General features: G+C 48.7%; 60 protein-coding genes and 2 tRNA genes (1 of these 62 running past the window's edge). 29 read left to right on the top strand and 33 right to left on the bottom strand.

Translation table 11 applies throughout. The features are described 5' to 3' along the window. Together V4534_07170 and V4534_07165 are read right to left on the bottom strand one after the other, a co-directional pair. Nucleotides 1–670, bottom strand: partial view of a hypothetical protein gene (locus tag V4534_07170; GenBank protein ID MES2504640.1) — the 5' portion only. It extends 236 nt beyond the left edge of the window; the window shows 670 of its 906 coding nt (coding positions 1–670); it begins with the start codon at nt 668–670; its stop codon lies off the left edge, out of view. Nucleotide 671: 1 nt separating this feature from the next. Beyond that, nucleotides 672–1,475: a hypothetical protein gene (locus V4534_07165; protein MES2504639.1), complete on the bottom strand. Its 804-nt coding sequence runs from the start codon at nt 1,473–1,475 to the stop codon at nt 672–674. 195 nt (nt 1,476–1,670) lie between these two features. Here V4534_07165 and V4534_07160 point away from each other — a divergent pair, with 195 nt between their 5' ends. Continuing rightward, the gene (locus V4534_07160; protein MES2504638.1) at nt 1,671–1,940 is read left to right on the top strand and encodes a hypothetical protein; all 270 of its coding nucleotides are present in this window, start codon (nt 1,671–1,673) and stop codon (nt 1,938–1,940) included. Here the strand turns inward: V4534_07160 and rimO are convergent. Continuing rightward, on the bottom strand, nt 1,933–3,279 hold the full coding sequence (gene rimO, locus V4534_07155) for a 30S ribosomal protein S12 methylthiotransferase RimO (protein ID MES2504637.1): 1,347 nt from the start codon (nt 3,277–3,279) through the stop codon (nt 1,933–1,935). The genes V4534_07160 and rimO overlap by 8 nt on opposite strands. A gap of 127 nt (nt 3,280–3,406) precedes the next feature. Between rimO and V4534_07150 the strand changes: the two genes are divergently transcribed. Then, a complete protein-coding gene (locus tag V4534_07150; protein ID MES2504636.1) occupies nt 3,407–4,729 on the top strand; it encodes an ATP-binding protein in 1,323 nt (440 codons plus the stop codon). Between the two features lie 44 nt (nt 4,730–4,773). Here V4534_07150 and V4534_07145 read toward each other — a convergent pair whose 3' ends face one another. Further along, nucleotides 4,774–6,384: a S1 RNA-binding domain-containing protein gene (locus V4534_07145; protein MES2504635.1), complete on the bottom strand. Its 1,611-nt coding sequence runs from the start codon at nt 6,382–6,384 to the stop codon at nt 4,774–4,776. 19 nt (nt 6,385–6,403) lie between these two features. On the opposite strand from V4534_07145, the gene mutY reads away from it, so the two are divergent. Both mutY and V4534_07135 read left to right on the top strand, forming a co-directional pair. Further along, complete coding sequence (gene mutY, locus V4534_07140) at nt 6,404–7,942, top strand: A/G-specific adenine glycosylase (protein MES2504634.1); 1,539 nt, start codon at nt 6,404–6,406, stop codon at nt 7,940–7,942. Beyond that, a complete protein-coding gene (locus tag V4534_07135) occupies nt 7,939–8,274 on the top strand; it encodes a hypothetical protein (GenBank protein ID MES2504633.1) in 336 nt (111 codons plus the stop codon). The genes mutY and V4534_07135 overlap by 4 nt, the downstream gene beginning before the upstream one ends. Here the strand turns inward: V4534_07135 and V4534_07130 are convergent. The 4 genes from V4534_07130 to infA are packed head-to-tail and all read right to left on the bottom strand — an operon-like array spanning nt 8,221 to nt 10,307. Continuing rightward, nucleotides 8,221–8,583, bottom strand: a complete 363-nt coding sequence (locus tag V4534_07130; protein ID MES2504632.1) for a RidA family protein — start codon at nt 8,581–8,583, stop codon at nt 8,221–8,223. The genes V4534_07135 and V4534_07130 overlap by 54 nt on opposite strands. Further along, nucleotides 8,580–9,569 carry an NAD(P)-dependent alcohol dehydrogenase gene (locus V4534_07125; protein ID MES2504631.1) on the bottom strand — a complete coding sequence of 330 codons (990 nt, stop codon included), beginning with the start codon at nt 9,567–9,569 and terminating at the stop codon, nt 8,580–8,582. The genes V4534_07130 and V4534_07125 overlap by 4 nt, the downstream gene beginning before the upstream one ends. A 59-nt stretch (nt 9,570–9,628) precedes the next feature. Continuing rightward, nucleotides 9,629–10,063: a hypothetical protein gene (locus V4534_07120; GenBank protein MES2504630.1), complete on the bottom strand. Its 435-nt coding sequence runs from the start codon at nt 10,061–10,063 to the stop codon at nt 9,629–9,631. A gap of 25 nt (nt 10,064–10,088) precedes the next feature. Then, nucleotides 10,089–10,307: a translation initiation factor IF-1 gene (gene infA, locus V4534_07115; GenBank protein ID MES2504629.1), complete on the bottom strand. Its 219-nt coding sequence runs from the start codon at nt 10,305–10,307 to the stop codon at nt 10,089–10,091. A 94-nt stretch (nt 10,308–10,401) separates the two neighbouring features. Here infA and V4534_07110 point away from each other — a divergent pair, with 94 nt between their 5' ends. Continuing rightward, nucleotides 10,402–11,598, top strand: a complete 1,197-nt coding sequence (locus tag V4534_07110) for a hypothetical protein (protein ID MES2504628.1) — start codon at nt 10,402–10,404, stop codon at nt 11,596–11,598. Here the strand turns inward: V4534_07110 and V4534_07105 are convergent. Next, complete coding sequence (locus V4534_07105; protein ID MES2504627.1) at nt 11,585–11,746, bottom strand: hypothetical protein; 162 nt, start codon at nt 11,744–11,746, stop codon at nt 11,585–11,587. The two genes, V4534_07110 and V4534_07105, sit on opposite strands and share 14 nt — an antisense overlap. 26 nt (nt 11,747–11,772) lie before the next feature. On the opposite strand from V4534_07105, the gene V4534_07100 reads away from it, so the two are divergent. After that, nucleotides 11,773–12,366: a histidine phosphatase family protein gene (locus tag V4534_07100; GenBank protein ID MES2504626.1), complete on the top strand. Its 594-nt coding sequence runs from the start codon at nt 11,773–11,775 to the stop codon at nt 12,364–12,366. Here V4534_07100 and hemQ read toward each other — a convergent pair. From hemQ to raiA, 4 genes are read right to left on the bottom strand one after another with little or no spacing between them, the layout of a single operon-like run. Next, complete coding sequence (gene hemQ / locus V4534_07095) at nt 12,312–13,061, bottom strand: hydrogen peroxide-dependent heme synthase (protein ID MES2504625.1); 750 nt, start codon at nt 13,059–13,061, stop codon at nt 12,312–12,314. The two genes, V4534_07100 and hemQ, sit on opposite strands and share 55 nt — an antisense overlap. Then, entirely contained in the window at nt 13,058–13,756 is a 699-nt protein-coding gene (locus V4534_07090) for a tetratricopeptide repeat protein (protein MES2504624.1), read from the bottom strand. The genes hemQ and V4534_07090 overlap by 4 nt, the downstream gene beginning before the upstream one ends. Beyond that, a complete protein-coding gene (gene rapZ, locus V4534_07085) occupies nt 13,753–14,586 on the bottom strand; it encodes an RNase adapter RapZ (protein MES2504623.1) in 834 nt (277 codons plus the stop codon). The genes V4534_07090 and rapZ overlap by 4 nt, the downstream gene beginning before the upstream one ends. Then, on the bottom strand, nt 14,583–15,131 hold the full coding sequence (raiA, locus tag V4534_07080) for a ribosome-associated translation inhibitor RaiA (protein MES2504622.1): 549 nt from the start codon (nt 15,129–15,131) through the stop codon (nt 14,583–14,585). Before raiA ends, rapZ begins: the two co-directional genes overlap by 4 nt. Nucleotides 15,132–15,204: 73 nt before the next feature. Here raiA and V4534_07075 point away from each other — a divergent pair. Continuing rightward, nucleotides 15,205–15,281: transfer RNA gene (locus V4534_07075), tRNA-Asp, on the top strand. Nucleotides 15,282–15,400: 119 nt separating this feature from the next. Then, complete coding sequence (locus V4534_07070) at nt 15,401–17,035, top strand: S8 family peptidase (protein MES2504621.1); 1,635 nt, start codon at nt 15,401–15,403, stop codon at nt 17,033–17,035. Between the two features lie 48 nt (nt 17,036–17,083). Here the strand turns inward: V4534_07070 and V4534_07065 are convergent, their stop codons facing one another. The 6 genes from V4534_07065 to V4534_07040 all read right to left on the bottom strand — a co-directional run bounded on the left by V4534_07065 (nt 17,084) and on the right by V4534_07040 (nt 22,526). Further along, the gene (locus tag V4534_07065) at nt 17,084–18,124 is read right to left on the bottom strand and encodes a hypothetical protein (GenBank protein ID MES2504620.1); all 1,041 of its coding nucleotides are present in this window, start codon (nt 18,122–18,124) and stop codon (nt 17,084–17,086) included. After that, the gene (locus V4534_07060) at nt 18,072–19,178 is read right to left on the bottom strand and encodes a hypothetical protein (protein ID MES2504619.1); all 1,107 of its coding nucleotides are present in this window, start codon (nt 19,176–19,178) and stop codon (nt 18,072–18,074) included. Before V4534_07060 ends, V4534_07065 begins: the two co-directional genes overlap by 53 nt. Further along, complete coding sequence (locus tag V4534_07055; GenBank protein ID MES2504618.1) at nt 19,165–20,010, bottom strand: polysaccharide pyruvyl transferase family protein; 846 nt, start codon at nt 20,008–20,010, stop codon at nt 19,165–19,167. The genes V4534_07060 and V4534_07055 overlap by 14 nt, the downstream gene beginning before the upstream one ends. A 97-nt stretch (nt 20,011–20,107) precedes the next feature. Further along, entirely contained in the window at nt 20,108–21,217 is a 1,110-nt protein-coding gene (locus V4534_07050) for a hypothetical protein (GenBank protein ID MES2504617.1), read from the bottom strand. An 86-nt stretch (nt 21,218–21,303) separates the two neighbouring features. Beyond that, nucleotides 21,304–21,564 carry a hypothetical protein gene (locus V4534_07045; GenBank protein ID MES2504616.1) on the bottom strand — a complete coding sequence of 87 codons (261 nt, stop codon included), beginning with the start codon at nt 21,562–21,564 and terminating at the stop codon, nt 21,304–21,306. 137 nt (nt 21,565–21,701) lie between these two features. Further along, on the bottom strand, nt 21,702–22,526 hold the full coding sequence (locus V4534_07040) for a lysophospholipase (protein ID MES2504615.1): 825 nt from the start codon (nt 22,524–22,526) through the stop codon (nt 21,702–21,704). Nucleotides 22,527–22,605: 79 nt separating this feature from the next. Here V4534_07040 and V4534_07035 point away from each other — a divergent pair, with 79 nt between their 5' ends. The 5 genes from V4534_07035 to V4534_07015 are packed head-to-tail and all read left to right on the top strand — an operon-like array spanning nt 22,606 to nt 28,321. Further along, on the top strand, nt 22,606–24,663 hold the full coding sequence (locus V4534_07035) for a serine protein kinase (GenBank protein ID MES2504614.1): 2,058 nt from the start codon (nt 22,606–22,608) through the stop codon (nt 24,661–24,663). Between the two features lie 2 nt (nt 24,664–24,665). Further along, a complete protein-coding gene (locus V4534_07030) occupies nt 24,666–25,778 on the top strand; it encodes a DUF444 family protein (protein ID MES2504613.1) in 1,113 nt (370 codons plus the stop codon). Then, nucleotides 25,779–27,287, top strand: coding sequence for a SpoVR family protein (locus V4534_07025; GenBank protein MES2504612.1), 1,509 nt, complete (start codon nt 25,779–25,781; stop codon nt 27,285–27,287). Further along, nucleotides 27,274–27,675, top strand: coding sequence for a 4Fe-4S dicluster domain-containing protein (locus V4534_07020; protein ID MES2504611.1), 402 nt, complete (start codon nt 27,274–27,276; stop codon nt 27,673–27,675). Before V4534_07025 ends, V4534_07020 begins: the two co-directional genes overlap by 14 nt. Before the next feature lie 4 nt (nt 27,676–27,679). Next, nucleotides 27,680–28,321 (top strand): glycerophosphodiester phosphodiesterase family protein, encoded by a 642-nt coding sequence (locus V4534_07015; protein ID MES2504610.1) that lies wholly within the window; start codon nt 27,680–27,682, stop codon nt 28,319–28,321. Here V4534_07015 and dapA read toward each other — a convergent pair. From dapA to dacB, 4 genes are read right to left on the bottom strand one after another with little or no spacing between them, the layout of a single operon-like run. Next, nucleotides 28,305–29,147, bottom strand: coding sequence for a 4-hydroxy-tetrahydrodipicolinate synthase (gene dapA, locus V4534_07010; GenBank protein MES2504609.1), 843 nt, complete (start codon nt 29,145–29,147; stop codon nt 28,305–28,307). The genes V4534_07015 and dapA overlap by 17 nt on opposite strands. Before the next feature lie 28 nt (nt 29,148–29,175). Then, the gene (gene fni / locus V4534_07005) at nt 29,176–30,165 is read right to left on the bottom strand and encodes a type 2 isopentenyl-diphosphate Delta-isomerase (GenBank protein ID MES2504608.1); all 990 of its coding nucleotides are present in this window, start codon (nt 30,163–30,165) and stop codon (nt 29,176–29,178) included. Nucleotide 30,166: 1 nt separating this feature from the next. Next, nucleotides 30,167–31,444 carry a lytic transglycosylase domain-containing protein gene (locus tag V4534_07000; protein ID MES2504607.1) on the bottom strand — a complete coding sequence of 426 codons (1,278 nt, stop codon included), beginning with the start codon at nt 31,442–31,444 and terminating at the stop codon, nt 30,167–30,169. Nucleotide 31,445: 1 nt separating this feature from the next. Next, nucleotides 31,446–32,924, bottom strand: coding sequence for a D-alanyl-D-alanine carboxypeptidase/D-alanyl-D-alanine-endopeptidase (gene dacB / locus V4534_06995; protein MES2504606.1), 1,479 nt, complete (start codon nt 32,922–32,924; stop codon nt 31,446–31,448). A 76-nt stretch (nt 32,925–33,000) separates the two neighbouring features. Here dacB and V4534_06990 point away from each other — a divergent pair, with 76 nt between their 5' ends. Then, entirely contained in the window at nt 33,001–33,405 is a 405-nt protein-coding gene (locus V4534_06990) for a hypothetical protein (protein ID MES2504605.1), read from the top strand. Here V4534_06990 and V4534_06985 read toward each other — a convergent pair. Continuing rightward, nucleotides 33,388–33,660, bottom strand: a complete 273-nt coding sequence (locus V4534_06985; protein ID MES2504604.1) for a hypothetical protein — start codon at nt 33,658–33,660, stop codon at nt 33,388–33,390. The two genes, V4534_06990 and V4534_06985, sit on opposite strands and share 18 nt — an antisense overlap. Nucleotides 33,661–33,720: 60 nt before the next feature. Between V4534_06985 and V4534_06980 the strand changes: the two genes are divergently transcribed. The 5 genes from V4534_06980 to lnt are packed head-to-tail and all read left to right on the top strand — an operon-like array spanning nt 33,721 to nt 39,612. After that, nucleotides 33,721–34,926: an MFS transporter gene (locus V4534_06980; protein ID MES2504603.1), complete on the top strand. Its 1,206-nt coding sequence runs from the start codon at nt 33,721–33,723 to the stop codon at nt 34,924–34,926. Continuing rightward, nucleotides 34,916–35,488, top strand: a complete 573-nt coding sequence (gene recO, locus V4534_06975; protein ID MES2504602.1) for a DNA repair protein RecO — start codon at nt 34,916–34,918, stop codon at nt 35,486–35,488. Before V4534_06980 ends, recO begins: the two co-directional genes overlap by 11 nt. Further along, on the top strand, nt 35,485–36,177 hold the full coding sequence (locus V4534_06970) for a hypothetical protein (GenBank protein MES2504601.1): 693 nt from the start codon (nt 35,485–35,487) through the stop codon (nt 36,175–36,177). The genes recO and V4534_06970 overlap by 4 nt, the downstream gene beginning before the upstream one ends. Next, nucleotides 36,164–37,987 (top strand): serine/threonine-protein kinase, encoded by a 1,824-nt coding sequence (locus V4534_06965; GenBank protein ID MES2504600.1) that lies wholly within the window; start codon nt 36,164–36,166, stop codon nt 37,985–37,987. The genes V4534_06970 and V4534_06965 overlap by 14 nt, the downstream gene beginning before the upstream one ends. Beyond that, a complete protein-coding gene (lnt, locus tag V4534_06960; GenBank protein ID MES2504599.1) occupies nt 37,987–39,612 on the top strand; it encodes an apolipoprotein N-acyltransferase in 1,626 nt (541 codons plus the stop codon). The genes V4534_06965 and lnt overlap by 1 nt, the downstream gene beginning before the upstream one ends. Here the strand turns inward: lnt and V4534_06955 are convergent. After that, complete coding sequence (locus V4534_06955; GenBank protein ID MES2504598.1) at nt 39,590–41,824, bottom strand: ankyrin repeat domain-containing protein; 2,235 nt, start codon at nt 41,822–41,824, stop codon at nt 39,590–39,592. The two genes, lnt and V4534_06955, sit on opposite strands and share 23 nt — an antisense overlap. Nucleotides 41,825–41,854: 30 nt before the next feature. Here V4534_06955 and prfB point away from each other — a divergent pair, with 30 nt between their 5' ends. Next, entirely contained in the window at nt 41,855–42,943 is a 1,089-nt protein-coding gene (gene prfB / locus V4534_06950; GenBank protein ID MES2504597.1) for a peptide chain release factor 2, read from the top strand. Here prfB and V4534_06945 read toward each other — a convergent pair. After that, nucleotides 42,893–43,774 carry an enolase C-terminal domain-like protein gene (locus V4534_06945; GenBank protein MES2504596.1) on the bottom strand — a complete coding sequence of 294 codons (882 nt, stop codon included), beginning with the start codon at nt 43,772–43,774 and terminating at the stop codon, nt 42,893–42,895. The genes prfB and V4534_06945 overlap by 51 nt on opposite strands. Nucleotides 43,775–43,831: 57 nt before the next feature. Here V4534_06945 and V4534_06940 point away from each other — a divergent pair, with 57 nt between their 5' ends. Next, on the top strand, nt 43,832–44,395 hold the full coding sequence (locus tag V4534_06940; protein ID MES2504595.1) for a PAN domain-containing protein: 564 nt from the start codon (nt 43,832–43,834) through the stop codon (nt 44,393–44,395). Here V4534_06940 and V4534_06935 read toward each other — a convergent pair. From V4534_06935 to V4534_06905, 7 genes are all read right to left on the bottom strand, one after another. Further along, on the bottom strand, nt 44,292–45,443 hold the full coding sequence (locus V4534_06935) for a transporter substrate-binding domain-containing protein (protein MES2504594.1): 1,152 nt from the start codon (nt 45,441–45,443) through the stop codon (nt 44,292–44,294). The two genes, V4534_06940 and V4534_06935, sit on opposite strands and share 104 nt — an antisense overlap. Nucleotides 45,444–45,483: 40 nt before the next feature. Continuing rightward, nucleotides 45,484–45,747, bottom strand: a complete 264-nt coding sequence (locus V4534_06930; protein MES2504593.1) for a type II toxin-antitoxin system RelE/ParE family toxin — start codon at nt 45,745–45,747, stop codon at nt 45,484–45,486. Continuing rightward, nucleotides 45,744–45,965 (bottom strand): hypothetical protein, encoded by a 222-nt coding sequence (locus V4534_06925; GenBank protein ID MES2504592.1) that lies wholly within the window; start codon nt 45,963–45,965, stop codon nt 45,744–45,746. Before V4534_06925 ends, V4534_06930 begins: the two co-directional genes overlap by 4 nt. A gap of 47 nt (nt 45,966–46,012) precedes the next feature. Continuing rightward, complete coding sequence (locus V4534_06920) at nt 46,013–47,641, bottom strand: S8 family serine peptidase (GenBank protein ID MES2504591.1); 1,629 nt, start codon at nt 47,639–47,641, stop codon at nt 46,013–46,015. A 77-nt stretch (nt 47,642–47,718) separates the two neighbouring features. Continuing rightward, a tRNA-Lys gene (locus V4534_06915) sits at nt 47,719–47,794 on the bottom strand. A 308-nt stretch (nt 47,795–48,102) separates the two neighbouring features. After that, nucleotides 48,103–48,516: a MaoC/PaaZ C-terminal domain-containing protein gene (locus tag V4534_06910; protein ID MES2504590.1), complete on the bottom strand. Its 414-nt coding sequence runs from the start codon at nt 48,514–48,516 to the stop codon at nt 48,103–48,105. Continuing rightward, nucleotides 48,513–48,923 carry a hypothetical protein gene (locus V4534_06905; protein MES2504589.1) on the bottom strand — a complete coding sequence of 137 codons (411 nt, stop codon included), beginning with the start codon at nt 48,921–48,923 and terminating at the stop codon, nt 48,513–48,515. The genes V4534_06910 and V4534_06905 overlap by 4 nt, the downstream gene beginning before the upstream one ends. Before the next feature lie 14 nt (nt 48,924–48,937). Between V4534_06905 and V4534_06900 the strand changes: the two genes are divergently transcribed. From V4534_06900 to gyrA, 8 genes are all read left to right on the top strand, one after another. After that, a complete protein-coding gene (locus V4534_06900) occupies nt 48,938–49,633 on the top strand; it encodes a prolipoprotein diacylglyceryl transferase family protein (protein MES2504588.1) in 696 nt (231 codons plus the stop codon). Continuing rightward, a complete protein-coding gene (gene rplU / locus V4534_06895) occupies nt 49,630–49,950 on the top strand; it encodes a 50S ribosomal protein L21 (protein MES2504587.1) in 321 nt (106 codons plus the stop codon). Before V4534_06900 ends, rplU begins: the two co-directional genes overlap by 4 nt. Then, entirely contained in the window at nt 49,940–50,197 is a 258-nt protein-coding gene (rpmA, locus tag V4534_06890) for a 50S ribosomal protein L27 (GenBank protein ID MES2504586.1), read from the top strand. Before rplU ends, rpmA begins: the two co-directional genes overlap by 11 nt. After that, on the top strand, nt 50,194–51,198 hold the full coding sequence (gap, locus tag V4534_06885) for a type I glyceraldehyde-3-phosphate dehydrogenase (protein MES2504585.1): 1,005 nt from the start codon (nt 50,194–50,196) through the stop codon (nt 51,196–51,198). The genes rpmA and gap overlap by 4 nt, the downstream gene beginning before the upstream one ends. Further along, on the top strand, nt 51,195–52,376 hold the full coding sequence (locus V4534_06880; GenBank protein MES2504584.1) for a phosphoglycerate kinase: 1,182 nt from the start codon (nt 51,195–51,197) through the stop codon (nt 52,374–52,376). The genes gap and V4534_06880 overlap by 4 nt, the downstream gene beginning before the upstream one ends. A gap of 45 nt (nt 52,377–52,421) precedes the next feature. Beyond that, nucleotides 52,422–53,564 carry a branched-chain amino acid transport system II carrier protein gene (brnQ, locus tag V4534_06875; protein MES2504583.1) on the top strand — a complete coding sequence of 381 codons (1,143 nt, stop codon included), beginning with the start codon at nt 52,422–52,424 and terminating at the stop codon, nt 53,562–53,564. A gap of 26 nt (nt 53,565–53,590) precedes the next feature. Then, on the top strand, nt 53,591–54,145 hold the full coding sequence (locus V4534_06870) for a hypothetical protein (GenBank protein MES2504582.1): 555 nt from the start codon (nt 53,591–53,593) through the stop codon (nt 54,143–54,145). A 41-nt stretch (nt 54,146–54,186) separates the two neighbouring features. Continuing rightward, a partial coding sequence (gene gyrA / locus V4534_06865; GenBank protein MES2504581.1) for a DNA gyrase subunit A occupies nt 54,187–56,753 on the top strand: 2,567 nt, incomplete at its 3' end.

Below are 56,753 nucleotides of genomic sequence, written 5' to 3'. Positions count from 1 at the left end.
CGGCCTGACTGGCTTGTTTCATCAGCGCCACGTCAATCAACCCAACAGGATAAGCGATACCCCCAAACCCTTCCACAATGTTAACCAAAGGTTTTGGCATCGTTGATTCCGGCCAATGCTCACCCGGTATTTGGAAAAAATCACTTGTTTGTCCCGACAATGCAGCGACTCCATTAATTTGCGTACTTAATTTCAGTAGTTGAGCAATCATGCCCTTCGCATAAACGGTGTCGTCATCGATGGTAATAACCCTTGCCTGAGGATCCCCAAGCTTTAAAACTTCTTCGACAGCTGGGATCAGCTTCATAATCGGACCGGCATCCCGCTCACGCCAAATAATTTTCAACTTGGGGAAACTTCGTACATCTTCTGGTATAGTATAGCTTTCTTGATTTTTGTATTTCGCCGGCAGCGCCAAAAACACAGTATCAACATGGGTCAAATCAAGACTTTTAAGAACCCAATGCAGCTTACTAATTCGTTGCGGTGAAGTTGTTAGAGAGACATAAACTTTGTGGTCTCGTAAATACCCTGACAGCTGGGTATTTGGTGAAATGTCCTCGACTGGATAACTGGCCATGCATTTAAGAATTTCCGAATTATCCGCTTTGTCCCAACAAGGGTCACACGCGATAATCCCCAGCAGCAACAACAGCGACATGCGCAACATATCATTCCCTCACTGAGCCTGGTATCCACTTCACAAGCGTTTTGGCACAATCTTGATAGCGACTGTCATTCGAGGCAATGGCGTGTAGAGCGTCACTCTTGAGGCCGAACTGAAAGGGGCGCCCACCGGGGATATAGACATTTTTTATCATCGACCGAGGCACCCTGGACTCAGCCAACACCCAACTAATTACCAGATCATCAGAAGTCTTACAGTTTTTGCTAACCTGACTTAGCTGAATCATTCGAGCGGTGTCTACCTGGCCAACGGGATAAGCCACTCCGGCATATCCCTCGATTAAATTAACGGAAGGTGCCAAAGCAAAAGATTCAACCCATTCTTGCTTGCTCAACCCAAAATGGCCCGCAGAATAGCCATTAGAAGCCACCACCCCACCGCGCAAGACGCTACCCTTGATGAGCTGGCCGAAAGTTCCCTTGGCATGTGCCACGTCATCGTCAATCGTGAGAACCAAAGCCTTAGGATCTCCTAACGACAAAACATATTCGACAGCAGGTACGAGCTTCATAATCGGGCCCAGATCGTGCGCCCGCCGCTCAAGAATCTTAAGTTTTGGCAAAGAAGAGACAGCTTCAGGGATAACGTATTCTTCCTGATTTTTGTATTTCGCAGGCAACGCTAATAAGACGGCTTCGATGTGCGTTAGATCTAATCCTTGAAGCACCAACGGCAACTTAGCTAGGCGCTGAGGGGATGTTGTTAACGAGAGGTAAACTTTATGATTATCGAGATAGGTTCTGACCTGAAGGTTTTGGCGAATATCCTCAACTGGATACTTTGCCATGCACTGTAAAACTTCTGCATCATCTCGCTTATCCCAACAAGGGAAACAGCTCATCAAAAAAAGCAGGCAGAGACTAAAGTACTTCCCCAGATAAATCATAATCGTGTGCGCTCTCTATCCGAACGCGCACAGTTTCACCAGGTGTTAACCGCCAAAATACTGCTCCTAGAAATATTGCACGTCAGGAGCCACGCAATGAGAAACTGTTTCCTTCTTTTCTTTCTATGCTTTTTAACTTTTGCAGGACCTTCGCCAGCAACCACCACGACTGAAGATGTTCGCGGTGCTGCTAGCGTTGCGACCCTACTCACCATCAGTGGAGGGGTAGGCTATGCAGTCGCAAGTCTAGCCGGTCTCTCCAAAGGCGCAACGGTAGCAATGGTTGTTGGCGCTGCCTCGATTCCAGTCGCGGGGATGCTCGCTACTGCCAGCATGGCTCTACTCATGTTTTCACGCTTTAAATAACTTCTGCTGACAAGTCATAATCGTGCGCGCTTTCTATGCGAACGCGGACGATTTCGCCGGGTGTTAATGATCTTTCAGAAGACAGATAAGTCACACCATCGATATCCGGCGCTTGCGACCAAAGCCGGCCTTTGACCAACAACGGGTGTTCATCAGAGGGACCTTCAACAATCGCCTCATACTCCTGACCGATCATCGACTTAAGCTTGGCCTTATGAATCTTGCGTTGCAAACGCATTAACTTGTCATAGCGGGCTTGCTTTATCTTTGCAGGGACGCGGCTATCCAGATCGTAGGCGGCTGTGCCTTCTTCATCGGAGTATTTAAACACACCCAAGCGCTCGAACTTGATCGCTTCGGCGAAATCCATCAATTTCTGGAAATCTTCTTCGTCTTCGCCAGGAAAGCCGACCATGACGGTCGAGCGTAATACCAAGTTCGGCACCGCTTCGCGAAGCTTCAGCAAAAGTTCCGTCAGCTTGCCTTGGTCTTTGCCGCGGCGCATGCGTCTTAAGATTTTATCCGAGCCGTGCTGCACCGGAATGTCCAAATAAGGCAGAATGTTGCCACCGGACGCGAGAGCTTCCATCAAATCCGTGCTCAAGCTGCGCGGGTAAGCATACATGCAACGCACCCACTTGATGCCATCTACCGCGCGCAAAGCCGTGAGCAGCTCTGCAAGTTTCGGCCTGCCAGGCAAATCATGACCGTAAGCGGTTAGATCCTGAGCGATTAAGCTGATTTCCACCACCCCTTGTTCAGCCAGCCTGTGGGCTTCTTTAACCAAATCCTCAACCGTCCGGCTACGTTGCTTGCCACGCAATTTAGGGATAATGCAAAACGCGCACGCGTTGTCGCAACCTTCAGAAATCTTTAGATAAGCCGTATATTTCGGCATCGAATTGACGCGAGGCAGATCGTAATTAGCTAGGTATTGAAGCTCATGGCTGACTAAGTTGCGCTTAATTTGCACCAAAGAAGTATTGCCAGCAGCCGGCTTTTGCAGTGCGCTGCTAATTTGCGTAAAGTCAGCCGTGCCCAAAAAGTGGTCCACTTCAGGCATCTCTTTTTCAAGCTCGCCCGCATAGCGCTGAGCTAAACAGCCGGTAACGACCAATTTTTGACCATACTTTTTCTTAATCTCAGCCATTTCTAAGATGGCATCGATGGACTCTTTCTTAGCTTCGCCAATAAAAGAGCACGTATTCACAATAATGGTGTCGGATTTCTCAGGGCTATCAACCAACTGATGGCCTTCGCTTAAAGCCAGACCCAACATATGCTCAGCATCTACCCGATTCTTGGGACAACCCAATGATATAAAATGTAATTGACTCACAAAACTTTTTTAACTGGGTGCAAACTACCTGTCTATTGGGTCTGCAACCCAAGTTCACCATGGATTTCAGCCAATCAACGGTTGAAATAACCTTGTATTTTGGCCAATGATTGGCTAAAATACAAGGATGCAGCGAAAAATACAAGTCGAACTCTCAGACTGGAAAACAAAACCCAACAGGATGCCGCTCCTTTTAAGAGGTGCGCGGCAGGTCGGGAAAACTTTTATTGTTGAAGAGCTGGGCAGAAAGTATTTTGAATCATCAATAACGATTAACTTTGAACTAGAGCCAAAGAATATCAAGGCTTTTGAATCGTTGCATCCTGAAGAAATCATTGCTCGGTTAGACCTGATCAACCGGACGCGCATTGTTCCAGGCAAAACGTTACTTTTTCTAGATGAAATTCAGCAGTGTCCCCAGGCAATTGTAGCGCTGCGGTATTTTAAGGAAAAAATGCCTGAACTGCATGTCATTGGTGCCGGCTCTTTGCTCGAATTCGTTCTGCATCAAGAATCGTTTTCGTTCCCGGTAGGGCGGATTCAGCCTATTTATTTAAAGCCCATGTCTTTCGAGGAATTTCTGTTAAACACGGGCGAAAGTCAGAGCCTGGAATTCATAAAAGAAGCAACTCTTAACAAGCCACCGGACCAATTTCTTCACGAGCACCTACTACAACTGGTTCGACGCTATTTCTTACTCGGGGGCATGCCGGCGGTTTTAAATACCTATACGCAAGAAAATTCTTGGCTCGAATGCGCACGTATTCAAAGTGGATTACTTCAAACCTACCGTTCAGATTTCGGAAAATATTCAACCAAAGCCCAGCATATTCATTTAGAAAAACTATTTGAAAAAGCACCTGGCACAGTGGGAGAGCAGGTCAAATATACAAGCATCGATCCCGATACGCGTTCGCGGGAAATTAAAACTGCAATCCAACAACTGGAATGGTCTGGACTATTGACTAAAATCAGAGCCACTGCTGCTTCGGGAATGCCATTGGAAGCCCAAGTTAAAGAAAACCTATTTAAGTTACTTTTTCTAGATATCGGGCTTCTGCAAAATGCTAATCAAATCAACCCATCAGCCATTTTTGAACAAGACCTACTGCAAATCAATCAAGGCGCTTTAGCCGAACAATTCGTAGGACAAGAGCTGCTCGCTTACACAGATTGCTATCAGGATTCAAAGCTATACTTCTGGCAACGCGAAGAGAAAAGCAGCCAAGCCGAAGTCGATTACGTAATCAATCTAGATGCAAATGTTATACCGATTGAAGTGAAGGCAGGAAAAACCGGTCGGCTTAAATCTCTCAGGCAGTTCATGGATGCCAAAAAATCTCCATTCGGCATAAAAATCTCTACTGATGGATTAGCGTTCGAAAAGGATATTATCAGCCTGCCATTTTACCTAATAGGCCAGCTACAAAGAATCTGCCGGCAAATATAGAAATACACTGGATCCCGGGTCTGCGCCCGGGATGACAAGCAATTTTACTGCTTTAACAAATCGCCCAAAGTGGCGCGGCCGCTGGAGGACGATTGTTTCTTTAGGTAGCTGTCATAGTCTTCGCGAGCTTCATGGTCTGCTCTCGCTTTGACGCTGATGTTAATTTTATGCTGGATTGGATCGCAAACGGTGATTTCAATGCCAATGGTTTGGCCTTGTTTCGGGACTGCATCACCGAATTCTCTGGCGGAGCAGAATGCGGTTAGGCCGGGCTCTAGCTCAGCTTCGAAACCGTTTGGCACCACACGCTTAATCATCACTTCATGGCGTGTGCCGCGGGCAAAGCGGGTTTTCCAGGCCATCCATGGATCTGAGGTGACCCGTTTGATGGAGCAGGATATTCTTTGGCGTTTGGGGTCGATGTCCAAAACGGCAACATCGACTTCTTGGCCTTCTTTGAAAAGCTCGCTTGGGTGGTCAACGTGCTTGGTCCATGACAACTCGCCGATATGCACTAAGCCGGTGATGTTTTCATCCAGCTGCACAAACAAGCCATATTCTTTCACGCCAACGATGGTCGCTTTAACGACCGTGCCCACTGGGAACTTCTCCGCCAGTTTTTGCATCGGGTTTTCTTCGCCCGCTTTGATTGAAAGAGAGATCCTGTGGCCGTTCTTGTCCAACCTAAGAACCCGAGCTTTAACTTCATCACCGATCTTATAATAGGAAGATGGGTGCTTCGGTCTGTTCCAGGTAATTTCGCTGCTATGTACCAAGCCTTCAACGCCTGTGCCTAGGTGCAAGAAGATGCCGAAATCAGAGAATGCGACCACTGTTCCTGTGACGTCCATGCCGACTTGGTATTCTTCTTCAATTTGGCCCCAAGGGTCTTTTTTAAGCTGTTTTAGGCCAACTTTGACTTTTCGGGCTTTCTTGTCGATTTCTAAAATCTTAACTTGTAGCTGCTGACCAAGCTTTACTTTCTCAGACTCAACCGGATGGTGCTCGAATGACATGTCGGACACGTGCAAGAGTGCATCGACGCCGCCTAAATCAACGAATGCCCCGTAGGCGACCAAGTTTTTGACGACGCCTGGCACAACATCACCGACGTTGGCATTTTCCCAGAAGCCTTTTTCATGCTCACGTTTCTCTTTTTGCAAAACGGAGCGCCGGCTGACAATAATATTGCCTTCCGCAGGCTCAAAATCTTTAATTTTAAACCAGTAAATCTGCCGATCGCTAAACTCAGGTGACATTTTAGGGTCAAGACCTGCATGAGAAAACGGCAAAAAGCCTCGAAGCCCTAAACCGCGTTCAGCTTCTTCTCGGCTATTGACCAGCAAAGTGACCGCAAAGCCGCCTTTGATCGCGCCGATAACAAAGCCTGGGACTTGCTCTTTTTTGTCAAAAGCTTCTGCGGCCTTCGTAATTTCGTTTAATTCAAGTGCTTTAAAAACAGATGCCGTTGGGTGTCTGGGGTTTTCCAAATAGACTTCAATGGTCTCGCCCAATGGTTCATTGACGAAGATAAGTTCTTCTTTTGGTAGCACGGCCTTGATATCGCCCAGCTGCAAATGCAAGCCGTTTTCTTCTGAGCTGAGGATGGTCGCTTGGTGAACTGCATTCCAAACAGACGTTTTTTGTGATTCCATGCGGCTTTGATTATCTCATATGACTTTTTTTGACAACTTCCACGAACAAGACATCTTATTAAAAAGATGGTTCAAGGCGCATCAGCGTGATTTGCCATGGCGCGTAAACCGAACGCCCTATCGCGTCTGGCTGTCAGAGATCATGCTGCAGCAGACCCAGGTGGCGACGGTGATCGACTATTATCTTCGATTTACCCACCGATTTCCTACCGTTCAAGATCTAGCGACCGCTTCAGAAGATGAAGTCTTATCTCTATGGTCTGGACTTGGCTATTATTCAAGAGCACGCAACCTGCATCGCGCGGCCAAGCTGGTCTACAGCGAGTATTCAGGCGTATTTCCTTCGGATTATAAAACTTTACAGACCCTGCCAGGCGTGGGCTCATACACCGCCGGCGCCATCATGGCGTTTGCACTCGATAAGCCAGCGCCGGTGGTTGATGGCAATATTGCCAGGGTATTATCTCGCCTATTAAACGACCGCACCCGCTGGGGCGATGGTCCAGGCAAAAAGCATTTTGAAAGCTTAAGTTTGAGCTTTGCCGAGAAAGCGAGAAGCCCTTTGCTTTGGCAAGAAGGGTTGATGGAGCTTGGCGCAACGGTTTGCAAGCCTTCAAGACCTGACTGCGCGTCATGTCCATTTCAAAGCAGCTGTTTGGCACGTCAACACAATACCATTGAACAGCTGCCAGTTTTGATGAAAAAGCCTGAGAAAACCAGACTCGATGTTTATTGCGAGCTCATTTATAACAACGATCATATTTGGCTGGAAAAAAATCAAAGCACCGGCCTATTTAAAGGTCTTTATGCTCCACCGCTGTGCGAGCCATTTGAGAGCACGTTAACCGTGAAGCGCACCCTCACTCACAGAAATCTTCACCTCCATGCTAAACTGATTCCAATGGACATTGCTGAACGACCTTCAGCCCATTGGATTAAGCGCAGTGCTTTGAATCAAATCGGCTTATCAACCGCGGTGAAAACCTTGCTGCAAAAGGCGGCCCTGCTCAGTATTTTGCTGACCAGCGCTTGTTCAGTGAAAGGCCCGTCCATTAGATACCTCACGCGCATTGAGCAAACATTGCCAGGCAGGCAGGATCCGGTTGTGTATGCCAAGCAACTCGTTGGCAAATCCCACGCCAAACTCGGTGGCAAAGATTACCGCGCCGACTGCTCCGGTACCGTTCGAGCGATCTACGATGCAGGTGGTATTTGGCTTGGGAACGCCTCCAGCACGGACGATATGTACCGCTATGTGCAAAAAAACGGGCAATTAGACACTAGAGCGCCAAAGCCCAAGGATCTGATTTTCTTCAATGCAGGCGATAGCAAAGAGCTCGCGCATATCGGGTTTGTGGAAGAAGTGCTGCCTGATGGCACCGTCCTGTTTATACATCATATCAGCGGCATGATCGTGCGCTCGCGCATGAATCTCAAAAGTCCTAATCTGCAAACCGACCCCCAAAGCGGGGCGCGGCTTAATCATATTTTGCGCCGCGGTAAGCGGAAGGGTTACACTGCGGGACAACTGTTTGTTGCTTTCGGGAGAATGCCTTGATTCATTTTGTGGCGGCTTTGTATGTTTCGGCTTTTGCCTTGATGCTGATTCCGTTTATTACCCAGAAAACGGGGTTTGAAACTTTGGATGCGCTGGAGTTTTGTGAAGCGCATCTGGGGATTATTTTAAGTCTGTTTATTTTCTCGATGAGGCCGAGCTGGCCAACTGCGCTGATAGCGCTGCTCGCTATTGGCGTGAGGGCTTTGCCGAGGCAAAAACCGGGTCAGATGTTAAAAAAGAGTTTGGTTTTGCTTTGCGTCTGCGCGTTTTGGCTACAGCTAAGCGCCTTGAGAGGCGATCGCCTCGATTTCTACCAGCACATCTTTGGGTAGTCTCGCGACCTGGATCGTCGATCTGGCTGGCGGATCTTCTTTGAAGAAAGTCGCGTAGACTTCGTTCATGGTTTGGAAATCATTCATGTCTTTTAAAAAAACGGTGGTTTTGACCACGTGATGATAACCCATGCCCGCGGCATCTAAAATGGCGCCTAAGTTTTTCAACAACTGCTGGGTTTGCTCAGCCACCGTCTCATGGGTCAAGTCGATTTGGCCGGATACGAATAACAAATCGCCGGCTTTAATTGCTTGAGAGTACGGGCCCAAGGCAGCTGGGGCACTTTGGGTCTTTATTACTTTCTTCATAATTTAATCACCACTTTGCCCATATGCTGAGCGGACTCTAAGTATTTGAATGCTTCTACAGACTGTTCAAAGGGGAAAACACGATCAATCACCGGGTGAATTTTATGCAGATTAAACGCATTGTTCATCGCGCGGAAATCCTCCCGACTGCCGACGAAAATGCCCTGAAGGCGCACGTTGCGCATAAAAATGGGGACGAGGTCGATTTCCGTTTTGCCACCGCCTAAGCGGCCGATGAGGTTAATTTGTCCGCCTGGACGGATTGCCTTGATAGATTGCGCCAGCGTGGCAGCGCCACCGAGTTCCAATATCAAATCGACCTGCACGCCCCTCGACCATTCGGGCGTTGTTTTATAGTTAATGCACGCATCTGCACCTAGCTCTTTGGCCTTGGCGAGCTTGTCGTCTGAACTTGAGATAATAGTGACATGGGCGCCTTCCAGCTTGGCGAGCTGAAGGGCGAAGAGAGAAACGCCGCCGGTACCTTGAAGCAGAACACGCTCGCCAGGCTTCATGGTGTAGTCGACAAAAAGAGAGCGCCAAGCGGTTAATGCCGCGCAAGGCAGTGCAGCCGCTTCCTCAAAACTGAGATGTTCAGGGATTTTAACCAAACCGCTTTCGGGAAATAGGCGTTTCTCACACAGCATGCCGTTTAAGGGGCCACCTAAAGTGGTTTTGGTGAAGGCTTTTAATGGATGACCAGATAGCCATTCTTGGACTACAATACCGGCCACTCTATCGCCAACTTGGAATTCGGTAACTTCGCTACCGATGGCAATCACTTCACCTGCGCCGTCTGAGAGTGGTATCAGCGGCAGCGGCTGCTTAGGGTTGTACTCCCCCTTAGCCATCATCAGGTCTCGAAAATTGAGCGATGCGGCTTTAATTTGGACCAGCACTTCGGTGGGTTTTACGGGCGGCGGCGCAGGCAAATCGACTAATTTAAGCCCATCAAGCCCAAATGTTTGAATCTCAAAAGCTCTCATGAGAAACCTATAGCCTATTTCTCCCCTCTCCAGTTACTGGAGAGGGGCCCGGGGTGAGGTTACGCTGAGATTTCAGCGGGAGGTGTTGTTTTGGAGGGGGATGCTTTTCTGGCTGGTGCTTTTTTAGCAGGAGCCTTTTTAGCAGCCGGGGCAGCCTTTTTTACTGGCGCTTTGGCGGCAGCCGGTGCTTTTTTCTTTGGCGCAGCGGCTTTTTTAGGGGCTGCTTTTTTTGCTGGCGCTTTAGTCGCTTTCACGAGGCCCATTTTGTGGAGCAAGCGGTCGACTTCCGAAGTCATTTTCGAGGGCAGGTGTTCTTTGTTGTCATGCCAATAGTGAACGAGTGTGACAGCGCCTTCTTTGGCTTGATGGCTGACTTTGTGCATCAAGTCTTTGATTTCTTCGCTGGTTTCATCTTTCAAGGTAGCTGCCCGCCGTTGTGCTTCGCAAAGCAGGGCCAAGGCGTTTTGCAACAAGATTTGGCGTTTCTGAGTCATGGTAAAAATTCCTCCTTTGAAAAACCTATTTCGAACGGAAGATCACCCTTCCCTTCGTGAGATCGTACGGCGACAACGCCACACGTACTTTATCTCCTAACACAATCCTGATAAAATGTTTACGCATCTTTCCGGAGGTATAGGCCAACACCTCGTGGCCATTCTCGAGCATGACTCTAAACATACCGCCTTGCAGCACTTCCCTAATCGTTCCATCAACTTCTATCTGGTCTTCGCGAGACATACTAAAGCTCCTTACCGGCCCTCACAGTTGCCGATACCACACGAAAAAACAATCCCCATTGACCCTTTTAATGCTCAACCATACAGTAAATTTAATGAAATTTTTTATCTTTTCATTGCTTTTAATTAGCATCGTGGGTTGTTTTACTGTTTCTAATGATGCCGATATTGGGCGCAGAGGAAGGCATAATCCTTTTCTTAGCATTGTGAAGCCTATCCTGCCGGCGCGGGTACATGGTGCATACGATCACACCCTTTATTACGACGATAGATCTGGCGGAGACTGCCAACCGTACTGCCCTCAAGTGGACATTTGGCAGTACCAATATTTAGAACATACTTCGCCTTTGCCCATCTCTACACAACAGGCTTTTTGGAAAAGCCCTCAAGAAGCACGGGTAATTGCTTTTTCCCTTTTTGGACAAAACCCGATTTATTATCAAGGCCTCTTAGATTTTTTGAAAAGTTTCAAAACTTTGAAGCGAGTCAATCATATCCAAGATGAGATTTGGGGACTCGAAACATTTACACCGAGGGTTTATGTGCCCAAGCGTAATCCATTCGGTGTTTTCAAAGACATGCCTTTAGAAGGCGAACTCTTGGATTATCAAATCAAAGCTTTAGCTGATGCGGGCTGCGAAATTGTATTCGTAGACAACGGCCTTAAAAAAGCCACCAAAGACGCCACCTTCTGGCGCTTTATGATTGCCGCAGAACCTATGCCGGAAGGCCAAAAGATACGATACCTGCTCAGAGACGCGGACTGGATTATGACCGGGGCGGAAGCATTTGCCATTGGTGAATGGATGGCGAGCAAACATCAATATCATCGAGCGCATCTGATCCCAATTTGCCTGGGGCCCCTCACTGCCAGTTGGTGGGGAGGCTCGCATACGGGTCATGGCGATTTTACCAACCTGAAAGATTTTATCTCGTTCTTTCCTTACCGACTAAACTACGGCGATGACGAGCTTTTCTTAAGAGACGCTGTTTGGCCTAAAATGAAGCATTCGGGCTCCGTCATGACGCATATTATTAAAAGAAACTGGGTGTCTTCCGTTATGAATCCTTATGCCGGAAGCTGCGAAGAACCCACCAAAAGATATTGCAATGCGATCAACCCGCGCAATCATTGCGAAGATGTTGAGTTGCCTCTTGAACTCGATTACCCTGGCACCAAACTCGGCATGCGAACAACGCTGAAAGAACTGGAAAAATACCCTGAATACTTCGACATGAAACTGAACACCAAGCGTGGCCGTCAGGTCATGTCGGCTTTTAAGGTGCGTTAGCGGGAACGCCTGGGTCGCCTGCATCATCCGAGTCTTGAGGATCGGCGCTCAGAGGCGCTGGGAGGTTCTCAACCTCCGATCTTGTTGTCTTTGGGCAAGCGGAAATCAGCAGCAGCATCAACAGCGTTAACAATTTGGTTTGCTTCATGACCAAAAGACTAGCAAATTTTTGGTATGTTAAACAATGTGATGATCTATTTAGTTCGACATGGCGAAACCGAGTGGAGCTTAGCCAGCAAACACACAGGTCTGACCGATCTGCCTCTCACCGAAAATGGGCGTAGCCAAGCAGTGAACGCCCAGGATTTACTTTCGGGCATCGATTTTGCAGCTGTTTGGTGTAGCCCGCTAAAGCGTGCAAGAGAAACCTGCGAACTGGCAGGTTTTAGTAGTCGCGCTGAGATCATGCCAGAGCTGGTCGAGTGGGACTATGGCGATTATGAAGGCCTCACCAGCGCCCAAATCCATCAGACCCGCCCAGGCTGGAACATTTTCGACCACGGCGCCCAAGGCGGCGAAAGCATCGCGCAAGTCGAAGCCAGAGCACATGGCGTTATTTCCAAGGCAAGCGATTCGACCGCTAACATCTTAATTTTTTCAAGCGGCCACATGATTCGAATGATCATGCTTGCCTGGATCAAGCAGCCCGCAAGTTTAGGCAAACACTTCAACCTAGATACGGCAGCAGTTTGCATTTTAGATCATGAAAAATCTCATCCGAGCATTAGACAATGGAACCTATCTGGACCCAGTCGATTGCCCACATAAAATGCGCCGAATTCACCAAAGCGCGCGCTCACTTCATCAAAGCGCATATCTGTCACAATGTGCTTGAAAACGAGCGGATCCTCAGCAAACAACGTAACGCCCCACTCCCAGTCATCTAGGCCAATCGAGCCGCCGATCATCTGCACCACTTTGCCGGCGTAGCCACGCCCGGTCATGCCGTGATCGCGCATCATGCGGCGGCGCTCCTCTAGGCTTTCGCTGTACCAGTTCTCTTTTTCCCCACGGCGCTTGCTCATAGGGTAAAAACAAACATGCGCAGACTTTGGCAAAACAGGCTTTAGGCGCGCCGCAATCATGGCTTCGGCTTCAGGGCTTTTATTGCCCGTTGAATGGACGTAATTACTGAGCTCGACCACAGAAACATATGAGTAAGCTGGTTTCATGAAACCAGCCAACTTGGTTTGCTGAAACAAATGCTCTGCTTCAGACAAAACGTGAGTGTCACTGCGTAGGTTTAAGATTAAAAAATCGGCCTTGTGTCCTAAGATTTCGTAAAATCCAAAGGCGCCGGTTTTGTCTTGATTAAAAGCGTCATAGCGCTTCCAAACCATCATAAAATCTTCATGGATACTTTGTTGTTCAGGCCTGCTTAGTCGGCCCCAACTTGCCCAGTCAAAGGTTCTAAAATCATGAAGGCTGTACCAACCTTCCAGCGTCTCTAAGTGTTCGGTCATAATTGCTGTGCTACCTGAATGCGTTTATCTAAATTAAATTTCTTGGCATACGCCGGGTCTTTTTCCATCACCAGGCGCCAACTTCGAACAGCCAAGGCGGGCTGGCCTGACATGATAAAAGCCATGCCTTGATAGTGCAAGGCAGGCACGTAGGACGGATGCTTCTTTAAAACGCGAGCAAAAATCGTGAGGGCTTTGGAGGCCTGGCTGTTTTTGACATAAGCCCTTGCTAAATCTGTTGCCTTTTGCGGATTTTCAAAAGCTTTGAGCTCAGAAAGGCCAGTCACAACTTTTTCATGCAGAGGGCTTTTGGGCGCGACCTTTAAGTAAAGCTCCCAGGCATGCAGGCCAATTTTTTGGCTTTTCTCGGAAACATTCGGCGCTTCAAGCGCTACCGCGCCTAGCAGAAAAAGCGCATCCAGATTCTCTTCGCTGGCCGGGGCGGAATTGGCGAGAACGAATTGCAGCTCTTCCACGCTTCTGTCTGGGTTTCCCAGAAAAAAGAAACAGCGGGCAAGCAAATTTCGCGCGCCGGGCATTCTCGGATCTGCGTCTAAGAGTTTAGACAACAAGCCAGCGCTCTCAATAAATTTTTGCTGCTCAAATAACTTCTCAGCCTGGCGGTAGGTTGGCTTTATCTCTGGCTTCGAGTTGCAACCGAGGCCGAGAATCAGTATTAAAAGAAGCGATTTCATTTTTGACAGTCTCGGTGCGTGATCTGGACTGGGTAGCCATAGCGCTCAAGCTGCCGGGCCATTTCACCAACCAATACGACCGAGCGATGTTTACCACCCGTGCATCCAATGGCAATGGTGAGGTAAGTTTTATTTTCAGATTGATAACAGGGAATCAAAAACCGCAGCAATTCGAGGGTTTTCTCCAAAAACGGTTTGGTCTTTGGCGCATAGAGCACAAACTCTTTCACGGCTTGATCTAGGCCAGTCTGCTCTTTGAGTCCTTCTATAAAATAGGGGTTTTCTAAAAATCTCACGTCCAAGCACAAATCCAACTCTTGCGGCAAGCCGTGTTTAAAACCAAAGCTAATCAGACGCACAGCCGTGAGCAATTTCGTAGGCGCGCCTATCAAACGGCCTATTTCTGCACGCAGCTGATGGGGCGTTAACGAATCCGTTTCGATCACCCGATCCGCCACGCTCCGAAGCGGCGCCAATAGCGCACGTTCGGTCTGGATGCTGGCCAATATTCCTTGTCCAGACTTATCAATCGGGTGAGGACGCCTGGTTTCTTGAAAACGGCGAACCAATGTTTGCTCGCTGGCTTCCAAAAACCACAGGGCGCCATCTTTTAAAGTGCTCCAATGAGCCGTGAACTGGGTAAGATGCTCCGCTTCACGGGCGTCAATAACAAAAGCCAAAGGCTTGGTTTCATGCCCTCTTTGACCAAGCTCAGCAAATTTAAGCAAAAGTTCGGCTGGAAGATTATCAACGACGAAATAGCCTAAATCTTCCAAAGCCTTGGCAGCGGTTGATTTTCCCGCGCCCGATAATCCAGATAACGCGATCAAAGTGCCTCGATCAAGCCGTACTGGTGCCGGCCTTTTTTCCGATAGAGAATATTTAAATGTTCTGTTTTGACATTCAAAAAGACGAGCAATTCGCTGTCTAACAAGTCCATCTGCATGCTGGCTTCTTCGATGCTCATCGGTCTCGCTTCAACTTCCTTGGATTCAATAATACTTTTAGGCAAATGACTGGTCTGCTCCTCGGGCGTGCTGGTACCGAAGGTATTGAACTTGACCTTCAGACGTGCACCCTCGCGAGGCTTATGTCCTGCTAATTTGTCGCGGTAGCGCTTAACTTGAGTTTCAATTTTTTCAAACGCACGGTCGATTGAATTATAGAGATCGCTGGATTCTTCTTTCCCGCGCATCATCATACCGTGTGAGGCAATCTGAACATCTGCCCTTTCTACCAACTTCTCCGCGCTTAAAACCACATGAACATGGGCCGCATCATCCAAATATTTCTTGATATGAGCTGCTTTATCTAGAGCGTGTTGTTTGAGAGGCTCGCTGGGATCCAAATGACGAAACGTTACTGATACCTGCATATTTCATACTCCTCTATTGACAGATTTATCCCAGCTCGCCTACAAGAGCAACTCCTGCTTTTTCTTAAAGGTAGGGGTGGTAGCTAAGTTGGTTATAGCGCCGGCCTGTCACGCCGGAGGCCGCGGGTTCAAGTCCCGTTCACCCCGCCAAATTTCCCCTCAAAAATTATACGCTGCATGATGGACTTCAAACTTAAGTTCATTGTATCCTATTAACAGCAGTTAAGAGAACTGCGATTCTTAACTTTTTTATTCCTTGAGGGGGGGATATGCTTAAACTAAGTTATATTGTTCCATTGCTATTAATTTCACTGGCTGCTAAAGCCCAGGTCGGGCCGCCACCTGCCGATCCAGTGCCGCCATTGATTGCGAAACCAGTGCAAGTTGTACCTGGCAGTTTCTTGATTAAAAGAAAGCTCGGCCAAGCAGGCGCTTCCGGCGCAGCAGTCGCAGCAGCCATCCATACACAAGCCAAAACCAGCACGGTCAAACGCTATGATTATCCGACTGGCCTAGAATTGATCCAAGTTGCCGCAGGCGCTTCAAGCGCTCAAGCGGTTGCTGTCTACGAAAACCATCCAACCATCGACTATATCGAACCCAACTATGTTTTGCATGCGCTATCCACACCAAACGACCCATATTACAAATACCAGTTCGCTTTGAACAACCTGGGTCAATCCGGCGGCTATACTGACGCAGACATGAACGGTCCAGAAGGCTGGGACCGAAACTCGGGCAACAGCGAAGTTGTGGTCGGCATCATTGATACCGGTATCGATTATACCCATCCCGATTTAAGAGAAAATGTCTGGACTAACAGTCTTGAAATACCGGGCAATCGCATCGATGACGATCATAACGGTTACATCGATGACGTCCATGGTTACAACGCAGTAAAAAACAACGGCGATCCGATGGATGACAACGTGCACGGAAGCCATGTGGCAGGCATCATCGGCGCAGTTGGCAACAATGGCGTTGGCATCACAGGAATCAACCAAAAGGTAAAAATGATCGGTTGCAAGTTCCTTGATGCAAACGGCAGTGGTGACACAGCAGCAGCGCTCACCTGCATGAACTATTTCGCAGCGCTTGCTAACCGCGTCAACAACCCGGTCAAAGTCGTAGTGACCAACAACTCATGGGGTGGTGGCTTAAGTTCGAAAGCATTTACCGATGCCGTGAAAGTTCATAGGAATCTGGGCATTCTCTTCTTCGCTGCCGCAGCAAATGCCTCCAATAACAATGATGTGAATCCAACCTTCCCCGCCAGCGTTATCTCAAGCAACGTGGTGACCGTGGCAGCCACAGATAACAAAGACGGGCTCGCTTCTTTCTCGAACTATGGCAAGCGCTCTGTTTTAGTTGCCGCACCTGGTGTTAACATTCTCAGCACCGTTCCAGGCGGCAAATATAACTACCTCAGCGGCACATCCATGGCCACACCTTATGTCACAGGGCTTGCCGCGCTCCTCAAATCCAACGACTCTTCTTTAGATTGGATTAGCATTAAAAACTTAGTAATCGCCGGCGGAGAGCCGATCGCAGCCGCCAAAAATACCACCATGTCAGGACGCCGCATCCGAATCACCGATACCGATGGCCAAGGTTCATTTACCTGCAACAATCAGCTGGTCTCAGGACGCTTATTGCCCTTGAGCAGCTCAATCAGCATGCGCGTAGGTCAATCGCTACCAATATCGCTAATGAAAATTAACTGCGCCAAATCGGTACAAGTCGCTGGTGTTCCAAGTACCGGCCTCACCAACGACATTGGTCAAGCACCCGACGATATTGCCTATGACGGGGTATTCAACGGCTACTTCACCCCAACTGCAGCTGGAACATACCGTCTAGCATTCCCAAACGAAGACTACGTAACCGTTGCCGTAACACGCTAAGTTAAGCCTCCACTGTCGTCCCGGCCACCGAGCCGGGACCCAGTTCTCCTACTTCACGACAACCAAACTCTGAAAAAGCTTAGCCTTATCCAATTTGGCAATCCAAATCTCATGGTCATCCTTGCCAAACGAAACCCAAATAAACCGTTCATCGAAAATATACCCACACGGAAACACCGCCTTAATCGGCTTCCAATACGGCACAAAATCGGGCCCTTGATAAAACCCATCCGAAACAATCGGACGCTGGCTAATCTCTCTAAGTTCAAACGGAGGCTCGGCATCATAGGTATAAGCCCCCATAAAATAGTGCAGCATCGGTTTGGCTGCCGACTGCGTACTGGCCAACTGCTTCGAGGAATGGAAGAATCCTAAGAACTGATTTTCTACTTTCTGTGCGCTGCTACCCCCCCGAACGCTCCCCCAACTCCAACCTGATTTGTGGGCACTCAGTGTGTAATTATCACATAACCCAGAGCCATCTAAGCGCGGGCGACAAACACGGTGAGGCTCGATGCTATAGGCCAAAAGCAATTGGCCATGGTACTCAAACGGAGTCCAATTTTTCTCTCGAATATTATAATCTTCCCCCTCAAAAAAGCTGATTCGCTCTGAATACGCTGCCTCAAATTTGCCATGAATGTTGCGCAGCTCAGATACATATAATCTAAATCCGCCGCGATTCACTTTTTCATACGGATTATCGCTATAAACCAGGTAAAGACGCGTCCCCACCACAATCAAACGTCCATCCTCGGCCCGACATGGCCCCGGCGCCACATATTGCCGAATATGCAACATCTGTGGGTGGCCCACCGGAACCAGCTGATTGTTCAACTTAATGATGCCGATAAATGACTTAAACTTATCTTTGCGATCTGGCGTTATGCGAAAAGTCATCAGCAGCTCGTTGTTCCATCGAACAATCGAGCCGTTATAGGCTTCTGGATATCCAGGAATGTGGATTTGATGCGACGCAATCACAACGCCATCGGCATATTCGCGTTCAACATCCACAACGTACGCTGCCCCAGGACTAGAAATCGTCCAAAGGCTTAGAAACAGACTGCATGCTCTGATAAAGCTCATGCTTATCCAATTTTGCGACCCAAATTTCGTGATCTTGCCGCCCATAAAACATCCAAATATGCTTTTCATCTGCTACAAAGCCTCCCGGGAAAACCACCCGTACGGGTTTCCAAGTTTTATGCTCCAATCCTTCGTAAAAATTCCTGCCTACGATTGGCTGTTTGCTCACGCGGATCACGCGAAATGGCGGATCCTTGTCAAAAGTATAAGCGCCTGCAAAATAGTGCTGAATTTTTTTGCCATCGGAATGTGCGGTCTTCATTTCTTTCGATGAGTGAAAAAATGCTAGGTATTCGCTTCCAATTCGCATCGCAGGTGTTCCGCCTCTGAGCACACCCCAATCCCACTCAAGTTTCTCTATCTTTGTTTTGGCAACGGTTTGACAATCACCCGTGGTGATGTTCGGTTCTAAAATTAGATGCGGCTCAATACTGTAGGCCATCTTGAGAGTTTTAAGATGTTCAAACGGCACCCAGTTCTTCTGCCAACGTTGTTCATTCTGGCCCTCAAAGCTCGCTAAACATACTGGTGGCGATACTTCAAACTCTCTGCCGTTATGGATCAACTCCGCCACAAACATGCGTCGAATTTCTGGTTGCTCTTTGCCAGCAATGATGTTGCTGTAAGCCATGTAAATTTTGCCATCGATGGAAATTAGCCTTGGATCTTGCTGCCGGGCCTCGATACTTGAGTCTTTGTATGAAATATTTAAGACCTGGACTGGTCCAACCGGCTTAAACTGAGGGTTCAAAAATACCAACCCAATGTTATTGGTAGAAAGGTCGGCCCCACTGCGGAATCGAAAACTCATGAGAAAAGAATCTTCTTCGCAATCAGATGCAAGCTCATAGTGTCCCGTGCGAAAACTCATGAGCAGCGCGCCATGCCATCGTACAATGGAGGGATTAAAAGCATCAGGGAATCCTGGCACTTCGATTTGTTTTGTTTCCTTCACAAAATCAGAGAGCATTTCGTGTTCAAAATTAACAAATGCCGAAGAGGTTAAACCAAATACAGCGACGTAAATAGAAAGAAAAATTTTAGCCGTTCTCATTCAACTGCCAATACTCGAATGGGAAAGCATCGTATAGCGCTTGCAGGTCAATTTTAATGGGCGGCTCACCGCCAAGGCGGACAGCCTCTTCCACACTTAACGCAGCATTAAAATCAGCCCGTCCGGTGCCCAAGTAGTAATCCTGGTACTTAAACAGGGGTTCTTTATCCGCAATGATCATCCTAGCCGGTATGCCAAATGCCTCAGCAATAATCACACCATGCAACGAACTCGAAACAACCAGCTCGCTATCAGTAATGGCCTCAATAACTTCGTTCCAAGGATCTGTCGGATAGATAACGTTTGGATACTTATCTTTGGGATATCGATGCATCTCGGAGTAATGCGGGATAAACAAATAGCGATTCGCAGGCTTTTCTTTGCGTCTAAACTCAGGAAACAATCTAGGCACCAACAGAGCCGGATCGCCATAGATCGCTGGAGCATCAATGCCAAATTCATCTTTCAAAAACTTTCGGGTCAAAGGACCACGCACTGAGCGGACCTCCAATGATCGAAAGCCATATGCCTTTTTAGCCAGCAGTTTGCCGTTAATGCCTGAGCCCCAAACCACATCGCCCGTATCGGCGAAAGACAGGATAGAGCCAACGGCTAGCAACTTTTTATCATTATTAGCCGGCCGCCGGTTGTAAACCCGAACAGGTCTATTAACCATGCGTTCAACGATTTTCAACGAAAGATAATCGCCAAAATTTGTAAATGCTGGTTGCCTCCAATACCAAAGTGGCAACCCTTGTTTTGCTTCTGAATATGCAAAACCGCTTAACGACAAACAAATCACAATACATCTTAACAACGACGTTCCGTTCATTGTAACTCCGAATTCATTGAAGTATAACTATCCCAAGCAGCATTTATTTCTTCGACAGCTCCCATCGAGAGCTGCCGAAGATTTCATGTAGTTGTTTTTAGATAGAGCGCATGTAAATTTCGTAAACTTCCTGGGGATTGACCTGTGGGTTATAGGTACAGGTGGTCGGCCAGGTTGATTTACGGCTTAGATTGCCTTTGGCTTTTGGCTGCCAGACGAAATCGAAGTTGTTCTTGCCGTCTGCAGATGTTTTGTACCAACCACTGGCCAATTTCTTGCCATCGCTTCCGTATTCAATCCAAGAGTTAAAGTGTCTGATTTCAGCATCATAGCCGGTGCCACTTAAATCGAAAGTCTGATACCGGATCTTGCCGCCATGAGATGGATGCATGCGAGCCAATCCGTTTTGAGGCCGGTCAAACTCAGTGATCTTGGTCTTATCGTAAGCGTAATTCCAAACAGCCTCGCCTGGATCAACGTCAGCGACATAAGGCTCTCTTGATTCTGCCAACTTAATCAATTCAGGCATCAACACATGCGGATACGGTTCTGATGGGTCGTCTCCAGCGTTGCCGTTATTTCTAAAGCCGATGAATTTTTCTTCCGGATCAGCCAGATCGTTACTCACCATCACCAAAAGGCCTTGAATGTCGTTTTGTGTAAAGACAACGCCATTATAGGTAACATCACGAATCGGCTGTTTTAATAATGAGCAAATTCGAGCAGCCATATCGCAATGACCAGCCCAAGTCACACCGCCATTCGAGGTGTTATGGTGTTCGTTTTCATAAGCACGGCATTTGCTACCGGTAGCTTGATCATACTTGTCGCAAGGGCCACCTGGAAGATACAAATTGGCCCCTGGGTTGTTCCACCTGATTCCCATTGGAAACCAATTGCATTGCCAAGTACGATGTCGCGCGATTTCATCGCACAAGACTTTACCGCCGGCAATTTCGACCCGATGCTTGCCAAGCCAGTCAGAAATTCGTCTCTTAGCCTCTGGCTCAAACTGATCTTCGTGGGATCGATAAACATCGATCAACCCCTCGGTGCCATCACTGCCTTCGACTGAGCAGCAGAGCCAGCCGCTTGAGCCGGCTTTGTTATCTTTCTTAGCGGCATCGATTAAACGTTTAGCATCATCATCGGTCACATGACCGTTGTGTGCCCTGACTGATTCATTATAAACTGACTGTACTGGCATGAAAATCTCCTGGTCATCCGTTATCCGGCGGATGCCAGGATTCTTATTATCAATCGGCGAATTTTGGCCGATATCTTTTGAATCAATTAGCCAACATCAATTACAGGCGCTTTTGGCTTCCCATTCATTTCCACCCAGCCCGCAACTCTAGCTTTTGCGCCGATTTCGAAACGATCTTTGTGTTGATCTAAAAGGGCGTTGAGCGCTTGGGTACCGATGGTTTTGTCGGTTTCAGATTGATGATTTTCGTTTTTGGCCGCTTCGATCAGGGTTTGGGCATCTAGCTCATTGAGTTTACGTTCGCCTTTTTGCTCAACCACTGCGTTGAAAACATTTGAAATTGGCATGATGAAATCCTCCTATCGATTAAAAGATCGACTTGGAGAGACCATTCCCGCGGAGCCTAAATAGTAGCTCGCTCTTTTTCAAAATGCGAAAACGCATCACCGGAATGAGATCGACGATTTTCTTGGAGAACTTCACTTCAGTGACGGGCAAGCCACTCGAGCATGTCTCGGATGGGCTCTTCTCTTCGCACTTCATTGTAGATCTCATGATAAAATCCTTCATAAATTTTTAAAGTACAATCAATTCCAGTCAAACATTCAAACCAGCGTTTGCTCGTTTCAAAATCTACCACATAATCTTCTGCCGAAAGTTGCAATAGCAGAGGGATCTGAATTTGTCCCGCCAGGCTGAGCGCTTCGGGTGTAATCGCAGACACACGCTCAAACCAGCGGGCCCTTACATATTTAAATACCAGCGGGTCATCCTGATATGCCCTTACCTTGAGCAAGTCATGCGTCAGATGCGCCGCGTCCAAGGTGTTTGGTAGGGCAAAGGCCGGCAGCAAAGAAGACATGATTTGGCCAAGCTTAGCTTTCCAGTACGGAACTTTAACCGCAATTGCGAACAACGGGGATGAAAGCACTAAACCTGACAACATTTGGGGCTTTTTTGCCGCATAACAGCTAGCCACTAACCCACCCATGCTATGAGCCACAATGGTGATCATGTGAACGCCGGTCCGAGTTCGCGCGGCTTCCATGGCTGCATCTAAATCGTCTTCGTATTGCGACAGGTCATCAATATAACCGCGCGCCCCATGCGATCGGCCGTGGCCTCTTAAATCGACCGCAAACACGCTGATACCAGCCCGATTGAGTTGCGCGATCAAATCGGCATAACGACCAAGATGCTCCGCGAAGCCGTGCACCAGCACCACAACCTTTTTAGAATTATCAACGAAAGCACTTCTGGTATAAAGCTTCGTCCCATCTCGAGATGAAATCCAATCGTTAGGCTGCATGAATGCACCGTTTGGCATAGGAGATAAAACTTGGCAAGTGAACTTGACCCGCCCTAAACGCCTAGCTTACAGTCTGACCATGAGGAATAAAGCGATAGGCGATACCGATTCAATCCTGAGGTCTTTCATTTCTACCGGCGAGCGGAAAGAATATGAAAATCTCCACTGGGAAGGATCTTTCGACGAATATCTTCAGCTGGTCAAAGACGATCCAAAAATTACCCGCACTTCCTTTCAGCGCCTTTATGACATGATGATGTCCTTCGGCAAAACCGAATACATCGATTCCAAAAAGAAGCTAGTTCACTATAGCTTTTTCGAGGACCCCATCGAAAATGGCAAAGATGCCGTGTTCGGACTAGACGTCCCCCTCATGCGCCTAGTGAACGTGGTCAAATCAGCTTCTTTAGGCTACGGCACAGAAAAGCGAGTTATTTTACTGCACGGACCGGTCGGTTCGGCTAAGTCAACCATCGCTCGTCTCATTAAAAAAGGGCTGGAACGCTACTCCAAAACAGACGAAGGGCGCCTTTATTCATTCGAATGGCATATCCCCAAAGAGCTTACCGAAGTTTCGGGCGGACAAGCGGTTATCCCCGATCCGATGCATGAAGAGCCACTCAAACTACTTTCCAGCGACATCAGAGACCGCCTCTGTCAAGAACTCGGGCTTGCCCGCATCAAAGGTGATTTAAACCCCGCCAGTCGTCATATCTTTAAACTGCTCATGGAGCATTACAAAGGGGACATGATGAAAGTCATGGCCCATGTGCGGGTCAAACGCTTGTTGCTCAGCGAAAAAGACCGCGTTGGCATTGGTACTTTCCAACCGAAGGACGAAAAAAACCAAGATTCGACCGAACTCACCGGTGACATCAACTACCGCAAAATCGCCGAATTCGGCTCAGATTCAGACCCAAGAGCGTTCAACTTCGACGGCGAATTCTGCATTGCTAACCGCGGTGTGATCGAGTTTATCGAAATTCTAAAATTGGACGTCGCTTTCTTATATGACCTCTTAGGCGCGACCCAAGAACACAAAATCAAGCCCAAGAAGTTCGCCCAGACCGATATCGACGAAGTCATCATCGGCCACACCAACGAAGCCGAATACAAAAAGCTGGTTGCCAACGAATTTATGGAAGCCCTCCGGGATCGAACGGTCAAAATCGATATCCCCTACATCACCAAGCTGACCGAAGAAAAACGCATCTACGAGCGCGATTACAATAACCAACGCATCAAAGGCAAACACATCGCCCCGCATACCGTAGATATGGCAGCAATGTGGGCAATCTTAACCCGCCTAGAAGCGCCAAAAGGCTACAGCCTCAGCCTGTTGCAAAAACTCAAGTTATACGATGGTAAAAGCCTGGCAGGATTCACCGAAGACACTGTCAAAGAACTCCGCAAACAATCGGGCCGAGAAGGTATGGAAGGTATCTCCCCCAGATACGTCCAAGACAAAATCTCCAACGCCCTGGTAAGCGATCTAAGCGAAACCAGCATCAACCCGTTCATGGTGCTGAACGAACTGGAAAACGGTCTCAAAACACACTCTTTGATTACCAGTGATGACCAAAAGAAAAAGTACATAGATCTACTGCAGATCGTTCGCCAAGAATACGAAGATATCGTTAAAAACGAAGTCCAAAGAGCGATCTCAGCCGATGAAGACGCGATCTCTAAGCTCTGTGCCAATTACATAGACAACGTTAAGGCCTATACACAGAAAGAGCGCGTCAGAAATAAATACACCGGCCAAGATGAAGAAGCGGACGAAAGACTTATGCGGTCGATCGAAGAGAAAATCGATATCCCAGAATCACGCAAAGACGATTTCAGACGCGAAATCATGAACTACATTGGCGCGCTGGCGGTTGAGGGCAAAAAGTTCGACTATCGCACCAATGAACGTCTACACAAAGCTCTGGAACTGAAGCTATTTGAAGACCAAAAAGACACCATTAAGTTAACCACCATGGTGTCCAATGTGGTGGACAGAGAAACTCAGGAAAAGATCGATATTGTGAAGCAGCGTCTGATCAAAAACTACGGTTATAACGAAGAAAGCGCGACCGATGTCTTAAACTTTGTCGCCAGCATCTTTGCGCGCGGCGATGCGAAGAGAGATTAACTATGAGCCTACGGATATCTGGCGATCACAGTCGATTCAAAGACATTATCCGTGGGCGCATCAAAAAGCATCTCAAAGACTACATTAAAAACGGCGAGTTTATCTCAAAGCAAGGGGACGACAAAATCACCGTCCCCCTGCCCCAGATCGACTTGCCCAAGTTCAAATATGGCTCTGCAGGATCCGGGGGGGTTGCTCAGGGCAAAGGTGAAGTCGGTGATCCGGTCTCAAAAAAGCAAGAAGACGGTGAGGGGGGTCAGGGCAAAGCAGGTGCGGACGGCGGAGAACACATTCTTGAAATGGAGGTCTCGCTCAACGAACTGGCGGACATGCTCGGCGAAGAACTGGAGCTTCCTCGTATTGAGCCCAAAGGCAGAAGACGACTAACCACCAAAAAGCAGCGGTATTCAGGCGTGCATCTGACCGGGCCTCAATCCCTGCGGCACTTTAAGCACTCGTTTAAAAATGCACTCAAACGCCAGATTTCTACTGGCACTTACAACGCAGCCAATCCGATCGTCGTCCCCATGAAAGAGGATATGCGCTACCGCAGCTTCAAGCCGATTGTTCGGCCAGAATCCAACGCTGTTATCATTTATATGATGGACGTATCTGGCAGTATGGGTGAAGAACAAAAAGAAATCGTCCGCATCGAAGCCTTCTGGATCGACACCTGGCTGCGCAGACATTACGACGGCATCGAGTCCAGGTACATCATCCACGATGCCATCGCTAAAGAAGTAGACCGCGAAACTTTCTTCCATACACGCGAATCCGGCGGCACCATGATCAGCTCCGCTTATAAGCTCGGTGCAGATATCATCGAAAAGGACTACCCATCTGACGATTGGAACATCTATCTATTCCATTTTTCAGACGGTGATAACTGGTCGGTCGATGACACCCGCTTATGCGTCGGAATTCTGAAAAACCGCATTTTAAACAGCGTGAACCAGTTCAGCTATGGGCAAGTTGAATCCCCCTACGGCTCCGGCCAGTTTATCAAAGACCTCAAAGAGCACCTACAAGCACACGAAAAAGTCGCGCTCTCCGAAATTAAAGACAAGGATGGAATTTACGGTTCAATCAAAGACTTTTTGTCGCAAGGAAGATAGATGCAAACTGTACTGCCCAAAGAGTTAGCCGTCATGCAAGCCCAAGTCGAAGCAGCCGCCAGAACTTACGGCCTCGATTTCTTTCCCACTTTCTACGAAGTGCTCGATTACGACGAAATGAACATGGTGGGCTCCTACATGGGCTTTCCGGTGAGATACCCCCATTGGAAATGGGGTATGGAATACGACAAAATGTCGAAAACCCATGAATACGGCGTCTCGAGAGTCTATGAAATGGTGATCAACAACGACCCTTGCTACGCCTATTTGATGGAAAGCAATACCATGGTCGATCAAAAGTTGGTCATGTGCCACGTCACCGCACATAACGATTTCTTCAAAAACAACCTAGCTTTCCAGCACACCAATCGACGCATGATCGATGAAATGGCCAACCACGCCACCCGCATAAGGCGCTACATGGACTGGTACGGTGTGGAAGTGGTCGAAACTTTCATTGATCAAGTACTCTCGCTCGAAAACTGCATTGATTACCATTCCCCGTTCATCACCCGGACTTCAAAAAAACAGGGCACCGAAGAAGACCCAGGCAGAGAACTCGAAGCACCGGTACTCAAAATTCCGTCCAATCGCGAATACATGGAAAGATACGTCAACCCAGATGATTTCGTGGAGTCACAAAAAAAACAGCTCAAGGAACGCCGGGAAAAACAACGCCGCTTTCCTGCACAACCAGAAAGAGACGTTGTCCGCTTCCTCATGACGCACGCGCCCTTGCTACGCTGGCAAAGAGACGTCATCGACATCCTCTGGGAAGAAGCACAATATTTCGCTCCCCAAGCCATGACCAAAATCATGAACGAAGGCTGGGCGTCCTACTGGCACTCCAAACTGATGACCGAAAAAGTCATGGACTCCTCCGAAGTGGTGGACTTTGCCGACCGCCACTCAGCCGTCGTTGCCATGCAGCAAGGCCAACTAAACCCCTATCGCCTAGGTTTAGAGCTTTTCCGCGATATCGAAGAACGCTGGAACATGGGTCGATTCGGTCTAGAATGGGAGCAAGTCACCTCCATGGCCGAACGGCGTCTATGGGATAAAAAACTAGGCCTAGGCCGTGAAAAGATCTTTTCCGTTAGAAAAATCTACACCGACATCACCTTTATTGACGAGTTCTTCACCCACGACTTCTGCAAAAAGCATGGCTATTTCGCTTACGGCTATGACAAAAAGAAGCAAGAATACTTGATCGAATCCAAAGACTTTATCGCAGTGAAGCAAAAAATGCTGGCATCCTTGACGAACTTGGGCCAGCCCAGTATCAGCGTGCTAGATGCCAATTACGAAAACCGCTCGGAAATTTTGCTAGAGCACACCCATGATGGCGTTGATTTAGACATGCAACACGCGAAGGAAACCCTGAAAAATGTCACCAGTCTGTGGACCAGGCCCGCTCACATTTTAACCAAACAGGACGACCGCCTCTGCATGCTCTCCTTCGATGGTCATCAATTTAAGGAAAAGATCATCGACCGTGCTCAATCGTAGTCAACGTAAGTGGATCTATGCCCAACTCTATTTCGCCTGGGTCGGCTTTAGCCATTATTTAGCCAAGCTCTGGATCTTTGGCCCAGTACGTGGCGCCAAAAGATTCGAAGAGAACTATTACCCAGAAGGCCACCTCCCCGTCTCCAAAGCCTTCCGCGCCATCGCCCACGAAGCCGGCCGTTGCACCACCTGCGGTCTATGCGATGCTGCCTGCCCGGAAAATCTAAGCCCCATGCGCCTGCTGCTACAATCTCCAAAGCCTTTCGGCACCGATGCGTGTTTATCCTGCCGAAAATGCGAAGCAGCCTGCCCCGAAAACATACCCATTATTTCCTACATCAAACTGGCCAGCGAAACCTTCAAACCCACCCCAACCTGGCGAGACTAACGGCATGACTCAAACTTTTTGGCCGACCAAACCATTTATCCTAGCCCACCGCGGCGCTAGATCGCTTGCGACGGAAAACACCATCGACGCTTTCATGAAAGCCATTGAACTTGGCGCTGACGGAATCGAATGCGATGTATTTTTAAGCCAAGATGGCATTCCCGTGGTTATTCATGATGAAACGCTAGACCGAACCACAAGCGGCCATGGCTTTGTCTGGGATCATACGGCTAAAGATTTGAGCGGGCTCGGCGTGCCGACTTTACAGCAAACGCTTGAATGTATGCCAAATGGTGATGTGGTTAATATCGAGCTTAAATCGTCCCAGCCTTTCCCGGCTTCACACTGGATTACGATTATCGAAGACCTCATGAATCAGCACTGCAGACTCCGCTTTATCCTGTCTAGCTTCGATCCGACTTTATTAGAAGGCTGGGGCGTCTCGTACCCGATTGGCCTATTGTTTGACTCAAACCAACCCGTTCAAATCCCCACCACCTTTAATCCAGACGCGCTTCACCTAGATCCTTCGCTTATACCCAGCGCACCAGCTGGATACAAAATAGTTCTTTGGACAGCGCAGAGTCTAGAAGACGCAAGACGGTGGCTGGCCGATGGTGCAGATGGGGTTATTGCTGAGTTTTAAGCAATTCTTTCACTCGCGTCAGCAGCTCTTCGCATTCAGCTCGCTCCAAACCTAACAACGGCAACCGGAACTCATTAAGCCCCATAGCCGTCTTAATCGAAATCGGATTTGGCCTAGAAGTGACATTGCTTAAAAATGCCAACTTAGCCGCCAGCGCTGGCGTAGGATTTTTGACTAATTCGACAAACAGTTTCGGCACCAGATTGGACCAAACCGATATAACCCCATGACCGCCCATGGCCATCAACGGCAGTACAAAGCTGTCTTCGCCAGAGTATAGCTTAAAGCCGGCTGGCGCATTCTCCAGCAACGTGTGTAGCCGAATCGGATTGAGGTTGCATTCTTTCACGCCGACAATATTTTTAAACTTAGACGCCAATTCGATAATAAGCTCAGCCGACATATCACAGGCTGTTCGGCCTGGATTATTATAGATAATCATCGGCAAATCATTCACTTCAGCGATACGGGCAAAATGGGCATACAGGCCTTCTGGCGTAGGCCGGTTATACCAAGGGGTCACATGAACTGTGGAAACTGCACCTAAATCCTTGGATTTACCCTGCCATCGCACCGCTTCACGTGTATCCACATGCCCTGCGTTCATGAGTACCACCATGTGCTGGCCTACACGTTTTACTGTCGTTTTCAGCAAAAGCTCTTTTTCATCTTCAGAAAGCGTAATGCCCTCACCGGTTGAGCCGCAAACCAAAACACCGTCTACGCCAGCAGCGGCCTGAGCATCCAAATTTTTTTCAAACGTTGTTAAATCAACAGAGCCGTCAGAATTAAAAGGTGTAACTAATGCAGTATAGACAACAGCCATCAGGCCTACATAACAAAGCTAACTTACGCTAGCAACCGGGCTTACCCGTGGCAAATAAGGCAATCCTGAGTTCCAAAAGTAAATCTTCGATGAACTCAAATAAAGCTTCTTCGCCGGCATCGGCAGCCACCAACATCGGGCGCGCCATGGCGGTCAGATTCGCGCCAAGATTCAGGGCTTTCAGCATGTCCTGCCCACTTCGAATACCACCGGTGGCTATCAGCGGGATATCTGCCGAAACCTGCCTCACATTTCGGATAGAATCCACCGTTGGGATGCCAAATTCCCCAAAGCGCATGCCCATTTTTTGACGGCGCTCGGTTTTGGCGCACATCGCTTCCACTTTAGCCCAAGAGGTCCCGCCAGCGCCGGCGCAATCGATGCCTGAAACACCCATATCAACAAAACGTTTGGCGGCCGCCTGGCTCAGGCCGAAGCAGACTTCTCGCACCAGGACAGGCAAATTTTGTTTAGAAAAATGCTCGCACAACCGTGCCATATTTTTCTGAACACCTAGATAGTCCACATCACCATCTTGGCAAGCTTCTTGCACCGCATTGAAATGGACTAAAAGCGCGTCCGCTTCGATCATATCGATGGCTCTTTGCACCGTCCCCAAATCCATGCCACCCGCTATTTGGGCAGCGCCTAAGTTAGCGAATATCAAGGCTTTGGGCGCATATTGACGTACCTTGAAAGTTTCCGCGAGAGCAGGATTTTCCAAGGCTACCCGCTGGCTACCCACACCAAAAGCTATGCCAAAATGCTCGGCTGCTCTTGCCCATAGGCGGTTTAATTCCAAACCACGCTCCATGCCACCCGTCATCGGCGCGATCATGAGCGGGGCCTTTAAGCTCTTACCCAAGAAAGCCGTATCCAGCGAAATTTTGTTCAACGAAATATCGACGCCGGCTTGGTTTTCTAAGGCAATTTCATCAAAACCAGCCGATTTTCTGTATTCGATTTCAGGGCTCAGACAAGCGTCTAGATGAGCCAATTTCGCTTTAGGGTCACGCATATTAGTCGGTCATAATGGTTGCTGTAGGCAATTGTGTAAAGTGGCATGTGCTGAGCCGGGCTCTTTTTCGGGATTTTCGGGTCTTGCGCTCCGGCAAAAATGCCAAGCGAGCCTCCAAACGTTTGCGATCCGCCGATGGCACCCGCAGCGTAAAGCCTTTGGGCAAGATTTCTCTGCCTCTATGTGCAAAAGAAGTTAAAGCTGGATTATAGGTTTTAAGCCAAACAGCCTCAACCGCTCTCGTGGAAAGTAAATCCGTGACAGATACCGCCTTAGGCAACTGAATCACATCGTAGGCCCAATGCGTGATCGGCTGAGCATCTGGAAAGATCTGTTTAGCCTGCCTGTAAACATCAACCGCCGCCAAAAACTCGGCATAATAATTGCGGGCCGCAAAACCAAAGCGCGGATTTTGATAATTTTTCAGAATCACTTCAAAATCTCTAGAGCCAACCATTTGGGCAGCCTTGGCCATGCCGCCTCGGCCATAATTATAGGATGTAATAATCAGCGGCCACTCAACCAGGCTGGACTTTGCTGACTGGATATAACGAATAGCGGCTTCAGTAGACACAATCGGGTCAAGCCGCTCATCCACCAAACGATTAACACGCATGTATTCAAAAGCTGTGCGCCTCATAAACTGCCAAATACCCGTGGCGCCTACACTGGACTTCGACTTTGGGTGAAATAAGCTCTCCACAAATACAATACCGATTAATTCTTCCGGCAGACCGGCCCTGCGAAGCCTGGATCTGATCTCATTTTCGTGAGCTCCAGAGCGCATATAGCCTTCCCTAAACTGATTTTTGAGGCCAGTTTGCGCCCTAATAAAATCCCATCTTCGAAATTTATCCTCCCGAGGGTTGTCTTTGAGGGCTTCGTAAATCTCCCCCGCCAACCCGGGCAGGCCGTCTCTAGAGTCAGGCTCACAAGCATCCAGTTCTTTTAAAACGGTAGCAATCTCCGCCTTTGCCTGCTTAATCGCTTGTTCTCTGGTTCTGCCAGAACCAGGCACTGTCATAACCCGATAAACCAAAGACAGATCTTCGGCGTCTGAAAAGATAATCTGATTGCTGGTCAACTCACCGTAGACTCGTCTCCAGAAGGCGATATTCGGAAGCAAAATCTGTGGCCTGGGGAAAATATCAAAATCGGAGGAAAGTGCCACATCTGTGGAGGGCGCGGATTGTTCGATCTCCGCTGGCTCATCAGACAAGCTCACACTTTGAGCAAGGACGCCAAGCGCAAAGAAAACGGATAAGGCAGCAATTTTCAAATCATCCTCCTACTAAATTATCCATCTCCTCTTCAATCGCTTCATCGTCCGGGATGGTATCTTCTTCAATCGAAATACAAGGCTCAACATCTGTATGTAAGTTTGCCAAGTAATTGCCAATACGATCTTCAAACCATCTGGCTCTGCAAAGTACCCTTGGTTTGCCCTGCACCAAGATGGAGAATATCACTGGATCATCGCCGCGCGTTTCCACATAGCCAGACAGAGAGCTAACATCCCTCAAAGTTCCCGTTTTTGCGCGTAAACTTCTTAAGGTCGGCTCCTGCCTCATGCGCCTAGACAAAGTCCCCTGCGTGCCCGCAACGCCCAACGAGGCCATGAATTCAGACGAAAGTTCAAAGTTTTTTTGTGCGTACTCGAGCAATTTCACGAACTGCCTGGCTGTGAAACGGTTGGTGGTGCCCAGCCCAGAGCCATTGGACAAGATAAAACTGCCCTTTTTAAAGCCAACTTTCTGCTCCAGAAATTTGGTAATCTGCTCAATCCCAACTGCAAATCTGGCAGGTTCACTCACTTGACCAGCAATGGCCTTCACGAGCATCTCTGCCAAAAAATTACTCGAGCTCTTATTCGTTTCCGCCACTAGCTGCGAAAGCATCGGTGAAGTGTCTGTCAAAATCAGGCGCCTGGAGCCAGCGCCATATTGCTCGCCTAAAAGCGCAATACCCTCTTGTCTCAAAAAGTACTTAAATACGGAAGCAAAATAGCGAGAAGGTTGATAAACCTTTTTCCGAACAACCAGCGGCCTGGAGCCTACAGCGATACCGCCGTTCAAGATGATTTCCGTGCGTAAACCATCGTCTTTAGAGCCAACGATGGGTCGTCTGCCTTTGGCGGTGGTTTTGATAAACCCTTTGGTTTTAAAATAATCTACCGGCGGGTCAGTCACCACAATCGCAGGCTCTCCTACCTCTGCAGGCCTGATAAACACGGAAACCGTGTTGTGATTAAGCGACAATGCGCCAATGGGGGCGGTGTAGATTTTTTGGCTATATTGCTCGCTCGCCCAGCCAGGTGGATTCCCTTCGCCCCCGAAAAAACTGTCGTCTAAAATAAGCTCGCCTCTGATCGATTCGACGCCTACAAGTTTCAGACGCCTGATAACAGATTGCAGGCGCTCATTGCTGATGCTCGGATCGCCATAACCCTTAATTACCAAATTGCCATTCAACACCCCGTGTTCAACCGGGCCTGTCGCATAGTAGTCAGTTTTAAACCTATACTCAGGGTGAAGCAGCTCCAAAGCCGCCAGTGTAGTAACCAGTTTCACATTGCTAGCAGGGTTCAGCAACATGTTTGGGTTATGTTCCGCAATGATCTGGTGACTTTTAGACGACATCGCTAAAAAGCCAACTTGAGCGCCTTTAAATTTATACAATATACTATTAAAACCTACGACGGCCGCCTGAATATATCCATTAGCTAAAAAAGCGCACAAAATTAAAATATTTTTTAGCATAGTCTCAAGATTATCATGGGCCGAGGAAAGTTTTCCACTGACGCATTGTTAAGAATAGCAAAGGAGATACCTGCCTATGTTGCGTACAATGCTAGCGTGGAGTTTTATGTTGGGACTTGCCGTTCCCAGTTTTGGCTTTTTCGAGGAAGCGCTGAAAAAATTCGAAGAAAAATCACTCGAGTTTTTGGCCAACTCAAAAAATCTGTTGGAAGTTCTGATCGCCGAATACGACGCCAAGGTCAAAGACTCAAAGCCTGAACTTTCCGAACAAATCGCCAAAGAGATGGACAAAAGGCTCGTAGCCTTCAAAGCAAGTTTGCGCAAAAGATTTGGCCAAGTTGACGCTTCTCCGATTTTTACCAAAGAATTTAAAGAGCACTTAGCCACCAAGCTAACCAGCATGGAAGCGGAAATCGATACGCACATCGAAAAAATCAGAACCAGACTCAATAAGCCCGAAAAACTACCGTCTGACCTGTGAACAAACGCAGCCTAAACTTTCAGGCGGTTTAGGCTCCACCGCAAGCTCGGTAGGAGCAATGGCATCTTCGGTCACAACTGCCTGTTGCTCATCATCGGTTACGACCAACTCGTCCTCTGCTTCTATGGTGACAAGCGGCTGCTTGCTCGGCTGAACCTCCGCAGGCAGGGATACAATCACACCGGGTTTCGGAATTCGGCTCACAGAAGCAAGTTCAGTTGCCAACAATAAAACCAAGATAAAGAAGCGAGCCATATTAATTGAACGAAAGGGATGCCTTGGTTAATCCTGCTGGAAAAGCTACACAAAGGCCCAATGAAATCATTTCTGCTCACTTTCGTGGTGGCTGCCTTGGGCTATTTCGTAGATGTTTACGACCTAATTCTCTTTGGTGTCGTGCGCATTGAAAGTCTCCGAGCCATTGGTATTTCAGAAAATCAGATTTTGGATTCCGGCATTCTGTTAATGAACGCTCAGATGGCCGGAATGCTGTTTGGGGGCCTGTTTTGGGGCATCGCCGGGGATAAAAAAGGCCGAACATGGGTCATGATGGCGTCCATTCTGATCTACTCGCTCGCCAATATCGGCAATGCTTTCGTCAGCACCTTGAACACTTATGCCATTTTAAGATTTGTTGCGGGCTTTGGGCTTTCGGGTGAAGTCGGCGCCGCGGTTACCCTGATCAGCGAAACCGCTTCTGCAAATCGTCGCACCTTGTGGACCACCTTGTTAACCAGCTTTGGTCTGCTCGGCGCTGTCGCCGCCAGCTTGGTCGGTGATTACTTTCATTGGCAGCTCGCCTACATTGTTGGCGGCAGCATGGGGCTATTGTTGCTGCTTTTGCGATTCAACGTGCTTGAATCCAAACTTTTTGAAGCTTCGCCGGCCAAAGATCGGGGTCGGGTTTTGCTGTTATTGCGTTCGCGGCAAACGTTTATGCGCTATTTGGCTTGTATTTTGGTCGGCGTGCCAGTTTGGTATTGCGTAGGCATCTTAATGGCTCTTGCTCCGGAATTGCGTCAGGCACTGGGCACCAACTTAGGCATCTCAGCAGGCAAAGCCATCATGTATTGTTACATTGGATGCGCCGCTGGTGATATGGTCAGCGGGTCCTTAAGCCATATTACCAAATCTCGACGGGGCATTATCGGGCTCTTTTTGATCATCAACGCTTTTTTAGTGACGTTTTACTTAAATTCTCATTTTTTGACCGCGTTTGAATTTTATGCGCTTTGCTGCGCCATCGGCTTTTTCGGCGCGGGCTATTGGTCGGTATATGTCACCATGGTGGCCGAAAATTTTGGCACGAATATTAGGGCCACGGCGGTTATTACCGTGACAAACTTTATGCGAGCGTCGGTGGTTTTGTTAACTTCTGGGCTTCAGGCGCTTCATGGAAGCTTTTTCACATTGCCACAGAGCGCGCTGATTATCGGAACAATTGTATTGGTTTGCAGCCTATTTTCTTTGGCCTATTTAGCTGATACATTTGGCAAAGAGCTCGATTACAGTGAACTTTGATGACATCATTATCACCTCCCTGGTGCGCTATGGCGAGGCCGATTGCATTGCGCGGGTGCTAACTCGTGAGCATGGTAGATTAAGCCTGTTTTGCCGGGGTGGCCTGAAGCCTTCCAAAAGGCGGGGGAGCATGATCCAAACCCCTGCGCGCGGGCGGGCGGCTTTTAAATTAAAAGAAGGCGCTGGGCTGTCGACTCTTTCTGAGCTTGATTTAGGGTCTTACACCAGCACACTCGCCAGCAACCTACGCAGCTTTTCGCTGTCAGCTTATGCCTGTGAAATCACAGAGATTTTTGTTCCTGAGCACGACCTAGCGCCGCTGATTTTTGAAACTCTAGATGCCTTTTTGAACCTAGCTGCCACCACCGAAATTACGACTAAAGATATTCGTCACTTTGAATTTAAGCTGTTAGAAATCTGCGGGCTTTTGAGCGAAGAAGTTGCACACGAGACAGACCCGCGTAAAATGGCTGATATTTTCGCCTGGCATTTAAAACAACATAAACAAACACCCTTAAAAAGTCTGGCATTTTTCAAGCAAATTGGTACTAAAGTTCCATGATTCTTCTCAGTTTAGCTTTGCTCTCAGGGCTAGTCGTTTTCGGCTTGATTTGGTCCAGCTTCAGTTTTATTGCGGCCATTATTCCAGCGGTCATCGTGACACTGGTTGTCTATTTTTTTGCTGCACGAAAAATCGCACTGGGAGCCCAAGCTGAGATGATGGCAGCTGTGTCAGAGATCCAAAAAGGTCGCATCGATCGCGGCATTGCCCTGCTTCAAGACGTCAAAAAACGTTACGGCAATTGGCAATTTTTTACCGCCAGCGCCATAGATGGCCAAATCGGTAGCTTATATTTTATGCGCCAAGATTTTGGACGCGCACGACCTTTTCTGCAAAAATCATTCGCTAAACATTGGAGCGCTCGCGCCATGTTGGCCATTTTAGCGTATAAAAATAAAGATTATACCAAGATGGACAAAGTGTTTGAATCCGCCACCAGATATTCGGCTAAACAAGGCTTGCTCTGGAGCCTATGGGCCTATTGCCATTGGAAACTGGGTCACAACTCTAAGGCCATTGATATTTTAGCAACCGGTCAAAAAAAGCTCGGCGATTCAGATAAAAATCTCATCGCAAACTTAAATAACTTACAAAATAATAAAAAAATGAAAATGACTGGGTATGGTCAAGAATGGTATCAATTCCATTTGGAGCCGATGCCTCAGCAAGTGAGATATGTCAGAAGATAATTTGACCTGCAGCCACTGCCAAGCAGAACTGACATCTGGGCGCTGCGAAGTTTGCGGCACCTGGGCGGATACCAATTTCCTTGGCAAAGCCAAAAAAAGCGTGGGCATTCACCCAGCTTTGGCAAAACGTTACGCGGTTTCCAAAGACTCCAGCTCGAATTCTGGCAATGTTTCAAAACCCGAAGTACTAAAACCCGCCAGCAATGGCCCCCTGCCCGGCATACCTGGATACGACCTAATCGACCTAATCGGCAAAGGCGCCATGGGCTCGGTTTACAGCGCTAAGCATATTGCATCCGGACGACAAGCAGCCGTCAAAATCTTATCCTCCGAGATGTCATCTCGGGCCGATTTAGTGGCTCGCTTCGAACGCGAATCTGCCGCCTTAAGCTCCCTACGACATCCCAATGTCGTTGCAATTTATGACGTGGGCAATGCCTCCAAAGTTCACTACTTTTGCATGGAATATGTGGAAGGTACCACGCTTCGGCGCTGCCTGAAAAATGGCCCGCTGACGCTGCAACAGACCATCGGTTATATGCGGCAAATCCTGCGAGGCCTGAAAGCGGCACATGACCGCGGCATTATCCATCGCGATTTAAAACCAGAGAACGTTTTGGTCGAGCAAGGCACTGAACGCGTCGTGTTGGTAGACTTCGGCCTGGCCGGGCTCCTCAACGAAGCCACAAACCCGCATCCTAACTTAACCCGCAGCCGCGTGACCATGGGGACCGTGAATTACATGGCGCCGGAACAGCATATTGATGCCAAACGCGTCGACCAACGTTCCGACCTATACTCGGTGGGCGTGATGTTCTACGAATGCATCTTGGGCGATCTACCTCTGGGACGATTTGCGTTGCCGTCCGAACGACAATATCCCGCACCAATGACTCTTGACGCCGCTTTATCCAAAGCGCTGTCCAGAGAGCCAGAAAAAAGATACCAAAGTGCCGAAGAGTTCAGCCTGGCTTTAGATAGTCTGGAGAAGGACTTGGCCAACTACGAAGCGCCCGAGAATTCTACTTTTGAAAGAATCTATTATTCGCCAAGGCAAGAGCAAACCGAAAACCCAACCCAGTGGGCCACCGTACCCCCTTGGGTAAGACGACCTGGATTTTCCTTCGGCGCGATCGCTTTAGCGGCCGGCCTGATTTTAGGCATCATGTTGGCTAAGAGAAATCCGCTCGAAGTCGTGATTTCTCAAAAGGGCGCAGAAGGTATTTATACTGGCACCGAATTTGAGGCGCTCAAAAAGCACTGGAAGAGCGAATCGCCCGTTTGGGAAACCTACACCAAAGAGATTAAGTATTTAGCCAAGCAAGGCAACGCCGGCCATTTCAGGCGCGATATCTCGCTTTTAATCGAGCAAGATGTGCCTTCTCCCGGCCCATGGTCTGCCAAGATTTCCTTGGAAAAATACAAATTACCGATGAGCGCATCTAAAGTTCACCACATGGCTCGTGAACGCCTGGGTGGTGAACCAGAGCCTGCAGCTGGCGGCGTATTTTATGTTACTACCGATGCTTCGAGAGTATTAGGCGTGCTCGCCTTTGCGGACGGTACCTGTGCGGTCTCCGAATTTAAAAAAATCGACGGCATCTTAAAACTGGTTCAGCAAATTCAGGCACCGTGCAAAAGTAAGAACTTAGTGCTTCAGGCCAAGCTTGAATCCGATGCCGGGCGCTTTGATGCATTCGTGGAAGATAAACCGCTGGCATCGATTCAAGTGAAAAACTTAAGCGATGATAAATGGCAACGCGCCTTGGGTTGCCGTAATACCATCTGCGTTTTCGAGCCTGTTTTGTAATGATTTTGGCACTGCTTTCCAGCCTATTGATGGCTCTAAGCCAACTGACCCCGCTGGGATTTTTAGTACTGGTTGGCTACGTGCCTCTGATCTTAGCCACGCATCGCCTCCCTCCGGGCAAAGTTTTTAAACTCGTCTTTGCCGCGACCGTTGCTCAGTACTTAGCCACACTCTATTGGCTAACCATCACCATGAATGTGTTTGCTCATCTGCCTTGGGTGGTGAGTTGGTTTGCGCTCTTTTTATTGACCATGCTGATTGCCTGCTACTTGGCGGGGGCTGCGGCTTTGGCGCGATACTTGAGTATTCGACTTGGGTGGTCTTATTTTGCTCTGTTTCCCGTGACTTTGTGCGTCACTGAATACCTGAGAGATTATGGCTTTATCGGATCGTTTCCCTGGGGGGCATCTGCGTATTCACTGCTGAGTGTGCCGGTATTATTGCAAGGCGCGTCGGTTGGCGGCGTTTTTGGCCTGGTGTTTTATGTCGGGCTCGTGAATGCAGGCATCGCTTCTGTTATCGTGCGCCGAAAAATGTGCTGGGGGGCATTGTTTGTCAGCGTGGCGTTGGTGGCCTATGGCCTCTCAAGGCTTTGGTCATACCAACCTGAGACCCAAAAAAACGTCAAGGTTGCTTTGCTGCAAGGCAATATCGAGCAAGGCATCAAAAATCACGCGCCGCAGTATGGCGATGAAATCTTGGAGCGCTACAGCAACCTGCAAAACAAGGCTGTCTCGCTCGGCGCGCAAATCGTCATTTGGCCTGAATCTTCTTATCCTTATCGATTAGACATGCAGCGGCCGATTTTGAATAACCTAGGTACGCTCGCGCCGGTGAATATCATCAGCGCCCTGGGCACTGATGCCCAGCGGGATTTCTACAACACCGCTTACGTGCTCGATCAAAGCGGTACGATTTTAGGGCGCTTCGATAAAAATTACTTGGTTCCCTTTGGCGAGTACGTGCCTTGGCCCTTTGGTTACGTGGTCGAAAAAATCGTGCCCAATTTAGGCAGCTTTGCGCGCTCGGGTGGTTTTAAAACGGTAATGGCAGATGGCATTCCCTTAGCGGTAACCATTTGTTACGAAGGCGTGTTTCCGGTGATTGGCCGTGCTTTCGTTGCTGAAGGCGCTGAGCTATTAATCAACGTCACCAACGATGCTTGGTATGGGGTGTCAGCTGGGCCTTACCAGCATCTGGGCATGTATCAGATGCGCTCGGTAGAAGTTGGGCGAAGTTATGCTAGAGCGACCAACACGGGCGTATCGGCGTGGGTGGACTCCCGAGGGTTTATTCACCAGCCGACCAATTTATATGAGGAAGCGCTGGTACTAGCCGAAGTGCCGCTTTCCAAAGAAATCACCATTTATCAGCAAGTGGGCGATATTTTTCCGCTCAGCTGTTTGGCCATTTTGCTCATAGGCCTGATAATTTCCCGAAGACCTAGTACCAAAGGGCAATGGGCAATGGCCTTGATCGGCCTCGCGATTATTTTGACTTCACACGGATATTTTGCAGGCGATAAAAAAGCATTCGATGAATCGGCATATACCAAAGACAGCTTGTTTATTATTCTAGGCCTGCTCATTGGCCTTCGCGTTTTTACAGATCGTCGAAAAAAATAACATGCCGGGCGAGGGATTTAGCCTGCTCATCGCTCAAAGCACGTTTGGTATCACGATAGAAAGTTTGACTCTGTTTAAGCGCTTTGGCTGCCAAATCTAATTTTTGCTCGTTAAGCAGCTTAAGCTCAGCCAAAACTTCTGTCGCGCGCTGAACTTCATAATCGTTAAAAGCGCCCGGATAACTCGAAGTCTCAGGTTGCCAATGGCGTTCATAGGGAGCGAATGCAGGCTTGTCTTTAAGCAATTTACCAAGGCTAAACATAAGCTCTGGAGGGTGCTCAGCATGAAGCCCCAACATGCTGAAATCTCCGCGGTCGACACGAGTGGAGCATGGCACAATAATGCCTAAGCAAAACATCAGCACTATGACGGCAGCTGGCTGCAAAGTTCCGTCTTCCTGCAGCGTTAAATCGTAGAACTCGTTTTCATTGCACCCTGGAGGTCTTGCTTCGGCCAATAAACTCGCCAAGTCGGCTGCGGGCATTTTGCTTAAATGCTGCCAAATTCGACTGGGTGTGTACTGATCATAGAATTGTTTCAACAGTTCCTCTTTGGTCGTGGCATTGCCAACCAACGGATCGGTATAGGTGAACTCCATGTTGGACACGCCAACTTCTTTGCCGATGGTATGAACCAAATGGCCAAATGAATGTGCGTTGATACTTCTAAACTGCGAGGATATTTCGATCAAAATGGCGTGCCGCAAACTCTCCAATTCTTTTAGTATTTTGCCTTGCGCCTCGGTGGTATTTTCTCTCGATGGAAACAGAATACCTAGGGCTGTTTTGGTTTCGTAAAATTGTCGTGTGCCGCAGTGCATGCCCCCTTGAGCTAGTGTAACCAGCACGGTTCGTTTATCGGCAAGCGAGACATTTTTATCTTTCAGTTTGGCATGAATATGGGTCAACATGGCGCGCAAGGTGGCGTAAAATTGCGTTCGCTCCTCTTTACACTTGGGAACGCCTGCCATTTTCTCTCGTTCGGTCTCAACATTTTCGAGTAAACCATCCAGGTGTGATTCGATTTGTGCAGCCGTAAAAGGCACGGCGCGCTCTTCAGAAATAAGGAAAGTCTCGTCCATTTTGAAAACTTCCCGAAAACAGGCCAACACCGATTTACGTAGGGACAGCTCTGGCTTAGAACGAAGCCGCTCGAAAAACGTCTTTTTAACTTTGGGGATGCTGACCGGCAGGCCATCCAGCGGTGAAGATGCCTTGATCTGAGTGTGGTCAACCTTTGCAAAAAACAACGCTGCCTCTTCCGGATGTAAGTGCAGCCGGTCTGTAAAACCTCGATGGACGCTTGCGACAACGCTGTCTGGTGTGTTTTTGGGCACATTAATAAAAATACAGGCGCCCTGGCGTGCGAGCTCAGCCGCCACCTCGTGATGCCCAGCCTTGATGGCCTCAAACAACGCCGTGCCCATCTTGGCGCCCATTCTCAACAATTCCCCGATAACCTCAAGCGAGCCAAGTTTGGCCGCGGCGACAAGTGGCGTCACAACCGCTGAACTCGGACGATTGACGTCAAAACCCCGTGCTACCAAATCCCTCAAAATCTGCACGGAATCTCTTCTAATCGCTTCTCCCATCCATACGATCTGCAATTCTCTCTCAATCACCAGCGCCGTTGCTTCTTGATAAGAAATGCCCAGATGTTTCATCACCAGCTCGGTGTATTCATTCAGTCTCCACGTATCGCCCATCTCCGAAAAAGCAGGATAAGAATTTAAAAGCTTGCTTACCTGAGGCAACTTTTCATTGGGCGGCGTGGTCTCTGGCCAAGCGAGCGCTGCATTGAGTCGAGCGATCAGCGATTTATCCGCATCAAAACTACCTGGTGAAAGTTCATAGGAGGCAAATCGATACACCGATTGAGCATAATCAATGCCAAGAGAAATCATGGTGTCCACTCTTGGGTCTTCCACGCGTTGCGCTTTATGCAGCTGCTTTAGCGCCAATGAGCGTTCAGCCAGTTTGATAAACTCCAAAACAGCCTGCGCGTATTGCCGGTCCTGTAAAAAACGAACCCCTGTTTTAAAAAATTTCTCTTCCAAAGCGCTGACATGATCGAGCCGGCGAGGCGTTTTCGGTAGCTCTAACCGATTTCTAGGCTCTTCCTCAAAAACATTGCCATGAACAACGGGCACCGGCCTTTCAGCGGGCTGAGCATGCGCTAGGAGGGGATTTAGTCGAACAGGAAAAACGGGCATAAGGAGAGTGCTTTTTCTCCGAACGTTTTAATGATAGACTCGCATTCCCTTATGGATATCCACCGGCTCCAAGAACGCATCGAAGCCTTAGAAAAAGCGTTCGACATGACCAAAAAACAGGCACGAATCGCCGAGCTCGACAAACTTGCCGAGGCTCCCGACTTTTGGTCTGATCAAAAAAAATCTGGCCTGACGCAAAAAGAAAAATCTCAATTAGAAAGAGAAGTCTCACGCTTTCAAGCAACCAAACAAGCTATCTTAGACTGCGCTGAGTTCATCGAACTCGCAGGCGGCAACGATGAAGAGCTCAAACAACTTGAGCCCGAATACCAAAGCCTAGAAGCGACTGTTCACAACCTAGAAATCCAGCGCATGCTGTCCGGTCCGAACGACACCAACAATGCTATCTTAAGCGTCAACGCCGGCCAAGGCGGTGTCGATTCACAAGACTTCGCCGAAATGCTGCTACGCATGTACACCCGCTACGCCGAACGCCGAGGCTATCAAGTCGAGCTGATGGACCTAGCCCCCGGCGAAGAAGCTGGCATCAAAAGCGCCACCATCTTGGTCAGCGGCGAGCACGCCTATGGCTATTTAAAAGCCGAAATCGGCGTTCACCGCCTAGTCCGTATATCTCCCTTCGATTCCAACGCCCGCAGACACACGTCTTTCGCTGCCGTCTGGGCGATTCCCGAAATCGACGACTCCTTCGAAGTGGACATCAAACCCGAAGACCTCCGAGTAGACACCTACCGAGCCGGCGGCGCGGGTGGCCAGCACGTCAACAAAACCGACAGCGCGGTCAGGTTAACTCATATTCCAACTGGTTTGGCGGTGGCCTGTCAAGCGGAGAGAAGCCAACAGAAAAACAAATCGACTGCGATGAAGCTTTTGAGATCTCGCTTGTATGATTTAGAAATGAAAAAACGGCTTGTCGAAAAAGACAAAGCCGAAGCCGAAAAACGCGAAGCTTCCTTCGGATCACAGATCAGAAACTACGTGCTAGCACCATACCGCATCGCCAAAGATTTAAGAACCGCACACGAAGCCGGCAATGTGGACGCCGTTTTAGACGGAGAAATCCAACCGTTTATCGAAGCATTTTTGATGCAGCAGTAAATTAACCCACCCGTCTTCGGCTTTAAAAGGCGGGTCGATTAAATCTTCTTCAAACCAACGATAGGTTGAAAGGCCGGCGGCCACCGGGTTTTGATTACAGCTGCTAGCCAGCAAGGCGAGCCAGCTTAGGGAATAGCCGCTTTCGAAGGCGGAGCAGATTGCGACTTCTATACCCCTTCTCTGCGCTGTATCGATGCATTCGAAAACAGATGCCAAATCTGGCATTAAAAACGGCTTTAGAGCGTAAGTTTTAACGCCGGCCAATTCAGGCACACCACCTGCCCACTCTACCAGCGATTCGTCCAGCGCCACAGGCATACTGGTAGCTGCATAAAAAGCCGGAATATCCTTGGGATTTTGGCATGGCTCTTCAAAGTAATCGATGTTTAAAAACCCAAGCTGTTTAGCAAAATCGATGGCTTCGCTCAAAGAAAATTGGCGATTGGCATCTAAGCGAATTGCAATCTTCGAGTCTATTTGCTGACTGATCTCACGCAGCGTTTCCAGCTCTAACTCTGGCGAGCGGCCCACTTTAAGTTTCAGCGTTTGAAATCCCTGCTCTGTCAAATTCAGAGCCTCGGCAACAGCTTTTTGCCCTGTGAAATCAATCATCCCAGCGATTGGAATCTTATCGTGCCGAACATTAAACCCACTGGGATCAAAATCAGCAATCTCCTGTGCCAACTTTCGCGAATCAATCACCTCTCCGAATCCAAAACGCCCCTGCACCAGCTCGCCTTTATATAGATACGGATCACTCGAATGTAAGAGGCGACGCTTTAAGTTCAAAGGCCGCTTGAGTTTCAAGGCAAAACGATAATTTGGATACATGAATAGATCCGTCATTCGACTGAGGCCAAATGTTTAGAGCGCAGAGTAATAAATAATATGCGGAAAAAACTCAACTATCTTCTACTATTTATCACTCTTTGCCCATCGCTTTTAAGCGCCTCAGGCACCAGCGCAGAGGCAAATGTGGACAGACCCGGCGCAGATTACGCGAACTTCGACGTCCCTCCCGACTATGTTTTTTGCCAAGCTGCCTGCGAGCAAGATGATCGTTGCCAAGCGTACACCTATGTTAAACCAGGCTTTCAAGGCACCAACGCCAAATGCTGGCTTAAATCGGCAGGTCCTAACAGACTCAGCTCCGAAGGCTGCATTTCTGGCGTGAAAGAATCCACCAGAGAACTTGGCTGGAACAGAGCCGGCAATAGCTATTATAAATTCGACATGAAATGGAACTCAACGCTCGATGATTGTCGTGACTATTGCAAAGCCGATATCCGATGCATGACCTATACCTACATGCACCCGCATTATGAGGGACCAACCGCTCGTTGCTACCTCAAAAACCGCTACTCACGCCCGGTGATGAATGCTGCTTGCGACTCAGGCGCTCTATTTGAACGTGATCACTGGAGCCAGTCGCCGGCACAAGAACAGAAATAGGAACCTGCTCAGCTCCGCGTCGCCAGTCGAGAAAAATCTCGCGAATGGAGCCGTCTTCGATCAACTTTAACAGTTCAACATTAACCCGAGAAAACTCAGACCGCACAGCTTTTGAAAAGGCAAACCCATAGTGCATCACTTCGTAGTTGGTCTCAGTCACAATGATTTTGGACTTGGGGTGGAGCCGCAAGTAATAAAGCAGCTCCACCCGGTCTCCGACCACAGCCTTGACCGAACCGTCGGCCAACTTTGAAAACGCTTGTTCATAATCTGGCGCCATCAGAGGTTCGGCCTCAAAACGCTCTTCCACCAACTTGGCGCCAATTTTGTTCGCTACAGCAATCGGGGCATTTTTTAGTGATGCAGGACTCACCGCACTTAAATGCGGCAAGCTCGCCACGGTAAAGAAGGTCGTGATCCCCGCGGTTAGTGAAGACGCCATAACTATGCCTACCAGCATCCAACCCATGGATAGTATGCGCCCTGCCCGCGTAATGGGAACCTTGTCGCCATAACCGACCCCCATCATGGTCACCACGGTAAACCAAATAGAATCCCCAAGCCCTTTGCCGTGGTCCTTAGAAAACTGCTCGGCATTTACCCGACGCTCCGCACGCCAGACGAAAAAGGCCACCAACAGCACCAAAAGCATCGTCAAGGCAATAGATCCCGCGATCGGCCCAAGCTTTTGGCGAATCCGTCCCAAAAGCGTGACATCATTCTCTGGCACCGCCATGCCGAAAGTAGCCCGATAATAAGGTTGCGTGAGAAGTGCGTTCTTCGCCAAAGAAGAAGTGATCGCAATCGGCCCCACCAACACATCGAGCCTTTCTTCTCGCAAAAGCCTGGCGGCATCCTCAAACCGAGCAATATACCTCGCGTCATATTGAAGCCCAAGATTGCGAGCAATCATCTTCCAGACATCTAAACTAACGCCTTCGAAGGCGTTTTCCGCATGCAAGACATAGGGCGCATGCCCAACAACCCCCACCCGTAAATGCTGTCCCCAAACACAAGAAGAGATTAAACAAAAAATAAATATGCGCATTCCAATACAATACCCTTGAGGGCGCTTTCACATCTCCAGATCATTCATAAATATCTTTTCGATGCTTAATCGCCACAATAATCACCATCTGATTTCGAGGCTCGATCCGATAGACAATCCGATAGTCCCCGACTCGCAAGCGTCGGTGGCCCTTCAAACTATAACGAAGAGGCTTCCCAAACCCCACCGGGTCAATCGTTAAACGTTCTTCAATCGCACGTTTAATAGATGCCTTAATATTGACAGGCAAAGCAGGGATATGCTCACTGACAACATCGCCGAGATACCTAATCTGGTAACTCATTTCCAAGCTTCATCATGCGAATAGGTTTTAGACCCGGCGGAATCCAGTTTGTCAGCCAATGCAGAAAGGAGGAAATCTTCGCGCCTTTCCAAGGCCTCCAAAGTTAGCTCTTGCACAATGCTTGAAACGGATTTGTTTTCTTTAACCGCCAATTCACTCAACAAAATAGCGGTTTCTGGCTTAAAGGTCGCATTAATCCTAGGGTATCTAGTGGCCATTCTTAAAGTGTATCACTTATGCATCGAAAAGACAACTTGCGCCTTACCTATTCCAATACAGTTACAGTAACAGAGTCCGCGCCCGGAAATAGTAGACGGTAAGTTCCGGCTAAGGCCGGGATAAATTCGCCCGAGAAGATGCCATCGTAAGCTACTTCGTCGCCGTTTTGGCCCAAATCGTTAAGCAGGTTGTCCACGCCGACATCTTTTTTTAAGCCCAGATGAGTCACTTGAATGGGCGTGTTGATTAAACTCAGCGCAGGTTGAGAGCTTTTCGCGCAGTTAATCTTCAGCATCGCCAGTGGCAGTTTTTGGCGAACGCGCATAATTAACGTGCTGGATTTTGGCTGGATCCGGCGGCGTAACACCTGATTATTACAAGACAAACTGCCGCGGCCATCTTGGTCTATCATCCTTAGGCGGCGACCGGATATCAACCCATCTGTGGCAGCCTCGGTGAGTGTGCCGCCGGCAATTATAAGGTTTTTGATCGAGACCCAGTCCATGTCTGTATTCGTTGCCAAAATGCTACCAATGACGCCCGTGACGAACGGGGCCGCCATCGAAGTACCGCTTAGGTAATCATACACTTGACCGGGGATAGTGCTTAATATGTCTGTGCCCGGAGCGGCCACATGTACGGAATGGGGACCATAGTTAGAGAATGACGCAAGGCGATCTTGCGCATCGGAAGCTGCAACCGATATCACGTTACTCAGCTCGATGTTGGCGGGGAATGACCCGACTGCGTCATTGTTGTCTCCAATATTACCTGCGGCTGCAACAAACAAAATGCCAAGTTTTTGATGGTCACGCACGGCATCGGTGAAAGCACGAGACATGCCACCGCCCCCCCAGGAATTATTGGTCGCCACCATCTTAACGGGGTTTCTAGAACGTGCTGCCAGCGCCGCGAAATAGTCCATGCATACAATCGCGCTCGCTGTGTCGCCCACGCCGTTTTCATCCAAACACTTACAAGTAATAATTTTCGCCTTTTGTAAAACGCCGGATACGCCCAGGCCGTTATTTCCCTCTGCTGCAATAATGCCGGCTACGTGGGTGCCATGCTGATTGTCATCCATCGGATCGCCCTTGCCAGTGGCGGCGTTGATGCCGTGAATATCATCGATATAACCGTTATCGTCATCGTCCATCCCATTCCCCGGAATCTCCAAAGAGTTGGTCCACATATTGTTGGCCAGATCGAGATGTGTATAATCCACTCCTGTATCAATGACGCCAATGACAACATTTGGTCCATTAGGTCTTAAATCCCAAGCCAGCGGTGCATTGATATCCGAATCAATCGTACCACCGGTTTGACCGGTGTTGTGCAGGCCCCATTGGTATTTAAAGAATGGATCGTTGGGGAGATCGAAAGCCCGTACCAAATAATTCGGCTCGACATAATCAATGCGTGGATCCTTAGCATAAGTCGAAATTGCCTGATCAGTGGTAACACCTTCGCTTAATATGCCGGCCAGCAAACGTGAGGTTTTGGCTAAACGTTTTATCCGAGAAATACCTGCCGTTTTATTTAAATCACTAAGGTCGCAGGGCTCGTAAAACTCTTTGCATTTAAGCAACACAACGCCCGGTTTAACCTCGGGTTGCCCAAACGCTACAGACGTCATCCCAAACAAAGCCAAAAAGCTAAATAGCGAAACTGCCATATTTTATCTCCTGGTTTCGAAGATAAAATATAATTAGAATTAAATGTTATTTAAGCTGCTAATATTTCAAGTTAAAATGGTGGGCCCGGTGGGACTTGAACCTACAACCGCCGGATTAAGAGTCCATTGCTCTACCAATTGAGCTACGAGCCCGCACCGCTGCGGAATCTGCCTGTTTAAGAAAATCTTGTCAAGAGCCGGGCGAAGGCGTCAGACACTCATCTTTACTTAGAGGTGCCAGGTTCTCATCTTTGTACCAACGAGTTTCAAAAATACCATCGGATGTTTGACGGACACCTAGGACCCGCAGGGTTCGAACCTGCCAGCAGCCCGGACAATCAAGGCCGCCAACGGCGGGTGCCGATGGTCCGGGCGGGGTGGGGGAACGATGAGGGAACGGGGATGGATTGCTTCGCTTCGCTCGCAATGACGCGCGGGTTGTGCGTGGGGCTGGACCCGGGTCAAGCGTGCGATGACAAAGTGCCGGTGACGGTGCCTTTTAGGATGACATCGTGATTTTGGTTTTCCACCCAGATATCTATCTCGTAATTATTTTGGCCATCTTGTTCGTATTCTTTACTAACAACACCTTTGGCCGTTAGCATATCGCCCGGCCAAATAAGTTTTTGAAAAGTGGCAGTCATCTTGCTGATCTGAAAATCGGGCAAGTGATGCAGCAGCGCTTGTTCAACGTACGCGAGCGCCAGCTGAGGATGCGCGCAAATGCCGCTGTAGCCGTTGCTACGTGCGATGGTGTCGTCCACGTGCATAGGATTAAAATCACCGGTTGCCGCAGCAAATTGAGAGATCTGCACCCTGGTAATCGCTGATTTGAGCAGAGGTGCAATCAAATCGCCTACTTTAATTTGGCTCATGTGGCGCTCCGGGAAAAACCACCCGAAACCGCCCAGATTCTTTCGGTTAAGAAGATTTCTTTGGAGCCTTGGGAGCCGGCAACGTTTATCACCACAAAGGCGATCGGCTTTTCACCCGCTTGTTGCTCGTATAGATCTTTAATCAATGTTTCTATGGTCATCGTTTGCTCTAAGACCGGTTCATTAAAAATAGAAATGGTCTCACGCGTATGAAGAATATTCTTGGGTGTCAGGTGCAAAGCATGCAGAGCGCCTTCGTAATCGCCAAGGCCGGATAAAGCGGCATATCTCAGGGTCTGAGTATCAAAATCCAGGCTCGCTTTGGCAAAACGCTCGATAAAGTCTTGGTGCAGGACCTGCTCTGAGGTTTTAACAACCGTTCCAATCAACTCCATGAGCTTGGGCATAGGTTCAGCTTACCATGGGTTTAATAGTGGCTTTGACTATTTATTTTCTCATGACATTTATAGCCTATTTTACTGGCTCCTGCGTGTTCGCTTATGCTGCTTACAAAGACCACCGGCCAATGTTCGCAATCGCCAAGGTCTTGTTGCTGATTGTGGTTTGCAGCATCCTTGGCTCAAAGATCTTTCACGTTCTCTTTGAAGCGCCCGGGCACATAGCACCTGATGGTACGCTCATACGAAGCTTATGGGAATTAATGCAAGCAGACCCTTGGCATGCGTTTAGGCTTAACGACCCTGGCTATGTATTTTATGGGGGTTTAGTTGGCGCGCTTTTCGTGGCTTTGGCTTACCCAGGATATGTTAACTATACAGCCAAAGCGCTGGCATTGGGTTTAAGCATCGGACGCCTGGGGTGTTTTTGGACCGGGTGCTGCTATGGCTTGGCAGAGATTCCAGTGCAATTAATGGAAAGCGGGTTCATGCTCTGGCTATTTTTCAAAATAGACCGTTTGGATGACCTGCTTATTCGATATAGTCTCTGGCGTTTTGGCGTGGAATTTTTAAGGGCCGATGAATCTCGCGGCATTTGGGCTCTAGGACTATCCACCTCACAATGGATTTCTTTAGGAATCTTAGGGGTCTTGGCCGGACGTGCCTTGACAAGCGCCTTCAAATCCAGTCAGATGCCGCAAACAAGGATTCAAACATGACCTATGCCATTATTGAAGCCGCAGGAAAGCAGCACCGCGTTTCCGCTGGCGAAAAGCTAAAGCTTGATCTCTCGAGAGATACCCAAATTGGGGACAAGATCACTTTTGATCGCGTTCTCATGATCGGTGGAGAGCAAATTCAAGTAGGCACTCCCATGATCTCCAATGCAAGCGTTCAAGCAACTGTTTTGAGCACAGGCAAAGACAAAAAAGTCATCGTGTTTAAGAAGAAGCGTCGTCAAGGCTACCAAAAAAGCCAAGGCCATCGCCAACATCACGTAGAAATTTTGATTAACGAGGTTCGAAGTGGCTCATAAGAAAGGACAAGGATCGACTCGAAACGGTCGTGATTCCAACCCAAAATACCTTGGCGTGAAGAAATCAGACGGTACTTCCGTACTTTCTGGCAACATTCTCGTTCGCCAACGTGGTACACGCATTAAGCCTGGCAAGAATGTTGGTTGCGGTCGCGATCACACATTGTTCGCTTTGGTTCATGGTGTGGTTAAATTTGAACGCTCCGCTGGTGAGCGCGTTTTCGCGAACATCTATCCGATCGTATGAAGCGCATAGCGATTAATGGCTTTGGTCGCATCGGACGTGCGGCCTTGCGGATAATTCAAGAACGCGAAGACCTTCAGGTGGTCGCCATCAATGATCTAGCTGATCTAGACACCATGGCATACCTGCTCAAATACGACTCAGTGCATGGCCGTTTTGATGGCAAAGTTCAGGTTGAAGCCGAAGGCCTGACGGTCAACAATCGCTTTATCAAAGTCACGCATCAAAAAGACCCCGCTTTGCTTCCTTGGAAGTCTCTAAACGTCGATGTCGTTTTGGAGTCCACAGGTCATTTCTTAAGCCGTGACAAAGCCGCTTTGCATTTAGAAGCTGGCGCCAAAAAAGTGCTCATCAGCGCGCCTGCGCACGGTGAAGCACCTGATGCAACCATTTGTTACGGCGTTAACCACTCAGTGTTCACACCTGACATGCAGGTTGTCTCCACTGCGTCTTGCACGACCAATTGCATTGCACCGATCGCAAAAATTTTACACGACAATTTTGGCATTAAGAAAGCCTCGGTCACCACCGTCCACAGCTATACCAATGACCAACATATTTTGGACTTGGCTCACAAAGACAAGCGCAGGGCTCGTGCTGCGGCACTTTCGATGATTCCAACCACCACCGGTGCCGCAAAAGCCGTGGCCTTGGTATTGCCAGAGCTCGAAGGCAAGTTTGATGGCATGGCCATTCGTGTGCCAACGCCGAATGTCAGCTGCATCGATTTGGTGGCGGTTTTGTCCAAGGATACTTCCGCGGCAGAGCTTAACGCGAAGTTCCAAGAAGCTTCACGCACCTACCTAAAAGGCATCCTCGGCTACACCGAAGATCCAGTCGTTTCGGTTGATATGAACGGGACCAAAGAGTCCTCGATCGTTGATGCAGGCTGCACCAAAGTGATGGGCGGCAATTTGGTCAAAATACTTTCCTGGTACGACAATGAATGGGGCTTTGGTAATCGCGCCGTCGATCTTCTTTCACTTCTGGCAAAAGCGTGCTGACACAAATTGACGATCCTAAAATCGACTGGCTCGGCAAACGCGTGTTTTGCCGGTTGGATCTTAATGTCCCGATGGATGCAAATGGTCATATCACCGATGATTCACGCGTTAAGGCCAGCCTAGATACGGTTTCCTACTTGCTCGGCAAAGGCGCTCGTTTAGTTGTGGCCAGCCATCTGGGCAGACCCAAAGGCAAAGCCCGGGCTGAACTTTCATTGGAGCCGGTGGCAGCCAGATTGCAAGGCTATCTGGATCGGGAAGTCATCTTTGCTCATGACTGCATTGGTGATGGCATTAAACGCCTGATTTCTGAGCTCAAGCCTGGCAGCTTGCTCATGCTGGAAAATTTACGCTTCCACTCCAGCGAAGAAAAGAACGACGAGTCTTTCGCAAGACTGCTGGCACAAAGCATTGACGTTTATGTGAATGACGCTTTCGGGGCCGCTCACCGCGCGCATGCTTCGGTAGATGCCATCACCCGTTTTGTACCGATCAAGTGCATCGGCTTTCAGTTTCAAAAAGAAATCGAGCAGCTAAGCTACTTAATGCGAAGCCCCCAAAAGCCTTTTGTGGCCATTTTGGGCGGCGCTAAAGTGGGCGACAAAATCGGCGCTTTGACGCAGTTACTTAATAAAATCGACACCTTGATTATCGGCGGCGCGATGGCTTACACCTTTTTGAAAGCCAAAGGCCAAGACATTGGCAAGAGCCGCTTTGAAGAAGATAAGCTGCAAATCGCATCCATGATATTGCAAAAGGCTTCGAGCCTTGGCGTTCAAGTGATTTTGCCGGTGGATCATATTGCCGTCAACGAATTTGCTGAAGATGCGACTGCACATCCGGTTCAACAAACCATTCCAGAAGACATGTTTGGCATTGATATCGGCTCCAAAACGCTTTCAGAATGCGAAAGAGCCATACATTTTGCCAAAACCATCTTTTGGAACGGGCCTATGGGCGTGTTTGAATGGGAATCTGGCTTTGCGGGCACGTTGGGCATTGCTAAAGCCATCGCTGAAAGCAGCGCCTTGAGTGTGGTTGGCGGCGGGGATACTTTGGCGGCCCTTGCCAAAGCTAAAATCAATAGCGAAAGCATTCAAATTTCGACCGGTGGTGGTGCAAGTCTCGAATATATTCAGGGTTTAGAGCTACCAGCACTCAGCTCTCTCTCCAAATAGCACACCCATTGCCAAACCTTGATCGGGTTGGTAATTTCACCGGCTATGTCTAGAACATTATCGACTGGTGTTGCGATGTTTGCCATGCTTTTCGGAGCCGGCAATGTGGTCTTCCCTTTAGCCTTAGGAAGAGATGCAGGAAATAGCGTAGGTTGGGCCTTGGCAGGTTTCTGCCTCACAGCCGTCTTGGTTCCTCTGCTTGGGCTCGTCTCCACGGTATTGTATGATGGTGATTATCGCAAATTTCTAGGCCGCGTGGGTGCAGTGCCCGGTGCGATTTTGGCTGCAGTCTGCATGGTGTTGATTGGCCCTTTTGGCGCAATTCCTCGGTGCTTGAACACGGCTTTTGCCGCGACCAAATGGTATTTCCCTGATTTTTCACTGCTTTATTTCAGCTTGATGGCTGCTTTGATTGTTTTCTTTTTTGCGCTGAGACAAAACTCAGTGGTTGATTTGATTGGGAAGTTCTTGGGGCCGGTTAAATTGCTGCTGCTGCTTTCTATTATTGTCATTGGTGTTTTCTGGGTGCAGGGAACGCCTGCTGAAGTGAACATGCTAGCCACAGATGCTTTACTCAAAGGCGTGATCGAAGGTTATGGCACCATGGATTTGCTTGGTACCATCTTCTTTGCTGGTCTTATCTTGCGAAGTCTTAAAAATGGCTTAGGCCCGGATGCTGATTACAAAGTGCTAGCCATGGAAGGCTTGAAAGCTGGCGTGGTGGGTGCACTGCTACTCGGTGTGGTCTACGCAGGCTTTTGCTTGGTCGCAGCATTTCACGGTCCAACGGTGGCTGACGTAGGCCGCTATGAGCTGCTGAACGCTTTGGCGCCTTATATCTTAGGCAAACATGGCGGCATGTTGACCAATGCTACCGTAGCGATTTCTTGTTTGGTAACCGCATTGGCGTTAACCACTGTATTTGCTGAATACCTGCAAAAAAACCTGTTTCGCGACCGAATCAGCTACTTGGCGGCTTTAATGATCACCACAGGCATTACTTGCGTGATGGCCAACTTGGGCTTTGCCAACATCATGAGTTTAATCGTTCCTGTGATCGTGGCTTGTTACCCTGCCTTGATCGTTTTGGCAGTTATGAACATTCTGTATAAGTTGTTCGATGTTCGGATTGTTAAAGTGCCTGTTTTTGCCACTTTAGCTATCACTATCGGATTAATGATTTTCTAGGCGTTTTACAGTAAGATGATTAATATATGAAAAATGCATTAATCATCTTAACTTTAATATTCTTAAGCTATGCACAAGAAAGTTCACATGCAGACTTTTCGGTACTCAGCACACCAGCTTCTTGGACTTTGTGCGAACCACCCTTGGCCAACGACTCGGTCAGCGTAAAACGCAAAAAATATGTTTGCGAAATCGAAAAGTATCTTCCCCTGGTGCAAATCGCCCTACAGGAAACTAATACTTCCGAGCGAGAACAGGCAAAGATCCTGCATCAACTTAGGCGCGATATCGGCAAACGATATAAAGATCTGACCCCCGCCTGGTTAAGGCAAAATATCTACTGCCGAAATCACCATGTCTATCAAGACCCACTGGGTCCAACTTATGAACATCTTACTGCGAAAGGCAAGAAAGACGCCGAAATCATTGCTTCTGCAGCTCGAACCGGCGGCAAAGATATTTTATTGGACAATTATTATGCAGTAAAAATGGTAGAACTAGCCGATCAGTTGGATATAGGGCATAGGCTCAATTATCTTTGGTCTTGGGTGCCAGGCAAAAGCTGCCCTTATATCGAATAGCGCATTGTCTTTCAGGCAGATATATCCTAGCATCTGGCCCTATGTCAGACATTACCCAGGTCAGTATTGCAGAAGAACTGCGAACCTCATTCCGTGACTATTCGATGAGCGTCATTATTGGACGTGCTCTCCCCGACGTGAGAGATGGTTTAAAGCCTGTACATCGACGTATTTTATATGCAATGTTTTCGGAAGGCCTACTGTCTTCCAGAAAGTTTAGTAAATCTGCCGGGGTTGTCGGGGAAGTACTCAAAAAGTACCATCCCCATGGTGACGCGCCTGTGTATGAAGCGATGGTTCGTATGGCTCAGCCGTGGAACATGCGTGAACTCTTGGTTGATGGCCAAGGAAACTTCGGTAGTGTCGACGGTGATCCGGCCGCTGCGTATCGATACACCGAAGCGCGCTTAACCAAAATCGCCGAAGAACTTCTTCGCGATATCGAAAAAAACACCGTAGATTTCATTCCCAACTTTGACGGTACTGTTGAAGAGCCATTGGTATTGCCCTCCAGAGTTCCCAACTTATTGGTTAACGGATCCGAAGGGATTGCTGTTGCGATGGCAACGAGGTGCCCACCACACAACTTGGGCGAAATTGTCACCGCTTTGCTTGCTGTAATTGCTGAGCAATTCGAAGACGGCCCGGTTATCGATAATGCCGCTCTATTCGAAATGGTTCCAGGACCAGACTTTCCGACCGGTGGTTTCATCTGCGGAACTGCGGGCTCGCGATCGGCACTTGAAACCGGCCGCGGCTCGGTGATTATGCGCGGTAGAGCCAACGTCGAATACAACGAAAAAGCTAAACGCCAACAAGTCGTTATCTCCGAAATTCCCTTCCAGGTAAATAAAGCCAGGTTGCTTGAGCGCGTCGCTGAACTCGTTCGCGATAAGCGCATTGACGGCATTACCGATATTCGTGACGAATCCGATCGCGATGGCATGCGGATCGCCATCGATTTGCGCCGAGATGCCATGGGCGAAGTTATCTTAAATCAGCTTTATGATTTGACCCCGCTGCAAAGCTCGTACCCCATCAACATGTTGTCCATCGTTCATGGTCAGCCAAAGACTTTGGGTCTTAGACCGCTTCTAGAAGAGTTTATCGCCTTCAGAAGAGAAGTCGTAACACGTCGCAGCCGGTTTGAATTGGAAGAGGCTCAAAAACGCTTCCACATCATCGCAGCGCTATTAATTGCCTTGGATTCGATTGACCGTGTCATCGAAATCATCCGTTCATCCAGCAACACCGAAGAAGCGAAGAAAAACCTCTGCGCTGAAAAATTCGCAGGTGCCGCTAAGATCGCTCTGTTTACCGGATCTCCAACCGACCAAGTCGCTTTCTGGCTAAATCAAGGTTTTGCCCAGTTGGACGAAACCCAAGCATCAGCAATTTTAGAAATGCGCCTCTCCAGATTGGTAGGCCTGGAACGTGACAAGCTCGCCGGTGAAGGCGAAGAGCTGCTCACGTTGATGACCAGACTCAGAGAAATTCTAGCGAACTTGAAAGTCTTGATGGGTGTCATCAAAGACGAACTGACCGAAATCAAGACCCAGTTCTCGACCCCAAGACGCAGCATCATGATCGGTGGTGTTGGCCCCATGACCGACGAAGACTTGATCCCCGAAGAAGAGATGCTCGTCACGATCTCCCATCAGGGCTATATCAAGCGCGCGCTTTTATCCAACTATCGCTCTCAAAAGCGCGGCGGCAAAGGCAAGCAAGCCGTGGCAGCCAAGGACGAAGACTTCATCGAAGATGCCTTCTCCGCGTCAACCCACGCCTTCTTGCTAGCATTCACCAATATGGGCCGCGTTTTCTGGGTTAAAGTTCACGAACTGCCCATGGCCGGCCCGCAATCCAAAGGTCGACCGATCGTTAACTTGATCCAATTGGCCAAAGACGAAAAAGTCCGCACCATCATGCCAGTCCGTCACTTCCCAACCGTAGAAAACGAGCGTTTCGTGGTCACAGTGACTAAGCAAGGCAAGATTAAAAAAACCGACCTGCTCGCCTACTCCAACCCTCGCACCTCAGGCCTAATCGCCTGCGGCATCGAAGATAATGATGAATTGGTCAGCGTCAAAATCACCAACGGCACCCAGCATTTGGTGTTGTCCACCAAGGACGGCATGGCTATCCGCTTCGAAGAAACCGAAGCCAGACCGATGGGCCGCCAGGCAGCCGGTGTACGTGGTATTTCCCTACGCAGAGCCGATGAAGTGGTCAGCATGGAAGTATTGGCTGAAGATGCCAGCCTGCTAACCGTCACCGAATTCGGCTACGGCAAACGGACAGATATCTCCGAATACCGCTGCCAATCCAGAGGCGGCATCGGCCTTATCACGATCAAGGTAGACGACCGCAACGGCCGCGTCGCTGGCGTGATTCAAGTCAAGCCAAACGACAACGTCATGGTCATCACCGATGGCGGCACCCTGATCCGTATGCGGGCAGGCGATGTCTCAGAAATCGGCCGTAACACCAAGGGTGTCAGGCTGATCTCTGTAGATCGCAACGATAAAGAGCGCGTAGTTGCAGTATCTAGAATCGCAGAAGAAGTAGATGAGGTATTGGAAGCCGAAGATACACCAACTGCCGAGTA

Source organism: Myxococcota bacterium (assembly GCA_040387835.1).
In the GTDB taxonomy this organism is placed as follows: domain Bacteria; phylum Myxococcota; class UBA727; order UBA727; family JABDBI01; genus JAZKCZ01.
The sequence above is the reverse complement of the archived record's forward strand: the minus strand, read 5'-3'. Positions and strand labels throughout refer to the sequence as shown.

Excerpts from the sequence above, each read along its gene's own strand:
- V4534_07165 (MES2504639.1), bottom strand. The coding sequence starts at position 1,475 with ATGGCAAAGTATCCAGTTGAGGATATTCGCCAAAACCTTCAGGTCAGA.
- V4534_07160 (MES2504638.1), top strand. The coding sequence starts at position 1,671 with ATGAGAAACTGTTTCCTTCTTTTCTTTCTATGCTTTTTAACTTTTGCA.
- V4534_07150 (MES2504636.1), top strand. The coding sequence starts at position 3,407 with ATGCAGCGAAAAATACAAGTCGAACTCTCAGACTGGAAAACAAAACCC.
- V4534_07145 (MES2504635.1), bottom strand. The coding sequence starts at position 6,384 with ATGGAATCACAAAAAACGTCTGTTTGGAATGCAGTTCACCAAGCGACC.
- mutY (MES2504634.1), top strand. The coding sequence starts at position 6,404 with ATGACTTTTTTTGACAACTTCCACGAACAAGACATCTTATTAAAAAGA.
- V4534_07130 (MES2504632.1), bottom strand. The coding sequence starts at position 8,583 with ATGAAGAAAGTAATAAAGACCCAAAGTGCCCCAGCTGCCTTGGGCCCG.
- V4534_07125 (MES2504631.1), bottom strand. The coding sequence starts at position 9,569 with ATGAGAGCTTTTGAGATTCAAACATTTGGGCTTGATGGGCTTAAATTA.
- V4534_07120 (MES2504630.1), bottom strand. The coding sequence starts at position 10,063 with ATGACTCAGAAACGCCAAATCTTGTTGCAAAACGCCTTGGCCCTGCTT.
- infA (MES2504629.1), bottom strand. The coding sequence starts at position 10,307 with ATGTCTCGCGAAGACCAGATAGAAGTTGATGGAACGATTAGGGAAGTG.
- V4534_07110 (MES2504628.1), top strand. The coding sequence starts at position 10,402 with ATGAAATTTTTTATCTTTTCATTGCTTTTAATTAGCATCGTGGGTTGT.
- V4534_07105 (MES2504627.1), bottom strand. The coding sequence starts at position 11,746 with ATGAAGCAAACCAAATTGTTAACGCTGTTGATGCTGCTGCTGATTTCC.
- V4534_07100 (MES2504626.1), top strand. The coding sequence starts at position 11,773 with ATGTTAAACAATGTGATGATCTATTTAGTTCGACATGGCGAAACCGAG.
- hemQ (MES2504625.1), bottom strand. The coding sequence starts at position 13,061 with ATGACCGAACACTTAGAGACGCTGGAAGGTTGGTACAGCCTTCATGAT.
- V4534_07090 (MES2504624.1), bottom strand. The coding sequence starts at position 13,756 with ATGAAATCGCTTCTTTTAATACTGATTCTCGGCCTCGGTTGCAACTCG.
- raiA (MES2504622.1), bottom strand. The coding sequence starts at position 15,131 with ATGCAGGTATCAGTAACGTTTCGTCATTTGGATCCCAGCGAGCCTCTC.
- V4534_07070 (MES2504621.1), top strand. The coding sequence starts at position 15,401 with ATGCTTAAACTAAGTTATATTGTTCCATTGCTATTAATTTCACTGGCT.
- V4534_07065 (MES2504620.1), bottom strand. The coding sequence starts at position 18,124 with ATGAGCTTTATCAGAGCATGCAGTCTGTTTCTAAGCCTTTGGACGATT.
- V4534_07060 (MES2504619.1), bottom strand. The coding sequence starts at position 19,178 with ATGAGAACGGCTAAAATTTTTCTTTCTATTTACGTCGCTGTATTTGGT.
- V4534_07055 (MES2504618.1), bottom strand. The coding sequence starts at position 20,010 with ATGAACGGAACGTCGTTGTTAAGATGTATTGTGATTTGTTTGTCGTTA.
- V4534_07050 (MES2504617.1), bottom strand. The coding sequence starts at position 21,217 with ATGCCAGTACAGTCAGTTTATAATGAATCAGTCAGGGCACACAACGGT.
- V4534_07045 (MES2504616.1), bottom strand. The coding sequence starts at position 21,564 with ATGCCAATTTCAAATGTTTTCAACGCAGTGGTTGAGCAAAAAGGCGAA.
- V4534_07040 (MES2504615.1), bottom strand. The coding sequence starts at position 22,526 with ATGCAGCCTAACGATTGGATTTCATCTCGAGATGGGACGAAGCTTTAT.
- V4534_07035 (MES2504614.1), top strand. The coding sequence starts at position 22,606 with ATGAGGAATAAAGCGATAGGCGATACCGATTCAATCCTGAGGTCTTTC.
- V4534_07030 (MES2504613.1), top strand. The coding sequence starts at position 24,666 with ATGAGCCTACGGATATCTGGCGATCACAGTCGATTCAAAGACATTATC.
- V4534_07025 (MES2504612.1), top strand. The coding sequence starts at position 25,779 with ATGCAAACTGTACTGCCCAAAGAGTTAGCCGTCATGCAAGCCCAAGTC.
- V4534_07015 (MES2504610.1), top strand. The coding sequence starts at position 27,680 with ATGACTCAAACTTTTTGGCCGACCAAACCATTTATCCTAGCCCACCGC.
- dapA (MES2504609.1), bottom strand. The coding sequence starts at position 29,147 with ATGGCTGTTGTCTATACTGCATTAGTTACACCTTTTAATTCTGACGGC.
- fni (MES2504608.1), bottom strand. The coding sequence starts at position 30,165 with ATGCGTGACCCTAAAGCGAAATTGGCTCATCTAGACGCTTGTCTGAGC.
- dacB (MES2504606.1), bottom strand. The coding sequence starts at position 32,924 with ATGCTAAAAAATATTTTAATTTTGTGCGCTTTTTTAGCTAATGGATAT.
- V4534_06990 (MES2504605.1), top strand. The coding sequence starts at position 33,001 with ATGTTGCGTACAATGCTAGCGTGGAGTTTTATGTTGGGACTTGCCGTT.
- V4534_06985 (MES2504604.1), bottom strand. The coding sequence starts at position 33,660 with ATGGCTCGCTTCTTTATCTTGGTTTTATTGTTGGCAACTGAACTTGCT.
- V4534_06980 (MES2504603.1), top strand. The coding sequence starts at position 33,721 with ATGAAATCATTTCTGCTCACTTTCGTGGTGGCTGCCTTGGGCTATTTC.
- V4534_06970 (MES2504601.1), top strand. The coding sequence starts at position 35,485 with ATGATTCTTCTCAGTTTAGCTTTGCTCTCAGGGCTAGTCGTTTTCGGC.
- V4534_06965 (MES2504600.1), top strand. The coding sequence starts at position 36,164 with ATGTCAGAAGATAATTTGACCTGCAGCCACTGCCAAGCAGAACTGACA.
- lnt (MES2504599.1), top strand. The coding sequence starts at position 37,987 with ATGATTTTGGCACTGCTTTCCAGCCTATTGATGGCTCTAAGCCAACTG.
- V4534_06955 (MES2504598.1), bottom strand. The coding sequence starts at position 41,824 with ATGCCCGTTTTTCCTGTTCGACTAAATCCCCTCCTAGCGCATGCTCAG.
- prfB (MES2504597.1), top strand. The coding sequence starts at position 41,855 with ATGATAGACTCGCATTCCCTTATGGATATCCACCGGCTCCAAGAACGC.
- V4534_06945 (MES2504596.1), bottom strand. The coding sequence starts at position 43,774 with ATGTATCCAAATTATCGTTTTGCCTTGAAACTCAAGCGGCCTTTGAAC.
- V4534_06940 (MES2504595.1), top strand. The coding sequence starts at position 43,832 with ATGCGGAAAAAACTCAACTATCTTCTACTATTTATCACTCTTTGCCCA.
- V4534_06935 (MES2504594.1), bottom strand. The coding sequence starts at position 45,443 with ATGCGCATATTTATTTTTTGTTTAATCTCTTCTTGTGTTTGGGGACAG.
- V4534_06930 (MES2504593.1), bottom strand. The coding sequence starts at position 45,747 with ATGAGTTACCAGATTAGGTATCTCGGCGATGTTGTCAGTGAGCATATC.
- V4534_06925 (MES2504592.1), bottom strand. The coding sequence starts at position 45,965 with ATGGCCACTAGATACCCTAGGATTAATGCGACCTTTAAGCCAGAAACC.
- V4534_06920 (MES2504591.1), bottom strand. The coding sequence starts at position 47,641 with ATGGCAGTTTCGCTATTTAGCTTTTTGGCTTTGTTTGGGATGACGTCT.
- V4534_06910 (MES2504590.1), bottom strand. The coding sequence starts at position 48,516 with ATGAGCCAAATTAAAGTAGGCGATTTGATTGCACCTCTGCTCAAATCA.
- V4534_06905 (MES2504589.1), bottom strand. The coding sequence starts at position 48,923 with ATGCCCAAGCTCATGGAGTTGATTGGAACGGTTGTTAAAACCTCAGAG.
- V4534_06900 (MES2504588.1), top strand. The coding sequence starts at position 48,938 with ATGGGTTTAATAGTGGCTTTGACTATTTATTTTCTCATGACATTTATA.
- rplU (MES2504587.1), top strand. The coding sequence starts at position 49,630 with ATGACCTATGCCATTATTGAAGCCGCAGGAAAGCAGCACCGCGTTTCC.
- gap (MES2504585.1), top strand. The coding sequence starts at position 50,194 with ATGAAGCGCATAGCGATTAATGGCTTTGGTCGCATCGGACGTGCGGCC.
- brnQ (MES2504583.1), top strand. The coding sequence starts at position 52,422 with ATGTCTAGAACATTATCGACTGGTGTTGCGATGTTTGCCATGCTTTTC.
- V4534_06870 (MES2504582.1), top strand. The coding sequence starts at position 53,591 with ATGAAAAATGCATTAATCATCTTAACTTTAATATTCTTAAGCTATGCA.